Consider the following 57671-nt stretch of genomic DNA (forward strand, 5'->3'; position numbering starts at 1 on the left):
CTGAATGTAGTCACGCAGTGACCAAATACCGTAAAAGGGTATTTGATGAAGGCGCCGAAACCAGCGTGTTTCGGGTGGGCTGGCCTAAAGATAGTTGTCAAATCGAGAATTAAGTTTGAGTTATGATGCGCTGCGAATCAGCATCTAAAAATACAAATCTGAAAACAACTGAATGTAGTCACGCAGTGACCAAATACCGTAAAAGGGTATTTGATGAAGGCGCCGAAACCAGCGTGTTTCGGGTGTGAACGACCAAAATGCAAAGCATCGTAGACCGTTAATCGGTCTACGGGGAGTGAAGTCGCAGCCACTGTGCTGTGACGAGAGTACATTAATATCAATAGTTACCAACTTGATTTCACCCAGCAATAAAGTAGTTGTTTAGGAACCACGACCACTGCGTCGTTGGTGGGTTAGCCACTACGCCGCGACGAGATTCCATAAAGATGAGATGTGACAAATCCATATGCATCACCATTCATCTTATCATTCAATTCACATCAATCATTGAATTTGATAGAAAAATGATGTTTGCTGTAGATTTACGGGGCAGTCACGCCTCGGCGCAATGGCCTCGGTTCCTTCATCCAATTGATATTTAATCAATTGGGTTGCACTTCGTGCAACTGCATTCAGTCATCCCGCCAGCGGGGGACATAAGAGATACTGGGCAAAAAGTGTGACAAATCCATATGCATCACCATTCATCTTATCAATCAATTCACATCAATCTTCGATTTTGAAAGAAACATGATGTTTGCTGTGGATAGAAATGAATTCCCTCGTCCCTTCAGGACTTTTTTCTAGGGAGTCATCCTTTTCATAGGGTTTCACCCTATGCTATAAGACTACGTCCTTTCAGGACTTTTCTCTTGTTATATTAGATTGGTTTACCCAAAGCCAGGGGCTAAACCCTAACGAATTACGGGGCAATCACGCCGGAGTGAACGAATGAAGTACACGACTGAATAAAGTTGCTCAAGAGAGCAACGAAATTCGGTCCTGTCTAAAATATTGTAGATTGAGACTTATTAATATGTTTTTTATAGCTATAATTTAATTTACTATAATGATGCGTCGTCATGCCACAGGAGGTGAACGAGTATGACAGAATGCAGTACTTTTATGAAAAGTTGATTAATGGCTAAAAATTAGTGGATTATTCTTCCTTCTATAGATGGTCCATGATTACCATTTGGTTTTTATTTGTTAAATTTAACTGAACCCTCGCAAAGTACTCCTGGCAGAGCACTTTGTACCTATATAAAAAGAAACATTATGAAATTGAAATCTTGTATTTTAATCCTCGCTTTTTTTTGCCTAGTAAGTAATGCCTATTCACAATACGACGGGTATAAACGAAATCCTGATGGAAGCTATTCCGTTGGCGGATGCTATGACAGCTATAAGAAAAACGATGATGGAAGTTATGCCGTAGGAGGGGGGTACAAAAGTTATATTAGAAACGCAGACGGCAGTTATGTATGTGGCGGTGCCTACAATGGATACAAACGGAATCCTGACGGCACTTATGCATGTGGCGGTGCCTATAACGGGTATAAACGCAATCCAGATGGGACCTATGTATGCGGTGGCGCTTATAATGGTTATAAAATAAATCCAGACGGGAGTTTCGTCCTTGGGGGAAAATATAATGGTTTTAAACGCAATCCAGATGGGACCTATGTATGTGGGGGCGCTTATACAGGATACAAAAGAAATCCAGATGGCAGTTATGCTGTGGGTGGCCGATATAATGGCTATAAAAGCAATCCCGATGGCAGTTTTGCTGTGGGGGGAAGCTACAATAGTTATAAGCGTAATGCTGATGGAAGCTATTCCGTGGGCTGGGGTATTTGTAACGAGTAGTGGGTTCTGCCCTCAGATTTTATTTTTATATTTTCATGTGGAGTAAATCCTAAAGTATTTTTTATTCGATTATTAATTCTTAGCTTAGATGTTTCAGTATCTATCTAACCATTTGTGAAAGCTGAAGTAAAAACGGATAATAATGAAAAACACCACTATAGATATAAACGAATCGACTATTAAACAATACGTTAATTCGTTGCGACCCGAGGATCCTGAAATTCGCGCTAAGCTCGATTTTGGATATTCATATGAAAATAATGTTTTTATTCTTTATACCATAAGACCGATTTGGAACAAACCAAATGAATACCAGAATTTGGAGTATGCTAAAATTAGGTTTTATAAAACTAGACAAGAATGGAGTTTGTTTTGGAAGCGCGGTAACGGTAAATGGGAACTTTATGAAGCCCTTCCTAAATCCAATCATTTGGATAAAATAATTGAGGAAATAAGACAAGATAAATTCTCTTGCTTTTTGGGATAATGCCAATCGAATGATGGTTAAAGAAATTGGGGGTATATTGATGTAAGGGTATTACGGTGATTATGATTTATACGAAATGGAGGAGATGTAATTATGTAATCGTATGATGTTATTTAAATTTCCTTCTCTAGAGGTTTTCAAATAGGTTGATAATTTAATACCTGATTCTTTAAAGAGACGATCTAGTAGTAAGAAGGTAGGCATTAGAAAAAGAGAACCGAAGAGTGGTGAGATATTATCAGCAAATGGATTGAATCGAAAGAAATTGATTTTAATTGCCAATATATTTTTACAGAATAAGGATGTAGCTATTCTTGAGGTTTTTATATGAGTTTTAATGCATACCCATGAATTAAATATAGATTGGGATTTTCATCATTAAACCAATTTGTTTATTTTGTATCTATATAGCAGAACCCCCGTAAATATTGAAACATGAATAACCAAGTAGTTTTTTTTCTATTACTAAGTATGTTTTTGTCATGTTCTAATGACGATGTGGTCGAACCTGAAGAAATGCCAGAATTAGAAACCATCGACATCCCTGAATCGACGGTTAATTACAACTCAAATGATAATTGGGTATTTCATCCAAATAAAACAACGATTTTACCTAATTTTAAGCTCGATATTGCCGTCATAGATAAAGATTTAGAAGTAGAGCAGATCATTCCCATTACCAATAACTCTGTGACCAATACCGGTATCGATGTGTTTTTTGTACATCCCACGGTATTGACTCAAAATGCAAAACCGGAAAATATCGACATTGAAGATCAAATTGACTTTCAAATCGCCGGAACGGTTTTGGCCCAAGGCGGTCTACTCGCCAAATACGGTAGAATGTTTGCGCCGAAATATCGACAATCAACGGGTAAAACCTATCAATCCAATGTGGACAAAGAAGAGCAGGCCAATATTATCGCCACTTCCTATAGTGATGTCAAGGCTGCCTTTCTCCATTATTTGGACCATTACAACAATGGAAATAAGATCATTTTGGCTGGACATTCCCAAGGTTCTTATTTGCTTTCACTGTTGTTGAGAGATGTATTTGATAACGATGAAAATCTAAGAAGTCAATTGGTCACCGCTGCCCTTGGAGGAATGAGGTTTATTTTTGCCGATAATGGACAATACAAAGGCGGTTTTTATGAAAACATTCCTCTGTGTACCACGACAGATCAATGTGGATGTATCAATACTTGGGCCAGTTTTGATGAAGATCGATCCTTGGCCAGTGTGAATTATGCCATGCCTCAGTTTAATCCATATCTCATCAATAGCGGTCTGGTTTATCGGGCGTATAATGAAAACGAAGATTGGTTGGTTCAAGATTTTAGCTATTACGGAGAAAATCCCAGTGAGTTAATAAATTATATTACCCCTGATGCCAGTTACAACTTCAGTCCCGGGAATAATTTTATTGCATTCAATGGTCTATATACTGCAAGGTTTAAGAGGGAGGACAGGGAAAGAGTTGCATTGAGTATAGATCATAAACCGCAAATAGATGACGATAGGCCCAATGAATTATTGGATGAAAAAAACACTTTTAATTATCCGGTATGGGGTTATCATGTAAAAGATTACCACATCTATCTATGGGCTTTAATGGAGCAAATAGATGCAAAAATCCAAGGTTGCAGTAATTGAATAGATAATGAATGGAGGCCACTGTGTCGAGGTGAACGAATGAAGTTGCACAAAGGGCAACCCGATGGACTAAATCTAACTGAGTAGGGTCCGCAGGACCATTGGTAGTCAATCTACCAATGACGAAAGCTCCAAAGCCACTGGCTTTGGGCAAACCAATCTAATACGAATTACATTTATAATTTATAAGCTTACCCACCCACGACACGGGGGTCGTGGTGCCCTCGTTGAAGGTAGATTTACTACCTTCAGTACTTCGTACTTTACTCGGTTATCTTTCGATTTATTTGAAGTTTTACATCGTTTAAAATACTCGCCGTAGCTACGGCTATGCCTGTGTTTTTAGCCTCGTCTAACTCCAAATATTTTCGAAATCTTTTCCGTCATCATAAAATGTAAATCGTATAATATAACAAGAGAAAAGTCCTGAAAGCGGCGCACTGAGCTTGGTCGAAGTGGACGTAGTCTAATAGCATAGGGTGAAACCCTATGAAAAGGATGCCTTCCTAGAAAAAAGTCCTGAAGGGACGAGGGAATTCATTTCTATCGTCAGCAAACAACATTTTTCTATTAAAATCAATGATTGATGTGAATTGAATGATAACATGAATGTTGATCCTCATGGATTTGTCACACTTTTTGCCCAATCTATCCTATTATATCATTACAGGGAATGAAAAGATATGATCTCTTCTTGTCAGAAGATTGACAATGCAAAAAGTCCGCCAAATCATCATTGTTTGATGCCGATACATCTCACCCACTCGAGGGAATAATCCCTCGGTTCCCTCATCAAATGCCTTTAGTAGGCATTTGGCTCTTTGAGCTGCATTCGGTCATGTCTCTACGTTCAGTCGTGACTGCCCCATAAATCGACAGTGTTTTACCTTCGACTAAGGCTAGATTACAATAGCTCATAAGATGAATAACATCGATTATTCGAAATATAACCGACGATTATACACGGAGTATTAAATGGTGGCTTCCTCTGTGGTTAACTGCCTTCGTTCTCAAAGAGTTTATAGAGGATTTCGAGATTGGGTTCGAGGATGATTTCAGTCCGACGATTGAGGTTTTTATTCTCTTCCGTATCATTGGGCGCGACAGGACTGTAGAATGCTCTACCCGATGCGATGATTCGTTCTGGGTTCAGACCATTGGCCGTCAATATTTGAACGACGGCAGTTGCGCGTTCTACACTGAGCTGCCAATTTCTAAACGGTGTGCCATCGGAATCGGTATGACCCTCTACATTGATATTGATCTCGCGATTGTCTCGCAATACACTGGCCAACTGAATCAATGCTTTTCGACCTTGGTTGTCAATTACGTTTGAACCTTTGGCAAAAAGAAGTTCTTGACTCAAACTCACGTATATTTTGCCATCTTTTTCACGGATGGATAAGTCCGTCTTAGAAAAACTATTTAAAGCTTCGGTAATGGTAGATTTCAACATGTCCATTTGCTCCTTTTGCTGATTGGACTCGTCCCGCAATTGGGTTAACTTTCGCTCACGCATTTCGATATCCCTCATTAAGCTGTCCAGGCTAACTTTTTGATCGTTGAGATCTTTTTCCTTCGTGGCCAATTCTCTACTGAAAGCGGCCATATCTTCGGAATAGGTCGTGATAAGTTTATCTTTTTCCACCAATGCATTGTCATATGATTTTTGCAATTGTTGGTGACTGCCTTCCAGGGAAGCTAATTTTTGCTTGGTTTCGTTGAGTTCTTCGCGAAGGTTTTCCAAGAGTGCTGCTTTCTGTTCGAGATCGGCGATAACCTTCTCATTGTATTCATTCGATTTTTGCAATTGGGTTACTTTTCGATCTGCTGATCGGTAGCGTTTATCCAATTCTTCATATTTTTTTGTGGGTACACAAGAACTGAGTAACCACGCAAAAATGAAAATCACAAAAATTTTTTGATACATATTCCTTAAAATTACAAATGCAAATATAAAATTTAATAATATTGGCAGTAGATTAATAACTATATATTTAATGCTAAACGATTATAATTTTATTATTATACTGATACTAGGGCTATTAACATCTTGTAAACATTCTGTTAATCCCGTCGAATCCGGTGATAAGACCAGTAAATTGGATGAATTGCCGCCCACCATCTATTTGGAAGATAGTGTTTTTAGTGATTCTATGCAATTAATGTTTCTAGTCGAAAACCCAGCAGGAAGCTATCGATATCGCAAATATGACTTTCAAACTTCTGCTTGGTATGCCGTGGATAAACTGATGGAAAGAAAATTTTTGCCGGGACCACTTCACAGTGGAAAGGTCGTATATCGAAGAGAAGAAAAAAATATTGTCGGCAATTATTTTCTGATGAGCAAGGACAAAAGACCTGGCGATGTTGTTGCCGTCATGCCCTTGGCTCAATTGCAAATTAACAATAAAGAGAGTATCGTGATTTTTAAGCCTGTGGATGAGTCCGATCAATTGGATCACTGTATGGACTTTGACGAATGGTTTACCATCTGCGATGAATACCGCTATTTTATTCAATATTGGCTAGAACGTCAATACAATATCAGATCCATAGAACGAATTCAATGGTTGCCCATCAATACGAGTGATTTTATAACGAGTAATCTTTAGCAATAATTTAGTGATTAGATTTATTCTTATTGACCATCAATGGTTTGTCGGCTAATATTTGATAGTTGGGTAGCAATTTGCCTTTCTTGTTGTGATATTTTTCTTGAATTAAATCCAAGTTCGAAGAAGAATAGAGGTTTGATACCATTTCTTGATGCTTGGGAATGTCCAAACTTTTGATTTCATAGGGAATAGAGGAAGAGGTTTGGATGGTGAAGTAGGATACCAACAACAGGAGAACAGTGGCGGCCACGGCAAGTCCTTGTTTGAAACGCATATTTTTCTGCTGCAATTTTTTAATCTTTAATTCAGCATCTATTTTTTCCCACACCAAGGGGCTGGGGTTTATACTATGTCCGTGTAATTTATCTTGTAAATTTTTCATGTTCAATTATTTAGATGACTTACATCGTCTTTTTATTGTTAGCGCTTTGATTTTTTTTTAAAATACTCTGCAATTTTTTCTTAGCCATGATCAATTGCGATTTCGATGTATGAATACTAATGTTTAAAATCTCAGCTATTTCTCTGTGTTTATATCCTTCGATGGCGTACAAGTTAAATATCGTTCTATAGCCTTCCGGAAGTTCGGCTATGGTCTGTAATAACTCGTCGGCATTGAGTCGGGCGATCGCTTCGGGATCTATGGCTATTTCAAGATCATCTAAGGGTATATGTAGAAGATTTCGCTTATTCTTCCTAATTTTCATTAAGCATTCATTAATCATAATCCGCTTAATCCATCCTTCAAAACTGCCTTCGTTTTTGTAGGAGGTAATCTTGGTGAATATCTTAATAAATGCTTCTGCCAATGCATCTTCGGCTTCTTCAACGTTTTTTAAATACCGAATCCCGATAGACATAAATAACGGGGCATAGGTGTCGTAGAGCTTTTTTTGATCTACTCTATTGCCTTTTTTGAGCCCTGTAATTAATTTATCTACCTCCATACATTTATTATTAGATGAACAAAATAGGTAAAATGTTGTACGTAAGTCTTATTTTTTCTCTGGGAGTAGGGGAACTCTACAGGGGATATGATTAAAGCGCATTATGAGGAGAGGTCGAAAAATGGTTTAATGAGTACTGTATCAAGAGGTAAGCATTTTTTCTATAAAAAATAATACAAAGGAAGGTTAATATAAATGAATTTCAGGTTTGCCAAGCCAGGGGTTTGAGAAAATGGGGTAAGGATTATGGGGATTTATAAAATTTCATGCTAATCAAAAGAAATAATATATTTGCCTATAAATATAAAATGTGGTTATGGCAGAACTAGCTTCAAAATATGATGCTTCCAGTGTAGAAGATAAATGGTATAATGAGTGGATGGAAAAGGATTATTTTTCTTCGGTGCCCGATGAAAGAGAGCCTTATGCGATAGTAATTCCTCCGCCCAATGTGACAGGTATTTTACATATGGGTCATATGTTGAACAATTCGATTCAGGATATTTTGATTCGAAAAGCGCGACTGGATGGGAAAAATGCTTGTTGGGTGCCCGGTACCGATCACGCTTCTATAGCAACTGAGGCCAAGGTCGTTCAATGGTTGCGAGAAAAGGGGATGAAGAAGGGTGATCTTACACGAGAAGAGTTCTTAACCTATGCATGGGAATGGACGGATAAGTATGGAGGGATAATTCTCCATCAACTGAAAAAACTCGGTGCATCTTGCGATTGGTCTCGGACCGCATTTACCATGGATGAGTCTAGATCTGAGCAGGTGATTCAAGCCTTTATCGATATGTATAATTCGGGAAAATTGTACCGGGGGTTGAGAATGGTGAATTGGGATCCAGAAGCCAAGACTGTTTTGTCCAATGAGGAAGTTCTGTATTCAGAGGAAAATTCTAAATTGTATCACCTCAAATATCCAGTGGCCGACAGTGACGACTACGTAGTAATAGCCACTACCAGACCTGAGACTATTTTGGCCGATACCGGTGTGGCGGTTCATCCTGAGGACGATCGATATGCGGGATTAAAGGGGCAGTCGGTCGTGGTGCCGATAGTCAATCGAGCAGTCCCCGTTATTTTTGACGATTACGTAGATCGCGAGTTTGGAACCGGAGCATTGAAAGTCACTCCGGCACACGATGTCAATGACTATGAAATAGGTCAGCGTCACAATTTGGAAGTGATTAATATTTTTGAAGAAGATGCTACCCTAAATGCCGACGGTCTGCACTATGCTGGCCAGGATCGATTCGAGGTGAGAAAGGCCATCGTGAAAGAATTGGAAGAAAAGGGATTTTTGATAAAAGTAGAAGAATATGTCAACAATGTAGGACGTTCAGAACGGACAAAAGCCGTTGTTGAGCCTCGACTTTCTTTGCAATGGTATGTGAATACGGAAGCATTGGCCGAGCCGGCATTGAAGGCCGTAATGGATGATGTCATTCGGTTTTTTCCTGAAAACATGAAAAACACTTATCGACATTGGATGGAAAACATCCGCGATTGGTGTATTTCGAGACAGTTGTGGTGGGGGCATAGAATTCCGGCCTATTATTACCAAGACGAGATAGTAGCGGCTGCCAGTCCAGAAGAAGCTTTGGCTCAAATGCAGGAGAAATTTCCAGAGACACAACTGACCATCGATGATCTTCGACAGGATGAAGATGTGTTGGATACTTGGTTCTCCAGTTGGTTGTGGCCTTTCTCGGTTTTCAATGGTATGAGAAGCAATGCCGAGGTGGATTATTATTACCCTACGGCCACCTTGGTGACGGGATGGGATATTATATTTCTTTGGGTCGCTCGAATGGTGATGGCAGGTTATGAGTGGAAAGGAGAACGTCCGTTTAAAGAAGTGTATTTCACGGGAATGGTGAGGGATAAACAGCGCCGAAAAATGAGTAAATCATTGGGTAATTCACCAGATGCCCTTCAATTATTGGCGGATTATGGGGCTGATGGAGTACGATTTGGACTACTGTCATCTTCACCTGCAGGTGGAGATTTGTTGTTTGACGACAAGCTCTGTGAACAAGGTCGTAACTTCTGTAATAAAATGTGGAATGGTCTTCGATTGATCAAAGGTTGGACGGTAGATGATGCCGGAGTAGATGACCGCGATGTATTGATGCGGACAACGGCATTAGATTGGATCAGCAACCAATTTCAGGCTCTCTTGGCCGAATTGGATCAAGAGTTTGAACAATATCGTCTATCTGAGGTAGCTAAGAAATTGTACAATTTTATATGGAATGAATTTTTCTCATGGTTTTTGGAGATGGTAAAACCTCCCTATGGTCATCCCATTGATCGTGCGAGTTATGAAAGAATATTAAATATTTATGAGGAATTGATGATTGCTCTTCATCCATTTATGCCTTTTATTACGGAAGAAATTTATCAAAATTTAAGGGAGAGATCTAGTGACGATCACGTAATGGTGGCTCAGTGGCCGAAGCAAGGCAATATTGATTCTTCGCTATTTTCATCTTTTGAATTGGTCAAAGATTTGGTGTCCAATGTCAGGGATTTGAGAAATAAGAATCAGATCAAACAGCGTGACCCCTTGACCATGAAAATGTTGGCAGGTGTGGAAAGTAAGGAATTATTGTCCAATGCGGGATTGCGTGAATTGTTGCTTAAAATGGCCGTTGTAGAAGAACTGGAAATCGTAGATGCCGCTCCAGAAGTACCTCATGCCAATATTGTCGCACAGACGGTAAAAGCTTTTGTGATATTGCCAGCTATGGATGTAGAAGAAGAGCGGGCAAAATTAAAAGCAGAATTGGATTATGCCCTCGGTTTTGTAAAATCGATCTCGGGAAAACTGAGCAATGCCAAGTTTGTAAATAATGCACCAGCGGCGGTAGTGGACAAAGAGCGCAAAAAATTAAGTGATGGACAAGCGAGGGTGTCCATGTTGGAAGAGAGTTTGGCTCGGCTTAAGTAAAGATAATCAATATCAAGAGGCAAGGTTTATCCTTGCCTTCTGCTTTTTTAGGGATATTGTTTTAAGAGTTGAGACAGCAGGGATTTGGGAATCGTGAGGGCTGTTCCGTGACGCAGGCCTTTGGGGAAAGATATTTGATCAGAGATGTCTGTCCAAGTTTGCCAATCCGAGGTTTTCATTGCACCCATTCTATGTCTGGTATATTCATCGTAATAGACGATATATTCCTTTCCTATTTTTAATACTGTTGGTCCTTCTATCCATGAAGGGGAAAAACTGGGCAAGGCAGGGCCATACCCTTTATTCATTCTTTTGCTGGAAGTTATACGAAGATTTTTTTTGGCCTCGGGATATTTGGTTTCATCTTTCACGATCATTTTATAGCCCTTGTCGACGGGGACGATAACGCCGTCAATTACATTGAACCCATCATCGTATAGCAACTTCGTAGGGCTAAAAGTCTCGAAATCATCGGTTAGAGTATAATACATGCGATGATTGTAATTTTTGTCCCCACTGTTATCGGTTTTGGGGAATTTGCCGGGAATAGTCGTCGACCAATATATCATATATCGCTTCTTGTTGTCATCGTAAATGATTTCTGGCGCCCAGCAATTGAGGGCTGAATCTTCGTCATCCATCACCGGGATAAATTTTTGATCGGACCAATGAATGAGGTCTTTGGTGGAGGCATAGCCAATGCCTTTTTCACCCCAACTCACCGTCCACACCATGTGATAGCTGCCGTCCGGACCTTGAATCATACATGGATCGCGCATCAGTTTGTCTTCGCCTACCACGGGTTGCAATATTGATTGATCCTGATTGAGGCTTATCCATTCTATTCCATTGTCACTATAGGCTATATGTAATCCGTCTTCTCCATTGTTTTTAAAATAGGTGAAAAGATATGCCGAATCCGATTGACTGTATAGGGGGAGGATAAATCCGATTAAAAGGAGGGTGATTGTTTTTCTGGAATCGAAATTAATTTGTTTCCGTTTCATAGGATTAATGGAATTAAATGATTTTAATTATATCTTAGATAAAGATATAATTTTATGTTTTTATCGTTTAATTTCTGTTATTTTTAACCACATGAAGCAATCCACCGCGGCCAAATTAGTTTCTGTTACCATAATTATTGGTGCAATGTATTTATTGCAGGGCGTTTTGGTGCCATTGCTTTTTGCCAGTTTAATATCTGTTATTCTATGTCCACTTACGGTGTTTTTGGAAAAGAAAAAAGTGCCCAGTATACTGGCTGCTGCTCTTACGGTATTGATCGCTTTTATAGTGATTAGTGGAATAGTTTGGTTTATTGTAAATCAAGTTATTATTATTGGCAGTATTGATTATCAATTTCAAGAAAAGTATACAGAGATTATCTCGGCTTTGGAAAATTTCTTTATGACAAGGTTCAATCTTCAGCCCACCGACGTATGGGAGTGGATTAAGGAACAATCTCAAGATCTTATCAATTCTGTGACGGGATATGTATCGGTGTTATTTAGTTCTGCGGGCAATACAGTGGCCAACTTTGTATTAATGCCATTGTATATATTTTTTATGTTGTACTATCGCGATTTTTTTGTTGCCTTTTTTTACCGAGCTTTTCCCAATACTCCTGAGGATAAGGTGTCCAATACCTTGAATCGAATCTATTATGTGATCCAAAGTTATATTCTAGGGTTGGTCACGGTAATGGGTATAGTGGCCGTGCTGAATACCATCGGATTATGGGTTATGAATATTCAGTACGCATGGTTTTTCGGGGTGTTGGCTGCCCTGTTGTTATTGATTCCCTATATTGGGATAGCCATAGGGTCGATTTTACCGGCTGTGTTTGCCTTGGTGACTATGGACAGTGGATGGTACGCCGTCGGTGTTTTGGTTTGGTTTCAAGTGGTTCAATTTTTTGAAGGTAATTTTATTACCCCCAATATAGTAGGAGGAAAAGTCAGCGTCAATCCCATGTTTGCCATTATTTCTTTGTTGTTGGGCAGTATGCTTTTTGGTTTGCCAGGTCTAATTTTGGCCATGCCCATGATGGCAGTATTGAAGGTTGCCATGGATGCCAGTCCAGAATGGAGTGCTTTTGGTTTTGTGATAGGAGAGCCAGAAAAACAGTATCTTCATAAAAAGTCCAAGAACAGGAGAAAAAGAAAATGGCGGATCCCCAGTCAATATAGAAATCGAAAGTAATGTAAATCACAATAACTCTTGGTGAAACTGCATTCGGTCATGTCTCTACGTCGAGGCGTGATTGCCCCGTAATTCGTTAGGTATTTTGCCACTGTGCCGAGGTGAACGAATGAAGTTGCACAAAGGGCAACTCGATGGACTAAATCTAACTGAGTAGGGTCCACAGGACCATTGGTAGTCAATCTACCAATGACGAAGGCACCAAAGTCACTGGCTTTGGGTGGGTAAGCCAGATTAGAGAAGTCATGCCCACTGCGGCATGACTAGTATTTATGAAAACTGACTGTGTGGTTTTGATATTAAAAGATAAGAATATGTGTCAGGAATTCACCCGATTCTATTATGTCGTCCTTTCAGGACTTCTTTTCAAGATGACAATTAATTCATAGGGTTTCACCCTACGCTGACATATTTTGTCCTTTCAGGACTTATTTATCAAGCTGGCTCCGGCGTGACCGCAATATATGTTAATAGGTTTTATATCACCATTCCGAGGAATGACAGCAACATAATTCGATAGGTTTTTAGCCACTGGCTTTGGGCAAACCAATCTAATACGAATTACATTTATAATTGATAAGCTCACCCACCCACGACACGGGGGGCGTGGTGCCCTCGTTGAAGGTAGATTTACTACCTTCAGTACTTCGTACTTTACTCGGTTATCTTTCGATTTATTTGAAGTTTTACATCGTTTAAAATACTCGCCGTAGCTACGGCTATGCCTGTGTTTTTAGCCTCGTCTAACTCCAAATATTTTCGAAATCTTTTCCGTCATCATAAAATGTAAATCGTATAATATAACAAGAGAAAAGTCCTGAAGGGACGTAGTCTAATAGCATAGGGTGAAACCCTATGAAAAGGATGCCTTCCTAGAAAAAAGTCCTGAAGGGACGAGGGAATTCATTTCTATCGTCAGCAAACAACATTTTTCTATCAAATTCAATGATTGATGTGAATTGTATGATACCATGAATGGTGATGGTCATGGATTTGACACACTTTTTGCCCAGTATCTCTTATGTCCCCCGGCCGAGACATGAGTATGTTTTCTAGATAAAAATATTCTTCAGACATGCAAAATCTAGATTGTAAGACTTACAAATCGTCAGTATACATTTATCACAATATTTTCATTTCGTCCTAGGTCGTATTATTGGTAGCCCTTGGCTTGCAATCCGTAGAGTTCAGCGTACTTCCCATCTATATCAATGAGTTCATCATGAGATCCTTCTTCGATGAGTTGACCGTGCTCCAAAAACAGGATGCGATCAGCCATTCTCACCGTTGAAAATCTATGGGATATAATCACGCCTCGGCACAGTGGCCTCCTACCCACCCGAGCCCAGTGGTCTCGGTTCCTTCGCCAAATGTCCCTTAAGGACATTTGGTTGCTCTAAGGAGCAACTTTGCTCAGTCATCTTCGTCAAAGGTCGATTTACGACCTTTGGTTGCCATTCTGGCAACTTTACTCAATTACGCCGTAGCTACGGCTATGCTGGAACCCCTCCCGAAACGCGGAGGTTTCGGCTCCTTTATCAAATACCCATTAAGGGCATTTGGTAGTCTTTCAGACTACTTCATTCAATCGTGTATCTACGTCGAGGCGTGACCGCCCCGTAATTCGTTAGGGTTTAGCCACTGGCTTTGGGTAAACCAATCTAATATAACAAGAAAAAAGTCCTGAAGGGACGTAGTCTAATAGCATAGGGTGAAACCCTATGAAAAGGATGCCTTCCTAGAAAAAAGTCCTGAAGGGACGAGGGAATTCATTTCTATCGTCAGCAAACAACATTTTTCCATCAAATTCAATGATTGATGTGAATTGAATGATACCATGAATGGTGATGGTCATGGATTTGTCACACTTTTTGCTCAGTATCTCTTATGTTCTCCGGCCGAGACATGAGTATGTTTTCAAGATGAAAATATCCTTCAGACATACAAAATCTAGGTTGTAAGACTTACAAATCGTCAGTATACATTTATCACAATATTTTCATTTCGTCCTAGGTCGTATTATTGGTAGCCCTTGGCTTGCAATCCGTAGAGTTCAGCGTACTTCCCATCTATATCAATGAGTTCATCATGAGATCCTTCTTCGATGAGTTGACCGTGCTCCAAAAACAGGATGCGATCAGCCATTCTCACCGTTGAAAATCTATGGGATATAATCACGGCACTCTTGTTGACCATTAATTCAGTGAAGCGCTCGAAAACTTCGTGTTCTGCTCTGGCATCTAGGGCAGAGGTTGGTTCGTCGAGTATAAAGAGTTGGGCATCTCTTACATAAGCCCTTGCTAAGGCTATTTTTTGCCATTGTCCTCCTGATAATTCGACTCCATCGTTAAATCGTCGTCCCAGCATTTGATCAATCCCATTGGGCAATTCACTGACAACTTCTGAAGCCAAACTTTTTTCTGCTGCATAATCTATAATGTCATTTAGCTGATGACCATTTTTTTGATTTTTGCTAATGATATCAATATTGCCTATGGCTATATTTTCTTTTGCCGTAAAGTCCAGTCGAATATAATCTTGAAAAATGATACCAATATTTTTGCGCAAGTCATCCAATTGGATGCGGTCTAGTGGAATGTTGTCCACATATATTTTCCCTTCGCTGGGATCATATAATCGTGATAGCAGCTTGATTAAAGTGGTTTTTCCAGCGCCATTTTCTCCAACTAGCGCTATTTTTTCATTTGCTCCAATGGTGAAACTGATGTTTTTTATGGCGTAAATATTGCTTCCTGGATATTTAAATCCGACATTTTCAAATCGAAATCCCTCTTTGATGGGATTGGGAAAAGGCAGCATTTCAGCACTTTGTTTTATGGTGGGTTGAATTTCAAAAAAGTCAAATAAATCGGTTAAATATAGGGAGTGTGAAGATATCTGTGAGAATCTCAACATGATACCCTGTAGTCCAGATTGCATTCGCTTAAAAGTTCCAGATAAAAATGTCAGTGTTCCCAAGGTGATTAGACCTTGAATGGTTTGTAAAATGATGACTACATAGGCCCCATAATAGGCCAAACTACCCAATGCGGAAAGCAATCCGGCCCAAGTGGATTTTTTAATGATGAGTTTGCGATTGGCCAAATAGTATTCGTGAGCTAGGGTCTTAAATCTCTGAGCGAGAAAACGAGCTAGGTTAAAGATTTTCACTTCCTTGGCCGCCGTATTTGATGCCCCTAAAAAACGCAGATAATCGAGTTCTCTTCTTTCTTGTGTCCACGATCGAGTCAGTGAATAGGACTGCATATTGAAGTGCATTTCACCGATAAATGTGGGGATTACCGCAATGATGAGGAGAATAATAAGCCAGGGACTAAATACAATAAGTCCCAATGCCAGAGACAACAATGATATCAATTCCTGCAGCTGAGTGAGGACCAAAGACAATAGTACCGTCCTACTATTGGTTTGTTGCCGTGCGCGTTCCATTTTGTCATAAAAGTCAGCATTCTCGAATTGGTATAGATCGAGAGTGGCTGCGTGATGGATTATTTTTTCCGAGGTATGGTTGCTAAACAAATCTCCGAGCAATCCATCGATTAGTTGGATCAATTGTCTTAGGAAAATTTGGACGATGACCAGTCCGGCTTCTAAACCCAACATATACCATAGGTAGGTCTTGGACATTTGGTTGTCCTCCATTAAGGCAATAACCGTGTCTATTATTTCTTTGCCCACATATAGTATGGCCAGAGGTAGGAGGGCTGCCACCAATCTGAGACCAATATTCCAAAGCGTCATAGTCGGTTGGGTCTCCCATATCAAACGAAGAAATCGCGGCAGATTGCCCATGGCTTGCCATTGCTCCTTTAGCGATAATTTTGGTGGTTGTTTTTTTCGTGGAGGCATATTATATTAACTTGTTATTTTATACAATTAAAAGTAATAAATAGTTGTAAAGGGATTGGGGCTGGAAAAGTGATTGATGAGAATTTTAATAAAAAAATTCATCGTGTAAATTAAGTTCAAATTATTGAATATCTTCGAATTATTAGTCAAGCTATTCATGTGTGGGAGTGAAGTTCTTCCTTTATGACTGTTGAGACGGCGTATAATTTCAGTATATTTGTAATACTAAATACGAACCTATGTCAGATTTCCTACACCTTCATTGCCATACTCAGTTTTCCCTGTTAGATGGTGCCTCCAAGATCGATGTGATGATGAACAAGGCAGCCCAAGACGGACAAAAAGGCATTGCTTTAACCGATCACGGCAATATGTTTGGCGCCTTTAAATTTGTAGCGGAAGCCGACAAGCGAGGGATTAAGCCCATAGTGGGATGTGAGTTTTATTTAGTAGAGGACCGGTTTAAAAAATCGTTCTCTCGCAAAGCCGGAGAAAAAGACAAACGTTACCATCAGTTGTTACTGGCCAAGAATATTACCGGGTATCGCAACCTGTCGATGCTGTGTAGTTTGGGATTTATGGAAGGACTGTACAATGATTTTCCTCGTATCGATAAAGGATTATTGGAAAAATATCACGAGGGTATTATTGCCACGAGTTGCTGTATTGGAGCAGAATTACCACAAAATATATTGGCTGGAGATCTGGCCTTGGCTGAGGAAAATTTGAAATGGTGGTTGGAAATGTTTGGCGAAGATTACTATATTGAATTGCAGCGCCACCGCGGTTTGGATGATATCGATGGCAGGGGAGTGAGCCAAGAAGATATCAATCAAGAATTGTTGAAGTTGGCCAAGAAATACAATGTCAAAACCATAGCTACCAACGATTCTCACTATGTGGAGGAAAGCGATTGGAAAGCCCATGATATTCTACTCTGTATCAATACGGGGAATAAAGTCAATGAGGATAAAAGGTTTAAATTTCCGAGTTCAGACTTTTATTTTAAGACTCAAGCCCAGATGCAGCAGTTGTTTGCCGATGTTCCTCAGGCCATTGAGAATACCATGGATATATACGACAAGATAGATCATCTCAAGTTGTCACGGGACATATTGGTGCCTGCTTTTCCTGTTCCCCCTGAATTTCCAAGCCAGGAAGAATATCTCCGTCATATCACCTATGAAGGAGGTAAAAAGCGATATCAGGAAATCAACGAAGTGGTCAGAGAACGACTGGATTTTGAATTGAGTGTAATCAATGGAAGTGGATATGCTGGATATTTTTTGATCGTCCAGGATTTTACCACGATTGCACGGAAACTGGGCGTGTCCGTGGGACCGGGCAGGGGATCGGCAGCTGGATCTGCTGTGGCCTATTGTCTGGGGATTACCAATGTAGATCCCATAAAATACGATTTGCTGTTTGAGAGATTTCTAAATCCAGAAAGGGTGTCCATGCCCGATATCGATATCGATTTTGATGACGAGGGGCGAAGTAAAGTGATCGATTATGTAGTCGATAAGTACGGGCGCAATCAGGTGGCTCAAATAATAACCTATGGTTCGATGGCGGCTAAAATGTCAATTCGAGATGTGGGGCGGGTTTTGGATATTCCTTTATTTGAAGTCAATCAGATTTCTAAAAATTATCCCAGTCACCCCAAGGCCAGTTTGGAGAGGTTGTTGAAAAAGGGCAATATTGATGAGAAAATTCGAGGAGATTTATCTCCTGAGGACGAACAGAAAGCCCAGCTTATTCGCAAGATGTCTGAAGAGGACAGCCCTATAGGCGAGATGTTGCGAACGGCTAGAAACCTAGAGGGTTCGGTTCGAAACACTGGGATTCACGCTTGTGGAGTGATAATAACTCCCAAGGATATTCGAGAAATTATTCCTGTTTCGGTAGCTAAAGATTCAGATTTATTGGTCACTCAGTTTGACAATTCAGTGGTGGAAGATGCCGGATTGTTGAAAATGGACTTTTTGGGTTTGAAAACCTTGACCATTATTAAAGATGCCATTAAACTGATTAAAAAGCGCTATCCCGATGTAGATATTGATCCCGATAAAATTCCATTGGACGATGAATTGACTTATGAGAAAATATTTCAAAAAGGTCAGACCATCGGAGTATTCCAGTACGAGTCCCCCGGAATGCAAAAAAACCTTAAACTATTAGCACCCAATAAATTTGAGGATTTAATTGCCATGAATGCCTTGTATAGGCCGGGGCCGATGCAGTACATCCCCAACTTTGTCGAGCGTAAACACGGTCGTGAGGAAATTGTCTACGATTTGGCCGATATGGAAGAATACTTGGCCGAGACTTATGGGATTACCGTTTATCAAGAACAGGTAATGCTACTTTCGCAAAAATTGGCAGGATTTAGTAAAGGTCAAGCCGATATCCTGAGAAAGGGTATGGGTAAAAAGAAGAAAAAAATTATTGATGAACTATGGCCTTTGTTTTTAAAAGGTGGAGAGGAACGCAATCACCCCCGCAAGGTATTGGAGAAGGTGTGGAAGGACTGGGAGGCATTTGCTGCCTATGCCTTTAACAAGTCACACTCTACTTGTTATGCCATAGTGGCCTTTCAAACGGCCTATCTCAAGGCCCATTATCCCGCCGAATTTATGGCAGCGGTATTAATGCACAACTATTCGGATATCACCAAGTTGGAATTTTTCCTAAAAGAGTGCCGGGCTATGGGGATTAATGTATTGGGACCTGATGTCAATGAGAGTTCATTAAATTTTGATGTCAATCCTGATGGAAATATTAGAATCGGTCTATACGGACTGAAAGGAGTGGGGGAATCAGCGGCCAAATCTTTGGTGGAAGAGCGCGAACAGAATGGTAAATTCCAAAGCGTTGAAGATTTTATTAAGAGGATCAATTTGAGAACGGTCAACAAGAAGAGTATTGAAAATTTAGTCTATGGCGGAGGCTTTGATACTTTTCCCGATATTCATAGGGCGCAGTATTTTGAACCATCAGACAAATACGATACCTTTATTGAACACATCGTTCGATATGGGAATATGTATAAAGACGCCAAAAATTCAATGGAAAACTCATTGTTTGGCTTTGAATCTACGGTAACCCTTCAAATGCCCAGCCCCCCAGAAGTAGAGCCTTGGCAGTTGATGTATAAACTGGAGAAGGAAAAAGAAATCGTAGGCATATACGCCAGCGGACATCCCCTGGATCAAGTCAGTAGATTGTTGAAGGAAATGACGGACTGCGATTTGAGGACTATGGAAGATCACATTGTGGCCGGTAGAAGATTCAAAGTAGGTGGGCTAGTGACTTCTGCGAGAGCGGGAATTAGTAAGCGTGGTTTGGAATACTGCGTATTTACGATTCAGGATTACAGCGGAACCTATGAGTTTTTTATCAGTGGTAAGACCTACCTTAATAATAGGGGGTTGTTGGAAGTGGGAAATTTCCTTCTGTTGTCGGTAGCTTTTAATCAAACCAGAGGGGGCGATGTGAGACATTCTATTGAATCGGTCAATCTCTTAAGAGAAATAGCTGCCAAATCCATTGTCGGAGTTCAATTAATCGTTCCTATTACCGACATCAACGAAGTGTATATTCATGAGGTAGAAAGTTTTATCAGTCATTATCCAGGACAACAAAAATTGAAATTAATCGTTTTCGACAAGGAGAAGAACGATGTGCAAGTAGGATTTCAGACTACTACCGAAGGGGTGACAGTAGATAATGATTTATTGGATGAATTGGCTTTTAAAGGACATCAATACAAGGTTTTGTTGGGAAATGCTTCATAAAACACTCTATATATTATTAATTCTGGGACTTGGTCTATTTGATGGGAATAGTCAATCCCCTGATAATTTTAAGGGAGTGATACAGTTTGCAGATGTGGAAGACTTGATAGAATCATCATCGGATACCTTACTCATTAATTTTTGGGCGACATGGTGTGCCCCTTGTATCGAAGAATTGCCGCGAATAGATTCTTTTGCGATGAATCATCCAGATGTGAAGATCGTATTGATTAGTCTGGATTTTGAAAATCAACTCGCATCAAAATTAATTCCCTTTATGGAATCTACAGAACTCTCTCATGATGTATATTTGTTGTCGGATCCCGATGTGAATACATGGATTCCCAAGGTAGCGGAACAATGGTCGGGAGCTATACCAGCCAGTTTAGTTTTGACCAGAGGGGAACGATTTTTCTATGAAGGATTGTTTACAACTATAGAAGAAATTGAAAATTTTACGAAAACAGGAAAAATATGAAAGGTTTAATTTACGGAATTGGTGGTTTAATTGCCTTAATGGCGACTGGCGTAGGCACATTTTTAGGGATAAATAATGATATTGTCGCTTATAAAATAGGTGATGTAGTTGCCGATTTTTCATTAAAAGATTTCGATGGCAAAACGGTTTCCCTGTCAGATTATAATGGTTCCAATGGATATATCGTAGTCTTTACTTGTAATACTTGCCCCTATGCAAAGTTGTATGAAGATCGAATTATACAATTGAGTGAAAAATACAAGGCAAAAGGAATTCCTTTGATTGCCATCAATCCCAATGATCCAAGTCTTAAGCCCGGTGATAGTGCCGATGAAATGAGAAGTAGAGCAGAAGAAAAGAGCTATCCTTTCCCTTATTTAGTGGATACTAAAGGGATTTACGCCCTTTTTGGTGCCAAAAAAACACCTCAAATCTATGTGTTGGATTCGGCTAAAAAAATTCAGTATATAGGGGCCATCGACGACAATGCTCAGAGTGAGGAAGGAGTAAAAGTCAATTATGTTGACGCTGCTATTGAAGCTGTTCAATCGAATAAAGCCCCAACGGTAAAGGAAACTAGAGCCATTGGATGTACGATTAAACCGCGTTCGTAGTCGGGCAGGGGTTGATACTTCCTTCTACATATAGGATAAGAATTAAAAATGCTGACTAAACTATTATAGGATATTAAAGGGAAATTCTTTTAATCAGTCTTTCTATTTTTTCACCGTTTGTTTGTAAATAATTGTAATCGTGAATATCTTCCAAATTCACTAAGGTTAGTGATTTGTTTCTATATTCCATTGTGCTTTTAACGTCGATTTTCCCCGAGAGATGAAATTCCTTGGCTTGGGTATATTCGTAGACATCTAGAATATTGTTTTCATTGATTCCTCCCCCAGGCATTACGATGATATCATCACCGGCCAACTTAACTAGGGATTGAAGCTGTTTGACTCCTTCGGAGACTGAATTCTTACCGCCGGAAGTCAATACTCTGGGAATGCCGAGTTCAATTAAATCGGTTAGGGCTTTTTCTTGATCCAAGCACTGATCGAAGGCTCGGTGAAAGGTAATGTCCATGTTGCCTGCCAGTGTTATTATTTCCTTGGTTTTGTCGATGTCGATACAACCATCTTTGGTTACAAATCCTATAACAATTCCGTGAACACCAACTTCTTTACAAAATTGGATGGTGGAGGATATTTCTTTCATTTCCGAAGGGGAGTAAATAAAATCTCCACCTCTAGGCCTAATGAGTACGTTTATTGGTATCTTGACCTCGGCTTTGGTACATAGTATTTGACCGGGACTGGGCGTGGTGCCACCGATTTCTAAATTGGAACATAATTCGATCCTATGAGCACCCGCTTGATCTGCTATTAAAGCCGATTGTAATGAATTTGCCGCTATCTCTATTTTCATAAGTAGTATCAGAAAAATTTATAATCTTTGCCAAACTAAATAATAAATACGGTATGAAGAATATTATCTATGGTTTTGTTGCATTTATTTTTGTCACAATGTTTGCATGTGGTAACGATCAAACCAATCTAAAGTATAAAGATTTATTGGAATATGGGATCCCTATTGAGATTCTAGCCCCTGATAGTGTCACTGTTTTTTCTAGTGATATGGGGATTCAGAAAGATGTAAGCCTCAAGGGAGAAGACGGTTATGAGATTCAACTGTTTTATTCCGATGCCTTTCGCAATCAAAAAGATGCGGTTAGTGATTTAAAAGAGGTTATCCAAGCCAATCCCTATTTTAAGGAAATATTAGAGGAATCAGAGAATGGATTCATTTATTCCAATCAATTGGATTCTACCTTAGTCAATTATGGTTTTCGCTATTTAATTGTGAAGGCGGGCAAGGAATTTATTGTTCAACCAGGGATGTTGGGAATCTATACCTTGGACGAAGTGAAGAAGCTATACGATATTGCTGAAAAAATAAAATAGCATTGAGGTTTAAATCGATTTAGTCTAAAAGAATTATAGGTTATTTTGGCCCTAAAGGTCAAATAGAGATTGATTTCTTGTGTTGGATTGGAATTTTTTTGGCTTTGATCGATTATACCGTTTAGAAAAATATAAAATTAGTAGAAATCGAGGGCTTTCTATGGTAAAGCGAAAATTATTTAATTAATTTGAGTGCTTTATAAAAAGTCCTGGCTATTTAATTCTGATTTTAGTGGAAAAGGATAGTTTAGGGCTAATATTTTTTAATGTATAATCGATAAAAAAACTATGAAATTAATACGATTTGGAGAAGTTGGAGCCGAGAAACCAGGATTGTTAATCGACAATAAGAGGTATGATGTCAGTCATCTGGTTTCGGATTTTGATTTCGAATTCTTTGCGGCTAATAAATTAGCAGAATTAAGTGAAGCAGTTGCCGGCGCAGAATTAACAGAAGTGGGGGCAGATGTACGTTGGGCAGCTCCTGTACACCGTCCTGGAAAAATAATTTGCATCGGTTTGAATTACGCCGATCACGCATCAGAATCTGGAATGGAATTGCCCAAAGAACCAGTTGTATTTTTCAAAGCATCGAGCGCAGTTGTTGGACCTTATGACGATGTGGTAATCCCTAGAAACAGTGAGAAAACCGATTGGGAAGTTGAATTGGCTGTAGTGATCGGTAAGAAAGCATCTTATGTATCATTGGAAGATGCATTGGATCACGTTGCCGGTTATACCTTGCACAACGATGTGAGCGAGAGAGGATTCCAATTGGAGAGAGGAGGTCAATGGGTGAAAGGAAAGAGTTGTGATACTTTTGCGCCAATAGGTCCTTGGATATCTACTCCAGATGAAATGGGAGATATCAATCAACTAAATTTGTGGTTGACTGTGAACGATAAGAAATACCAAGATGGTAATACTAAAAACTTGGTTTTTGATATACCTTATATCATTCATTATTTAAGTCAGTTTATGACCCTTGAACCCGGAGATATTATCTCTACTGGTACACCTGCAGGAGTTGGTTTGGGTTTCAATCCACCGATATACTTGAAGGCAGGAGATGTCATGGAGTTGGGTATTGATGGTTTAGGGAGTAGCAAACAAAATGTAGTTCAACACCCATAATTAAATAATTGAGGTGAAAAAATATTGTTTGGCGCTGGATCTCGTACCGGACGAAAAGAAGATAGCCGAATATGAAGCATATCACAAGGCTGTGTGGCCCGAGATATTGAAGAGTATCCACGATAGTGGGGTGACGAAGATGGAAATCTATCGCTTCGGCTATCGCATGTTTATGATTATGACGGTCACGGATGATTTTTCATTTGAACAAAAAGCCAAGGCCGATGCAGACAATCCTAAAGTACAAGAATGGGAAACATTGATGTGGGAATATCAACGTCAGATCCCGGGGTGTAAGCAAGGTGAGAAATGGGTGCTGATGGATAAAATTTTTGAAACAGAAAGTACAGAATTTTATGAAAATTATTGATGCCCACCAACATTATTGGAATTATAACCCAGTTCGAGATGCTTGGATTAACGATGAAATGTCTGTGATCCAACGCGACTTTTTGCCGGAAGACTTGCAGGGGATATTGGCAGAAAATAAAGTGTCAGGGACGATAGCGGTGCAGGCCGATCAATCATTAGACGAAACCAGATTTTTACTGAACTTAGCAGAAAACAACGATTCAATTCTAGGTGTGGTCGGTTGGATCGATCTGCGCAGCCCCAATTTGGAAGAAGACTTGAAAGAGTTTGAAAGCCAAACCTATTTATCTGGCTTTAGACACGTAGTCCAGGGGGAGTCAGATCCCTTGTTTATGCTGCGTCCGGATTTTCTTCGCGGATTGGAGATAATCTTTGAGCGGGGATATACCTATGATATTTTAATCTATCCCCATCAATTGATCGCTGCATTGGAGTTGGCCAAACTTTTCCCCAATCAACCCATGGTTATTGATCATATGGCCAAACCCTACATCAAAGATGGTTATATAGACGGATGGGCTGCCATTATGAAAGAGTTGTCCAATTACGAGCAGATGTATTGTAAGGTGTCGGGTCTCATTACAGAGGCCAATTGGAGTCAATGGACGGATAAAGATATTTTTCCTTATTTGGATCATGTGACTAAGTATTTCAGCAGTGATAGATTGATGTTTGGTTCCGATTGGCCTGTGGCTTTGGTCGCTGGTCAATACAAGGAAGTACTGGATCTGGTCAAAACCTATATTCAAGTATGGGAAGAGGAAGATCAGCGAAATATCTTAAGTCGTTCGGCTGAAGAATTTTATTTAAAGCAAATAATAGATGAATCATGAATTTAGGATTAGAAAATAAAGTATACATTGTCACTGGAGGATCAAAAGGAATAGGAGGAAGTATCTCCGATGTGCTGGCCGAAGAAGGAGCCATAGTGATTATCGCCGGACGTAAATCGGTGGACGGAGAAAAGAAGGTCAGTGAGATAGTTAGTAAGGGCGGAAAAGCCGATCATTTTCAAATAGAGTTGACCGATACTGAACGTTGCAAAGCCTTAATAGATTACGTCGTTGAACAACATGGCGGGATCGATGGTTTGGTTAACAATGCTGGTGTCAATGATAGTATTTCATTGGAAAATGGTTCTCCAGAGGAGTTTATGGCTAGTTTTCAACGCAATGTTATCCATTTTTATGCCCTGGCTCATTATGCCTTACCGCATTTGAAGGCCAGCAAGGGAAGCATTGTCAACATTGGATCTAAAGTAGCAGAAACAGGTCAGGGGAATACTTCTGGTTATGCTGCGTCGAAAGGAGCTGTCAATGCATTGACCAGAGAATGGGCCGTAGAGTTATTGCCTTATAGTATCCGAGTAAATTGCGTCATCCCCGCAGAGGTATGGACGCCACTGTACGAAAGATGGATCAATAGTTTGCCCAATTCCGAGGAAAAATTGGCTTCTATTGTTAGCAAAATTCCATTGGAAAAAAGATTTACCACAGCTGAGGAAATTGCCAATGCTACCGTATTTTTATTGTCAAATGACAAATCAGGTCATACGACGGGACAAATACTGTATGTAGATGGTGGTTATACCCATCTCGATAGATCTTTGACCTAATATTGATTTTCAATATACATACACTAACTAAAAATTGAATTACAACAAAAAGTATGACTAGTCAAAGAGAAAAAAAAGTATTGCTTATTCATCCCAATGACAATGTCTTGGTGGCATTGGAAGACCTAAAGGCAGGGGATCGTGTGCGCAATAACGATGGCTATATTGAAATAAAAGAAGATATAGCAGCTAAGCATAAATTTCCCATTGTCGATTTAGATGCCCAGGATACTGTAACCATGTATGGAGTATTGGTAGGGGTAACACAGATGCCTGTTGGACAAGGATGTCTGTTGACTACTGAAAACCTTCACCACGCTTCCAATGAGGATTATAAAAAAGAGATTGACGACTATAGTTGGGATCCTCCTCAAATCGATCATTTAAAAGATTTGACTTTTAATGGATATCATCGCAGTTCTGGAGAAGTTGGGACGAGAAATTATTGGTTGTTTGTGCCTATGGTTTTTTGCGAAAACAGAAATCTCGACATCATTCGTGAAGCTTTATTGACGGAGTTGGGGTATGAACCGGAGAATAAATATCGGAGTTATGTAAGACAAGTATTGTCGCCCAATGGAGGTTCAGCCGCAGAAGCTGTAGTCAAAGAAAGAAAGTTTAAAAATATAGATGGGATTAAGTTTCTAAAGCATCAAGGTGGATGTGGAGGAACTCGAGAAGATTCCATTGTTTTGGGAAAACTTTTGGCTGGATATGCCGATCATCCCAATGTGGCTGGAGTTACCGTACTCAGTTTGGGATGTCAGCATTTGCAAGAAGATGGTTTTAAGAAACATATAACGGATCGAAATCCTGATTTTGATAAGCCATTATTGTTTTTTGAACAGCAGCGGTATACCAGTCAGGATGAGATGATATACGACGTCATAGATCAGACATTGGCAGGTATTTCGAAGGCCAACGAAGAGGAGAGAAAACCAGCCCCACTCTCAAAGCTCATCATGGGTATGGAGTGTGGCGGTAGTGACGGATTTTCAGGTATTTCGGCCAATCCTACCGTGGGTAAAATTTCAGATTTTGTCACTAGTTTTGGAGGTAAGGTTATGTTGGCTGAATTTCCAGAATTGTTTGGTGCCGAACAGGATTTGGTCAATCGAATGACGAAGCCAGAGATGGTAGAGAAATTTACCTATTTGATGAAAAATTACAATGCAGCAGCTTTAAAGGTAGGCAGTGGATTTGATATGAATCCATCGCCAGGAAATATCAGAGATGGATTGATTACCGATGCCATCAAGTCTTTGGGAGCAGCTCAGAAAGGAGGCCGTTCACCGATCAACGATGTGTTGGATTATACGGAGAAGGTTAAAGAAGATGGACTTAGCTTATTGTGTACTCCTGGAAATGATGTAGAATCAACTACGGGATTAGCAGGAAGTGGGGCGAATATGATATTGTTTACTACTGGATTGGGCACACCGACAGGGAATCCTATTACACCAACTGTAAAGATATCGTCTAATACCATCTTAGCAGAAAGGATGCATGATATTATAGATTTTGATACGGGTAGTATTATTGAGGGTAGTGAAGGAGTAACTGAGGTGGCCGAGAGGTTGTTGAAGACGATAGTTCAGATAGCCAGTGGAGAAGTCCATACCAAGGCAGAGTTGCTCGGGCAAGACGATTTTATTCCTTGGAAGAGAGGGGTTAGTTTATAATAAGACGTAAATATTAATATACACATGAAAAAGTTTGAAAATAAAATAGTAGTTATCACCGGTGGAGCGAGTGGTATTGGTTGGGCGATAACTGAGGCTTTTGCTGCTGAGAATGCCATAGTCTATATGTTGGAGATCAACCAAGAAGCTGGATTGTTTCAATTGGAATCCCATGGATATTCGACAGATGTGATCAAGTGTTTGGCTTGTGATGTATCAGATCAGGGACAGGTAGATACTTGTATTAAGAGTATATTGAGTGTTCACGACAAGATTCATGTATTGATCAACAATGCAGGGATAGCCCACATCGGCAATGCCGTGACTACTACTGAGAGCGATATGGATAGAGTATACCAAGTCAATATAAAGGGGGTATACAATTGTCTCCATGCCGTAATACCCAATATGGTGCAAACAGGAGGTGGAGTAATTCTCAATATGGCTTCCATTGCAGCTACTTTGGGGTTAAGCGATCGATTTGCATACAGTATGAGTAAGGGTGCGGCTTTGACTATGACCTATTCTGTGGCCAAAGATTTTATTGATAAGGGGATTCGATGTAATGCGATTTCACCGGCTCGCGTGCACACTCCGTTTGTGGACGGTTATTTGGCGAAAAATTATCCGGGGAAGGAGGAAGAGATGTTTGAAGCATTATCCAAGACCCAACCCATTGGTAGGATGGCTAAGCCTTCAGAGATAGCCGCATTGGCCGTGTTTTTGTGTAGTGACGAAGCTGGGTTTATTACAGGCTGTGATTACACTATAGATGGAGGGTTTACGAAATTGAACACTTAGACAGTTGTTTTATTAAATTATTATATTAAAAATTATCGAGATGGCTGAAGTAGAAAAAGTAGCAAAGGTAAAGGAATCTCATGCGAGGTCTTTCATCAAGGGAGTTACTTGGCGGATCGTGGGAACATTGGATACGATGTTGATATCATATTTTGTGACCGGTAATTGGACCTTTGCTTTTTCCATAGCCAGTATTGAAGTGATTACCAAATTGTTGTTGTATTATTTTCACGAGCGGGCTTGGCAGTTGTTGCCAAGGGGGTCTGTAAGGACTTGGTTTAAGAAGTAAATTATACGGTCTTAGAAAAATAATTCCCAAATAATAGGTGCCATGATTACCGTGAAAATGGCATTGAAAACCATGGCCAATCCGCTGTAAATTCCTGTTTCATCACTGATTTCTATAGCGCGAGCTGTGCCTATTCCGTGACTGGCTGTGCCTATCGCAGTGCCCATGGCTGGAAAGTGTTGGATGCCCATATACCGAAGTAGTATAGGGGCAAACATGTTTCCAAATAATCCCACTGCTATTACCAGAACAGAAGTGACCGTAGGGTCCCCATTTAGGTTTTGGGTCACTTCGATGGCTATAGGTGAAGTGATGCCCATAGGGAGTAGAGTAGCGATGATGGTTGTTGGGAAGTCCAACCATCGTCCAATCGCCACAATCAATAATAAACTAATACAGCAACTGCTAAATATAGAAAGTAAAAAGGGATAAATGTTTTTCACAATGGAATGAAGCTGCTTGTACAGCAGGGTGCCTAGAGCTACCACAGTGGGGCCTAGCAGAAAAGTGAGGAACCTACTTTCGTGAAAATAGGTAGTAAACGGAGTCTCCGTTGCTTTTAGGGTAATGATGGTTCCCATAATGGCAAAGAAAACGGGGATAAAGAGAATCAATGACCAGCGTTTGTAAAGTCGTCGTGCCATTAAGAATAATAAGATAGTAATAACAGTGATCATTGGAATCTATTAATGATGTTTTTAAATCGGGTAAATAAGTGTCCAACAATCAGTAAGCTTAAGATAGTGGTTCCGATGGCAATGGCGACGATGGGTAGGCTCCATTGTTCAATGGCTTGATATGAATCCATAATACCCACTCCATAAGGCACAAAGAACAATGCTAGGAAACTCAATAGTAGGGTAGAAGCATGGTCCACCCAGGACAAAGGGATTATATTCAATTTTAAAGCGGTGAATAATAAAATCATACCTATAATACTGCCTGGAATGGGGAATGGAATAAAGGGGGCTAAAAATTCTCCCAGAAAGAAAAGGAGAACGATAATTCCGAATCCACGAACTAAGATAAATCCTGTTTGAATTAGGGGAATCAATTTATTTTTCACAATGTATTTTTATTCATTCAATAGTAATGGCTGGGCAAAATACTAATTTCTAAAGAGATGGTTAATTTTTGACTTTGTATTTCGTATTAAGCTAGTGGTTTGGAAAGAAGTGTGGGAGCCGAAACGTTGAACTGAGCCGAGTTAAAGTGTGGAAGTAGAATAATATTATTTTTCAACAAAGATACCATTAAATAAACTATCCCAAGTCGATGTAAAGGAATCGGAGCCGGTGGCTCAGGCGTGATTATAACGTCGTCAGACTATTTCCGGCGTGACTGCCCCGTAATTCGACAGTAATTCACTTTTGATATAATGTCGTCCACTTCGACTCAGCTCAGTGCGCCGCTTTCAGGACTTCTGTAGAAAATATCATCCTCCCCATTAGTATAAACAATATTTTACCTCTCGGTTGCCATAGGTATTACATAAAGAAGCCACATAGTGGTGACCTATTAATAGATAAATATGATGAATCAGGTTAAGTTCTAGAGGAGGGACATGTATATTGTTCTTCCACAGCGCCTCCATGTTTTTCTGTCTGGAACAGGATTTATAAAATTACAAGATTAACAAGATTTACTGCCTCGAGTTGTCATTTTTTTTGCGTGATTATAACGTCGTCAGACTATTTCCGGCGTGACTGCCCCGTAATTCGACAGCAATTCACTTTTGATATTATGTCGTCCACTTCGACCAACACTTCGACAGAGCTCAGTGCGGCGGCTCAGTGCGCCGCTTTCAGGACTTCTGTCAGTTATCAACTTGATTTTATCCAAGATTCTTCAAAATAATTCAAGCTTGCTGCTAATCATAAACGAGTTTCATATTGAGCTATATCAATATCGCATTTGCCAGCTCTTGATTTTATCGCCTTCAACCGTAAACAAAAAGTTGGCCTTGTTGGTATATCCACGGCTATGGTATTGTCCTTTTACGACTACTTCATGGCCATTTATTTCAAATTGAGGGGCATCGACCTGCCCTTTTCTCTCGATAATATCACTTTCCAACCAACTGAAAAAGTCTTTTCCAGATTTCCATTCTCCATTTCCATAAGCCTGCTGAGCATTTTTGTGAAATAAGGAACGGATTTTTTCGCCATCATTTTCGGACATGGCAGCTATTAATGATTGAACCACCAGTTCTGGATTATTTTGTAAATTTTCAATATTTGAATTCATAGATATTGTATTTGTTTTGTTTGTGTTTTGTTGTTTGATCTCTTGATTAGAATGGTGTGCACTCGGATGTCCACAAGCATTTATTGTTATAAATAAGGTAGCTAGGATGCAATAAAATTTCATGAACTATAGATTTTGTAAAAGCTATAGTAAATATATGATTAATGTGGATTAAGAGCAAAAAAAAGGAAGACCATTGGCCTTCCTTTATTATCTTAATGAATCTATGTTCTACGTTTATTTATCGATGGAATTGAAGCAGTACTTCGACTTTAACTATCTGACAAATCGATCTGCAAATTCAATATACTGTACCCAGTCGTATCGGGTTACATCGTGCTTGCCCGATCTTTTGTGATAGGAAACTCCAGGGGTAAATCTGGCCTCGTTGACCTTGGGAGGAGTAACATCGTTCAGTGAAGGAATGCCGTATAAATCATAGGCCGGCTTGGCATAATAACCTGAGAGATATTCCCCTTTGGGATCGGCCCACTCATCCTGCTCTGCACTGGCAATGTATACTGGGCGGGGAGCCATCAGTGATATCAACATATGTTGATCAAAGGGCAATTCACTTTCTTTGTTGTTGTATTTTATGAAATTGTCGTTAAACCAATGGGGGAAATTTTGATTGATCACAGCGACTCGTTCGCCAAATTCTCTTTTGGACAAGGCTGCACCACCACATCCAGAATCATTGGAAATGGCTGCTGCAAATCGAGGATCGGTGACTCCAGCCCAAAGAGAGGTCTTACCCAATCGCGAATGACCAAAAACGATAACCTTGTTTTCGTCGATGTCATTATCCGTTCCCAAGTAATCCAATGCTTTGGAAAGTCCATATGACCATATTCCAATGCTTCCCCATTCTTCAGAAGTCGGTTTGGTCTGGCCATCTTTGTAGAATAATGGATGAAGTCCATTTTGGAATCCATCATCGAAATCGGGATCGATATCGCCGTAGTAGATTAATCCCAATCCATATCCCTGAGATACGATGTATTCCACCGGCCATCGTGAAGAACGTACGCCCCTGGACACTTCATCGGCTCGATTTCCGAAAATATGGAAATTTGCATTGTCTCTTACCCAACTCGAGTGGATAGAGATGTTTTCATTGGGATTGGCAGTGTGGTTGCCATAAAAATTTAGCCCTAAAAACATGGGAGCCGGTTTGCTTACCTTTCTCGGAATAAATAGAGTGAGTCGAACGGAATGTCTACCGTTGGCATTGGAAAATATCATGTCTACTTCCTTGATGTCGGCAAGATCTGGGATGGCATTTTCTATATCTTTTACCACTACATAATGCACTTTGACCTCGGTGTCTGGTTGTGTACCATACATTTGTTGTCTGAATATATCTAATATTTCTGGTCGTCTAATCTTTTCCCAGGCTTCAACAGTATTTACTTTTTGTCCATCGGTAGTGGACAATACATCTACAATATCGAATTTGGGCACTTTGGCCTCATCGTAATTGGCTTTTTGTGCATGAGTATATTGGACACTGAATAGAAATAGGCAGAAGGCCAAGGTTGTTTGGATAGATTTATTCATAGTTATTATATTATTCTCATAAAAATAAACAAGTCTATGGTGAATTGAAAGATTTATAGTGATGTTTATCCATTTTTTGTAAACTATAATATAAACAATAGACAATAATTGAATGGAATTCCTGGCAGTAGTTGGAGCGATATTGTGTTAGGATGCCAAATTATTATAAGAATTTCATAATTGTGATCTTTAATAAATGCTTCAAATTTTCCTACATTAGTTCTTTTAAAATTAAATTACCAATATGAACAAAATGATATTTCGAATGCTTGGCCTGGTTATGGGGCTAATCCCTTTTTTATTGTCAGCTCAAACCAAATTGCCTACTTTTTTTGGTGATCACATGGTGCTTCAACAAAAAGAATCAGTCGATATTTGGGGGTGGGACAAGCCCGGACAGACGGTGAAGATAAAATCTTCTTGGGGACAAGAAAGTAAGGCGAAGACCGATGACGATGGCCGATGGACGGCATCTATTAATACACCAGCTGCTGGCGGCCCTTATCAAGTGTCCATATCTGGTAGTGAAAATGTTCAGTTGCGCGATGTAATGATAGGTGAAGTTTGGATTTGTTCTGGTCAGTCCAATATGTCGATGGCGTTGAAGGGCTATGATAATCAACCCATCTTCGAAGCTGGAGAGACCATTCTAAAAGCCAATCAATCCAATATTCGGATGTATACAGCTGGGCGTAAGGCCAGTGTAGAAGCCTTGGACGATCTCGAAGGCGATTGGAAAGTATCGAGTACAGAAACGGCCAGTGACTTTAGTGCTGCGGCCTATCATTTTGGTTTATATCTAGAAGAAATGTTAGATGTTCCGGTTGGATTAATAGTGACAGCTTGGGGCGGATCTAGAGTGGAAGCTTGGATGAATGAGGCTGGACTCAAAGATGCGGGAGTAAATAATATTCCTACTGAAATACCTTCGAAAAGTCCTCACCATGCACCTACATTATTGTACAATGCTATGATAAGTCCCCTCGTCCCATATAAGGCAAAAGGATTTTTGTGGTATCAAGGTGAGTCTAATGTGGGCAATGCCCATGAGTACACGAAATTGTTTTCTAATATGATAGAGGGATGGCGGAAAGATTGGAATAATTCAGAGATGCCTTTTTATTTTGTTGAAATAGCTCCGTATAATTATGGAAGTCGAAATTCTGCTTATTTAAGAGAAGCTCAATTGAATACCCAAAAAAATCTGGCCAATACCGGAATGGCAGGGACCATGGATTTGGGTAATTGCAGCAATATTCATCCCGGAGACAAAAAGAATGTAGGACGAAGATTGGCTTTGTGGGCTTTGAGTCAGACTTATGGAATGAAAGGTATAGAATATTCTGGACCAATCTATAAATCCATGGAAATCAATGATGCCAGTATCGAATTGAGTTTTGATCATGCGGATCGTGGATTTTCAACCTACGGGGAACCGATACAAGGATTTGAAATTGCCGGGGAGGATGGCGATTTTGTTGAAGCCGATGTTTCGTTTAACCGAAGTAAGAAAACCATTGTAGTTAGTTCTAAATCCATTGCTGAACCCAAGGTAGTGAGATATGGTTTTGGCAATTGTCCAGAAGCTAATCTATTTAATACCTATCAATTACCAGCCCCTTCTTTTAGGACGGATCAGTAAAAAAGTATAATCTATTGTCAATAGAAAAATAAAAAAGACCATTGGAGAAATCCAACGGTCTTTTTTTATCTGTCACAATATATTCATTTCGCAATATGTATATAAAAAAACCGCTCAGTAATCGAGCGGTCTTTTTTTAACTTGCTTTCGTCTTTTGTAAGCAACGGAATTTTGTGCTTATACGCGAAAAAACGATTCGATAATTATAAACGTAGTTTGTATTATATCATATCTTCTGGTCGTACCCAGGCATCAAACTCTTCTGCGGTAAGATAACCCAGGGATAGTGCGGCTTGTTTAAGAGTGGTGTTCTCTTTGTAGGCTTTTTTGGCTATTTCCGCTGCCTTGTCATATCCAATCTTGGTATTGAGGGCAGTAACCAACATCAATGAATTTTCAAGCTGTTGTTGAATTCTCGGATTGTTGGGGACTAGACCTTGGATACAGTTGCTGTCGAAACTAATACAAGCATCGGCGATAAGGTCGGCTGACATCAAGAAATTGAATATCATAACTGGTTTAAAGACATTCAATTGAAACTGTCCATTCATACCCCCAACACTAATGGCCACATCATTTCCCATCACCTGTGCCATAGCCATAGTTAGGGCTTCGGCTTGAGTTGGATTGACTTTGCCTGGCATTATTGAACTACCCGGTTCGTTGGCAGGAATAATGTATTCTCCAATACCACTTCTCGGACCAGAGGCCAACATTCTAATATCATTGCCTATCTTCATCAGGGAAACAGCCACTGTTTTTAATGCACCGTGACTTTCAACTATGGCGTCATGAGCCGACAAAGCTTCAAATTTATTGGCTGCAGATACAAAAGGTTTACCCGTCAATTCGGCGATTTTTTCCGCTACTAAAGTTGCATAACCTTCTGGAGTATTGAGTCCAGTTCCCACCGCTGTACCACCTAGGGCCAGTTCAGATAAATGGGGAAGGCTGTTCTCTATGGTTTGAATTCCGTGATCCAACTGGCTTACATAACCAGATAATTCTTGACCTACGGTTACAGGGGTAGCATCCATAAAGTGAGTTCTACCAATTTTTACGACGTCTTTGTATGCTTCTGATTTTTCAGCCAAGGCGTTGCGCAATTGTTTAATGGCTGGAATCACTTTGTCTACCAATTTTTGATAGGCTGCTATATGCATGGCCGTAGGGAAGGTGTCATTGGAAGACTGAGATTTATTGACATCGTCATTGGGATGTAATATTTTGGAATCATCAGTTAAACTTCCTCCTCGCAATACATGTCCTCTATTGGCGATTACTTCATTGACATTCATATTGGATTGAGTACCAGATCCTGTCTGCCACACTACAAGGGGGAACTCCTCGTTTAATTTTCCAGCGAGGATTTCGTCGGCCACTTCGCCGATCAGTTGGCTTTTGTCAGCGGGTAAGACACCCAATTCCATATTGGCCATGGCTGCTGCCTTTTTTAAGATTGCGAAACCGTGAATTACTTCGGTAGGCATTTTTTGACCACCAATCTTGAAATTTTCCATTGATCTTTGGGTCTGAGCAGCCCAATATCTCTGAACGGGTACATCGATATAGCCGATACTGTCTTTTTCTTTTCTACTATCCATTGAATTTGTCATTTAAAAGATCATTGTTTTTTAGTACTTCTAATATTGTGTAGTATTGAGGTGGTAACCCTAGTGGTCGTCTCGATAACTACTTGAATTAATAATCAAATTTATAATATTACCTATATTTATCCCTAATTTGCGCCATTAAATGCAAAAAATATGAAAGTAATTGCTGCAATTCCAGCTCGTTATCAGTCCACTAGATTGCCGGGAAAGTTGATGGCCGATCTGGGGGGAATGACTGTGATAGAAAGGACGGTAGAAAATATTCAAGCGATGAATCTCTTTGACGACGTCATCGTAGTCACCGATTCACAGGAAATAGAATCGCAATTACAAGGTCAGTGTAAGATTTATCGCAGTGCACAAAATCATATCTGTGGAACGGATAGAATTGCCGAATTTGCCCACGATTTTGACGCTGACCTTATTGTCAATGTGCAAGGTGACGAACCTTTTCTTCAAAAAACAGACATAGAAGCCATTATAGAACTTATGTCCAAACCGGAAAATCAATCCATCGATGTAGTATCGCTAAAACATCCCATCGAACATTCTATGGAACGCTCCAATCCCAATTATGTAAAGGTGGTGACTGACCTCAAAGGTCAAGCCCTTTATTTTAGCCGATCCGACATCCCGTTTCGGCGACACAATGGATCGGTAAATACTTACCGACATATTGGTATTTATGCTTTTAGAAAGTCCGCCCTTATTGCTTTTGCCCAACAATCACCTACTCCATTGGAGGAAGTAGAGGTGATTGAAGCCCTCCGAGTCCTCGAAATGGGGATGACATTTCAATTGTTGCTCGCCCAACATGTGACCATTGGTATCGATACCAAAGAAGATTTGATATGGGCCAACAACTTTTTGTCCGAATAGGGTAGAGGGATACTTTACTTGGAAAGATTGATTTAGGGTAAAATGTATGGACGCCTGAGTTTTATCATTTATTGATCTAGATTAGAAGCAGAGCATTTAGTATCGATCAGTATATCGAAAGTTTACCCTTCATTATAGCTGAATTTCGTATTAGATATCATTTCTATCATGGAATTGCTTTAGTATAATTATTGAAAATAGATTTTTACTTGAGTATGTTATTATCGGACGTTTTTATTTTTCTGCCTATACATTTATTTAAATATTCTGCGTTTATTTAACAGTTTTAAATTATGTTAAAATGGAATATTTGCACAATAATACAAATGAAAGTATATTGTTAAATAAATTCTGTTTTTATTACGTCGTATATTGAAGGATTGTAGTTTTTTTTGATTTTATTTCTTATTTTTTAAATAAAAATTAATTTGCTGCGTTTTGTATTTGTGAATAGTCGAAAATTATTAGCTGTTCTGGCTATAATATTTCTGTTCTAAGGATTTAATTTATTTTACTAATACTCTATTATTTAATTAAAAAACGACGCATGAAAAGATCAATTTTATTTCTAGCAATGTCCTTTGTATCCGTATTTACCATAATGAGTTGTGACGACGATGATGATAATAATACAACCACGGAGGAAAGTATTACCATAGCTATTTCAGGATTGGAAGATTTGGGGGAAGATTTTGTGTATGAGGGCTGGTTACTCGTAGGGGGAACTCCGGTTAGTGCAGGTACATTTACGGTAGACAGTACTGGTGCACTGTCAAAAACCACTTTCGAAAACACCATAGAGAATATCAATGACGCTACCGCTTATATAGTGACGATTGAGCCTGCACAGGATACCGATACCTTGCCGACCAGTACTCATATTTTAGCTGGTGATTTTTCCAATGATGTTGCCACACTTACTGTAGGTCATAGCGCAGCCTTGGGCAATGACTTTACATCTGCTACTGGCGGCTATATATTAGCTACGCCGACTGATGGGAATACGGACACTAATGAAGAGAGTGGGATATGGTGGTTAGATCCCAATGCTGGACCAGCAGCCACACTTACTTTGCCTACTTTGCCCGAGGGTTGGAATTATGAAGGATGGGTAGTGATCGATGGTATTCCTGTAACTACAGGGACATTTAAAACCAATGCAGGTGCCGATGATTCAGCACCATATAGTAGTATGACGGCCGACGGACCTCCGTTTCCAGGTGAGGATTTTTTAGAGAATGCACCTGATGGGATTACATTTCCTGTAGATTTAAAAGGTAAAACTGCGGTGATTTCTGTTGAACCTTCACCGGATAATAGTGCTGCTCCATTTACATTGAAACCATTATTGGGTCCTATTGCAGCCGACGCTGCAGTAAGAACGGTTTACGATATGAATAATAATGCAGCAGGCAGTAATCCGACAGGAACGGTAATGCGATAGATTGAGGCCTTGATGGGCAACTAATCAATTATAGAGAGAAATGTAAACGGAAGCGAAAACGGTGATGGTTTATCGGTTGGTAATTTTGATAATGACTTATGGTTTCAACAATAGGAAATTAATCAAAACTTGATATGAAAAATAAAAAAAATACCTACTTTCGAGGTAAACATTTCATATACTGAAACATTGTACATTGAAATCATTCATTAAATACAAAAACGAAAATTAATTATGGCTTTCAAACTTCCAGAATTACCTTATGCTTTTGATGCTTTAGAACCAAATATTGACGCAAAAACCATGGAAATTCACCACGGTAAACATCATGCTGGTTATACCAATAATTTAAATGCAGCTATTGAGGGAACGGATTTAGCTGATGCTTCCATCGAAGACATCCTTGCTAAAGTCGATCAATTGCCTGCTGCTGTGAGAAATAATGGTGGTGGTTTTTACAATCACTCTTTGTTTTGGGAAATATTGTCACCAAACGGTGGTGGACAGCCAAGCGGTGAATTAGCAGATGCCATCAACGAAGCTTTTGGTTCGTTTGAGGATTTTAAATCGGCTTTTAGCAAAGCTGCCGGTACTAGATTTGGATCTGGTTGGGCATGGTTATGTGTAAATAAAGGCGGAAAAGTATCTGTGTGTTCTACACCGAATCAAGACAATCCATTGATGCCTGTTACTGAATGTGACGGAACACCAATTTTGGGATTGGATGTATGGGAACACGCTTACTATTTGAATTATCAAAACAGAAGACCTGATTACATTGCAGCATTTTTCAATGTGATTAATTGGGAAGTAGTTGCCGCAAAATATGCAGCAGCGAAGTAATTCTTTCTAAAATGATACAAAAGGGATGATTTTTTATAAAGTCATCCCTTTTTTTATGTGATAGATGGAGGATACAGTTTTGGGTTTCGTGTTGTCGTCATTGTGTTTGGCCCGTATATCCTATGGAGTCACCACTGAGTCAGGCTAGGTATAAGAATTGTGAAGATCTCCACTGTGTTGTGACGAGACTGCATTAAAATTGACAGCATAGTGATTAAAGTTTTACCGTCCTCTTTGCATTATTATTTAAATAAGGGTTTGCCCTTTTTCCATTTCTCAATATAGTTTTCAATCACATCCATGGCTTCATCATCTTGAAGGGCTAAATTGTCCCGCTTTTTTATTTTGCTTTCCTCGGTTCTATTGTATCGTATTATGGGTTGATCATCGGAGACGGCCAATACATTTTGCGATACTAAATTTTCCTCGGCCTTGTGAAATCGCAATGGAGATTTGGCAATATTGTATATTATATTTCCCGAAACCAATACATCCTTGGTCCCCTCGTCCAAAAACATTCCATTGCTCTCTGCTCTACCGGCGTTAAGGGTCACATCGTGAATGAGATTATTGGTCAATTGACTTCCGGGCTGCAATCCCAAAGAATAGATCCCCCCGCCATCACTCAGGGTTTTCATAATATGATGAATGTGATTGCGGTCGATGATATTGTCTCTACAAGGCGTAGGTACTGGAGACCACATCCAACCAATGGAAATTCCAGTATAGGGGAGATCCCATAATGTATTGTTGACGATCTTGGTCTCAGCGCTTAGACCAACCCATATACCTACAGCGCCATAAAACTGAACCCCGCAATTACTGATTTCGCACTGGTCTATTGTATTTTTATTGGCTACCTCATCGGGTTGGACTTTCCACCAACTCTCTTGATCTATGAGTCGATCCTGTCCTTCTCCGACCATGATGCCATTGCCTGAAATATCGCTAAATGTAGAGGTTGTTACCGAACAATTTTCACTGCCCGTACCCAGCCATAGACCGGATCCCCCTAATTTGTCAAACTTACATTTGTCAAAACTGCAATATTTGCCCCACTCTACAAAAACCGCAGGACTAACCACATTCCAGCCCTGGGCATTGGCCGATCGTTTGTCGTAATGACAAGCTTGGATACCTGCATACCCCAAATCTGGACTGTCCCATCTGCAATGCTCAAAATGAATGCCCTCCACACTAATATTTCGGATGGGTTGGTCTTTCTGGCCTTTTAAAATGAGGAGTTGTTTGAGATGAGGAATAATTATGTCGGTATTGTTGGGATCTTGATTTTCGGGCATTTGAATATATATTTCTCCTTTGTCCTCATTGATATACCATTCATAATCGATGTCGATTAAGTCGTATGCATTTTCGAGATAATACCGAGGTTGTTTTTCCCAGTGATCGATTTTGAAAAAATCTAAATTTTTGGCCCCCATATGATCCACGGTAGATAAATTGTGGCTTGTGTAATTGATTTCCTCAACCGGAATTCGGGAAATAGACCAATCGTGTAACAACACTACTTCCAAGCCAGGAATGGAATCTAATTGGGGGAAGTCATTGGGTTTGAAATAAAAATTGCTGCGCTGGTCCGAACCTGCGGAATCGATGCGCAAATATTCTGCATTGGGGTAGCGACTTCTAGTAGCTCGCAGATCATTTACGAATAATTCTCGAATTTTACCCCCTGCAACCACTTGTTTTGGCAGTGCGGCCTTCCATATATTTTGATCGTATTGCTGCCAATCGATTACTTTTATCCCACCGGAAATTCTAGCATGGGCTTTTCGATAGGCTTTAATATTGACCTTGGTGTTGCCGATGTCAGAAGAAGTCAACTCTAGAGGTTCAGAAAGATAATGTCTACCTTCTAATAAATACATCGTCACCTCAGCAGGTGATTCTGTTTGAATTATTTTAATAATTTTTTCTGTGGCTTGATTTATCGAAGAGAAGGGCTGGGACTTACTTCCCGTTTCCAATTGAGATCCAGTTGGGGAAACATAAATTTTCTGGGATTGAAGATTGGGGGAATAAATCATTAGCATTATTCCCATCCATAAAAAGGAAAGTTTCAGGCGAGTATTTTTCATTTGACAGTTGGCGACTGTGGTATGCATAACTTAAGGTTTTCGAAGTAAGATAATTATTTTGCATCATTCATTAAAGCCCTATGTCATTGTTCTCGATATAAAATATAATTGTATTTTTGGTGTTTTTACTCTATTCATTGTTTAAATATCGATCGAAATGTCATCTAGACGAAATTTTATTAGAAATCTTAGTGTGGGACTACCCGCTTCCATTATAGCAGGTGAAGTTGCAGCAAATAATTATAATCCTCAGGTACTAAAAAGTCAAGACAAAGATGAGGCTTATTGGTCGGCAGTAAGATCGGCGTTTCCTTTGACTAAGAATAGAGTGTATCTCAATAATGGCACATTTGGCCCCTCGCCCTATCCAGTGATGGAGACCATCCAAAAAATGCTGTGGGATTATAATGAACGTGGAGAATATGGTCATACCTCGGAATATCGTGAAAAAATAGCCCAGTATGTCAAGGTAAAGTCGGAGGAAATATCCCTTACTCACAATACCACAGAAGGCATCAATGTCGTGGTGTGGGGACTGCCTTTGAAACGAGGAGATGAAGTCATTATTACCAAACAAGAACACGTAGGCAATGCCTTGCCATGGTTAAATAGAGCCAAACTCGACGGTATTGTGCTAAAGACCATTGACTTGGGTCAGACAGCTGCTGAAAATTTACAAATTATCGAAGATGCGATTACGTCCAAGACCAGGGTTATCGCTATTCCACATATTTCTTGTACCTATGGATTGGTACTGCCGATTAAAGAGATATCGGCTATGGCAAGGTCTAAAGGTATATTTACTGCTGTAGATGGCGCCCATGGTTCGGGAACATTTGATCTCGATCTTCGAGATTTGGGATGCGATACTTATTCGACTAGTTGTCATAAATGGATGTTGGGTCCCAATGGAACTGGGTTTTTATATGTTAGAGAAGAATTATTGGATACCATTCAGGCCTACTGGGTAGGGAGTTATTCCGATACGGGATGGGATTTGCAGAACAATCCGCCTTCTATGAAAGGTTATGTGGCTACAGCTCACAGATATGATTTTGGTTCCCAGAGTGCACCTTTGTATGCTGGCGTGGATGCGGCCATCGATTTTATGATGACCATTGGACAAAAGGATGTAGAGGCTCGGGTGAGGGAATTGTCTTCACATCTTCAACGTGGGTTATTGGCATTGGACAATAAGGTAGAGATGATTACTCCAGTGGAGGATGAGTCTAAGATTTGTATGATTGGTTTCCGTCCCCGCAATATGGATTATTTGGCCTTTAATAAGTTGGCTCAGAAAAACCATTTCAGGATCCGGGTTGTGCCAGAAGGAGGATTGAACAGTATTCGAATCTCTACACATATATATAATAGCAAGGCGCAGATCGATGATTTCTTAGCCATGGTCGAGCAGGAGGCATAGGGGATTTTTGGTAGTTATATCAAATGAATTTACAATGGTCGGATATAATTCGATTAATATATGTAGAGACGCAATGCCTTGCGTCTCCTAACACCACCTATTTGAGACGCAAACCCACCCGGAGCACAGTGGCTCCGGTTCCTTCTGGCTTACCCACCCGAAACACGGAGGTTTTCGGCTAAATATCCTCGGCACAGTGGCTAAATACCTATCGAATTACATTGCAGTCACGCCTCGGCACAGTGGCCTCGGTTCCTTCATCCAATTGATATTTAATCAATTGGGTTGCACTTCGTGCAACTGCATTCAGTCATGTTCGGTCATCATTCTGGCAACTTTACTCAGTTATTCAAAGTTAATCTTTGAACCTGAACACTAAAAAAAATATAATGATAATAGTAATACCTGGATAGGGTTGATTAATCTGTCTATTTTACTTGAGAACTTCTGCTGTGGATGAATAAAAATTTACCGTGTCGCCTTTGTTGCTTTCGTATATAAAGTCACGTAAACTTTTACTTTCGTACAAGGAAAAATCACCTACAATAACTAGTTGTAAACCATAATTCGAAAATTTTTGTAGAATCTCTCCTGCAAGACCAGTTCTTAGTTCAAAAAAATCGGGATGGAAATTTTTCTGATGAAGAACAACCTTATCAAAACCATTATAATAAATATTGCCCAATAAGTCTAATCCATCTGTTGCGTTGTTGATGATGGTTTCTTCTGAGCTTACTTCGGCAATTTTAGTTTTTCCTATTTCATGGGTTTTGATAATCATCGGATTGGTTTTGGTCGGTGTTTGTGTTTAGTACAACAATTATATGGACTCTATTGAAGATAACTATTTACTTGAACTATTTTATTTATATAGGGCTTAAAAAAAATTACGCCATTGCGCAACTCATTTTATTTGAGGATGGCAATGGCGTAAAAGATTTATAAATTAACTTACTCCCTGTATTTTAACTAGCTTTAACGGGGCAGCCAATGGCTTTGGTGAAGTTGGGGTTGGGCTTTGCACCGTTTTCTAATGCTTCAATAGCGTTTTTAACATAATTCATTTTTACATTGTCGGCTGATTTGGCATTGTCGTCTATAGTGCCTATGTATTGAACTTTGCGTTCACTGTCCAACAAAAACACATGAGGAGTTCTTACTGCTCCGTATTTCGGGAAAATTTCATGATTGGTGTCTGCTAAATAAGGATAGGGGAAGTTTTTTTCTTCCGCTCTTTTACGCATCGCTTCAAAACTTTCTTTATCGTTGTCTTCGCTTACATTAGGGTTGATCGTAATCACGGGATAACCTTTTGCTGCATAAGTATTGTGCAATTCAATCAATCGATCTTCGTACATTTTAGCAAAGGGACATTCATTGCATGTAAATACAACTATATAACCTTTCGCTTCTTTAAATGTGGATAAAGACACCATACTGCCGTCTACATTTTTTAATTCAAAATCTGCAGCGGTTTCTCCCAATTTATAACCTCCAATCTCTTCAAGGGTTTTTGTTTGTTCTGGATTGTGACCTCCTCTTGGCGGTCCTTTTCGCTCTCCGTCCTGTCTCGGTCCATGTTCTGGTCTGTCATTTTCCTGTTGATTATTTTGAGCGTTGCCGTTGTTACTACAAGAAGTCATTACGCCGGTAATTAAAATGGCGAATACTAGAAATTTAGTGATTATCTGCATAATTAATTGTTTTATAAATTTGATTTTCTAAATCTAGAAGGCTTTTAAAATTGCCTTCATAATACGAACGAGTTTTATTATTGTGAATAATGGTAAAAGGCAGTGCCCCAGACCAATTGGGATCGATCTTGTCTATCCAACCATTGGCATCTGCGTCGTCTAAAAGCACAACTTTGGAAGTAATTCCTTTTTCTTTTAGAAAGGGTTTTAGTTCAGTTTCAATGTCTTGGGGAAAATCAAGGCTGACGAGTAGGATGTCGACATTGGGATTGTTTTTTTGATATTCTTGAATGATGGGTAATTCTTCAACACAAGGTGCACACCACATAGCCCAAAAATTGACGATGTGGGTTTTATCTGAATCGGTATATAAATATGGTTCTAATTCTTCAAAATTAAAAACGGGAATACTATCTGTTGTGGTCTTGGTTATAGGTGTATTTACTTTATTTTCATTGTCTACACAACTCATGTTAAATATGGAGCAAGTAAAAAGGATAATTAAAACGCTTATCTGTTTTATCATATTTTAAAAATACTTTTGATATAGGGATTAGAGATACTTTTACCCCAAAGGTTTAAATGGTTTTTAAAAATCAATTCATTTTTTTATTAATGATTTAGCTATAACCTAATTCCAGCCTAAATAGTATGTTGCGATTAAAATTTTTGTGTTTATTGAAATAATTTGTCTAAATCTCATTTTTTTGATATAAAACTGGATGTTTTAGTCAATTTTATGTCTTTTAGATGGTTTTTTGGTATTTTTTCTCTTGGGAATAGGGATTGTATTATTTATGTAGATAGAGTAGTCGATCACTTTCAGTGGTTTATGGATTTTTTTATATTGAATTATTACCTATAGAATACTAAGTCAATATATTTGTTTTAAATTATAAATATTTCATTGTGTTATTTTAGATGCCCTTAATTCATTGAATGGTTTTATTACCGTGGAGGTAATGATAAAAACCGTTTTAAAATAATTTTCCAATCTTATAGGATTTGATATTTGATGGAATTTATTGGTTGGAAAACTTTAGCAGAGGATTGTCATGGATTTTATTAATGTCAAGATGGAGCCAATGACTGAGAACCTGACGATTTACGGTGCAGTCACGCCTCGGCATGGTAGATGACACTATCGAATTATGTTGCAGTCACGCCTCGACGTAGAGACGCAATGCCTTGCGTCTCCTATCACCACCTATTTGAGACACGAGGCTCACCCACCCGGAGCACAGTGGCTAAAAACCTATCGAATTACGTTGCAGTCACGCCTCGACGTAGAGACGCAATGCCTTGCGTCTTCCAACATAGATTTTAATTAATGCCAAGCCAGAGCACAGTGGCTCCGGCTCCCTCGACTTGGCTCACCCACCCGGAGCACAGTGGCTCCGGCTCCCTCGACTTGGCCAACCCACCCGGAGCACAGTGGCTCCGGTTCCCTCGACTTGGCTCACCCACCCGGAGCACAGTGGCTCCGGCTCCCTCATCCGATGGACATTAAGTCCATCGGGTTGCTCTATTGAGCAACTTCATTCGGTCGTTATTCAAAGTCGGGATAGAGAAGGTATTTTTTTCTCATTTTTTTGTATTCCGATAATTCCTCAGTCCAACTATTTTCAATCTCCTCTGCCGTCCAGCCTTTTTTGATTTTTTCTTGCAAACTCGCATTTCCTGCCAACTTATTGAAAAACTCTGATCGAACGATAAATTTATCTTTGAAATCGGATTTTTGATAAAAATCCACAAAATACTTCATGGTAAAAGTAAAGGTCTTGGGATCAATGGACCTTAAATCAATTCCATAACAGGTCTTTCCTTTTTGTTCCACATGGGCGGCCATCCCTTCTCTTACTCCTGGGGTGAAAGTGAATTCGCCAAATCGAGGATCAGCATAACCAATGACCTGAAAGGGAAAATCAGTGCCTCTACCTACGCTGATATCAGTACCCTCAAACAAACACAGCGAAGGGTAAAGTCGAATGGATAGATAGTTGGGTAAGCTGGGTGAAGGAATTACTGGCGGTTCGTATAGGGTGGAATGGTCGTAATTCTCAACTGGGATAATGGTGATGTCACAAGTCTTGCCATTGTTTAACCAACCTTCACCATTGATCATGGTGGCAAGCTCTCCTACAGTGAGTCCATGAACCATCGCTATTTTGTGATAACTGACCGTAGATTTGTATTTGTCATCTTTTCGAACAGGTCCAGCCACTTGGTCTCCATTGGGATTGGGTCTGTCTAATATCAAGAGCGGTGTTCCCTGATTTACACATAGTTGCATCAATCGATGCATAGAAGTGATATAGGTGTAGAATCGAGCCCCTACATCCTGTAAGTCATAGATCATTATATCCACTGACCCCACTATCGAGTCCGCTTTGACATTTTTGCCGTAAAGGGTATGAAGGGCGATTCCTGTTTTGGAGTCAATATCGTTATCTACTTTTTCTCCTCGTTCTATTTTTCCTCTGAATCCGTGCTCTGGAGCAAAGGCAAATCGCACATCAATACCGTTCGCTATTAATACATCTACCAGATGTTCTTGACCCACAACTGAGGTTTGATTACCCAAAATACCTACTTTCTTGCCCTTGAGTAAGGGCAGATATTTGGATAATTGATCCGCACCTGGAATGACTTCCTTTACCGCGGAAATCGTCGTGGAATCTGTATCGTTCTTGCTATCTTGTGGGGCTGTGGAAGCCTGGCATCCAATCACAAATAGCATAAAAATCAATGACAAACAACGGGTATATATATTTATTAGCATAGGGATTGTTTTCTTAATATAGTCAATGAAAATGTAAAATCAAGATACAAATTTAATGCATTTGTCTATATTAATCGAGGATTGTCTTTACTTGTCATTAATATTACTAAATTATGTCAATATCAATGAATGTAACTGGGGGATTGAGGACAAGCATCAAATTTTTTTCTTTATCATAGCCAATTTCGAGGAATCCACCTACAATTGTATATTTTTGCATTTTTAAAAATCTCTTGACATCGAATATTAAAAGTATAAAATGGACGATCAATTTAAAAAGATAATCTCTCACGCTAAAGAATATGGATTTGTTTACCCTTCAAGTGAAATTTATGAAGGACTAAGTGCGGTGTATGATTATGGCCCCATGGGTGTTGAACTAAAGAATAATATTAAGTCTTATTGGTGGAAATCTATGGTGCAAATGCACGACAATATTGTGGGATTGGATGCCGCCATATTTATGCATCCTAAAACATGGAAAGCCTCTGGTCACGTAGATGCTTTTAATGATCCGATGATCGATAATAAGGATTCCAATAAGCGATACAGAGCCGATGTATTGGTAGAGGACCATATTGCCAAAATAGAAGCCAAAGTCAATAAAGAAGTAGCTAAAGCTGCCAAAAGATTTGGTGATAGCTTTGATGAAGCACAATATAAGTCGACCAATCCTCGGGTAATGGGGTATTTGGATAAAATGCAGGGAATTCAAGATCGACTCAATGAGGCTATGAAGGCAGGTGATATGACTGCTATGAAAACATTGATTGAAGATGAAGGAATCGTTTGTCCTATTTCAGGAACTAAAAATTGGACTGAAGTCAGACAATTCAATCTAATGTTTTCCACTCAATTGGGGAATATTGCCGGTGAAGAAACCGCTTTATACCTTCGTCCTGAGACCGCCCAGGGAATATTTGTCAATTTCCTTAATGTCCAAAAGACTACGAGACAGAAAATTCCATTTGGAATTGCCCAAATAGGTAAGGCTTTTAGAAATGAAATTGTAGCTAGACAATTTATTTTTAGAATGCGTGAATTTGAACAGATGGAAATGCAGTTTTTTATTCAGCCTGGAACAGAGATGAAATGGTATGAATACTGGAAAGAAACCCGAATGAAATGGCATCGATCTTTGGGAACTCCTGAGTCACATCTCCGTTTTCACAAGCACGAAAATTTGGCTCACTATGCCAATGCTGCCGCCGATATAGAATTTCAGTTTCCATTTGGATTTAAAGAATTAGAAGGTATTCATTCAAGAACTGATTTTGACTTGGGCAGTCATCAAGAATTGTCAGGAAAGAAATTGCAGTATTTTGATCCCGAACTCAATGAAAATTATGTGCCATATGTATTAGAGACTTCCATAGGTTGTGATCGAATGTTTTTGGCAATGTTGTCGGAATCATTACAAGAAGAAGTAGTTCCGGATTCAAAAGGGAATGAAACTACTCGTACTGTTATGAAATTACATCCCGTATTGGCACCAGTTAAAGCTGCTATTTTGCCTTTGGTTAAAAACAAACCGGCTTTGACCGAGCATGCCAAAAAGATTTTTGACGAACTCAAGCTATATACCAACTGTCAGTACGATGAGAAAGATGCCATCGGAAGAAGATATCGAAGACAGGATGCCATCGGTACCCCGTATTGTATAACAGTAGATTTTGAGACCATTGAAGACGATGGCAAGGTAACCTTAAGGGACAGAGATTCATTGGAACAAAAGAGAGTGACTGTCGCCGAAGCCAAAGCCATTATTCTTGAAAATTGCAGTGAGGCGAGTTTGTTGGGATAATCATAGAGTTATTAATATAGGTTGTATTACATTAAATAATATGGAATGAATATGAAACGAATTGCAATTTCTGTCTTGATGGTTATTCAATTTATGATGACTCCTTTATGGGGACAAAATGAAACCATTACACTTTGGGAGAAAGATCAATTGGTCATTTCAAAAGATTATGAGGGTGAAATACACGATACAACCGATTTGATTAGAATCCGAAAGGTGACCAATCCCATTATGGATGTTTATTTGCCATCGATCAAAAATCGGAAAAAATTGGCCGTTGTTATTTGTCCTGGTGGGGGATATCGGCATTTGGCTTGGAATTCGGAAGGTGGTGATTTCGCAAAGTTGTTGAATGCTCAAGGAATCACCGCCATCGTGCTTAAATATCGCCTACCCTACGAAGTAGACGGAGTGATCGATGACACCATGCCATTGCGCGATGCACTTAGGGCTATTCAAATAACTCGCTCTAATGCCGATAAATGGAATATTTCTGGCACTAAAGTCGGAATAATGGGGTTTTCTGCAGGAGGTCATTTGGCTGTGTCTGCAGGTGTACATTATGTGGATCAGGACAAACTTCAAGGCTTGGACGAAATCAATCAACCTTCTAGACCGGATTTTCTGGGATTAATCTATCCGGTAGTATCCTTTAGCAAGTCTTATGCACATAGCGGGTCTAGAAACAATCTTTTGGGTAAGAATGCTAGTCAGGAAAAAATGGATTATCATTCTGCCGAAAAACACGTAACAGAGGATACGCCTCCTACTTTTTTCTTACACGCCAGTGATGATAAAAGTGTACCAGTTAGCCACAGTATAGATTTTTACCAAGAGTTGATTGCAAATAATGTTTCTGCTGAAATGCATATTTACCCAAAAGGGGGCCATGGTTTCGGTCTGGGATTTAAGGACGAGCATTTACAGAAATGGCCCAATTTATTGGTTGAATGGATGTTGTTACAAGAATAGTATTTTCAATATCAATTCATTTTCGTATTAAACACTCATTAGAAACCCCGTTCATGGAAGGTGATCTAATACCTAATGCGTTTTTAATATATACAGGTGTTACATATTGAATCCGTAGTTAACCTAGACTATATCTGTACAATGATGAATACTTTTTTAGTTATAAGCCTTGATCATAGATAAATAGTTTTGAAAAAAATGGATTGAGTTGGTTTCTCGCTACGATTTTTAATAAATTACGTGAAAATTGAAATAACTAAATAGATTAAAACACTTCCTATGAAATTGAAACAAATAATATTTTTGACTCTTGTATGTTTTCAATGGAATAATTATCAACTTATGGCTCAAAATGAAACCATAGAAATATGGGAGAAAGATCAACTCATCGTACCTCCAGGGTATGAAGATGAGGTGCACGAAATCAATGATATACTCAGAGTAAGCAAAGTGACCAATCCTATTATGGATGTTTATTTGCCCTCTAAGAAAAATAGAAAAGACCTAGCCATGATTATCTGTCCAGGGGGTGGATATAGAATTTTGGCCTATGAATGGGAAGGTGGTGATTTTGCGAAATTGCTGAACGCCCAAGGCATTACTGCGATTGTGTTAAAATATCGACTGCCGTTTGAACACAATGGAAAGATAGATGACACCATGCCTATGCGCGATGCTTTAAAAGCCATTCAAATCACCAGAAAAGAAGCAGAAAGATGGGGGATGAATAACCCTAAAGTCGGAATAATGGGCTTTTCGGCAGGTGGACATGTTGCTTCTTCGGCAGGGGTGCATTATGTAGATCAAGACAAATTGGAAGGACTAGATGAAATCGACCAACCTTCTAGACCGGATTTTTTGGGATTGATTTATCCTGTTGTTTCTTTTAGTAAGGAATATTCTCACATTGGTTCGAGAAATAATTTATTGGGCGAGAATGCAAGTGATGAAAAAATAGATTACTATTCAGGAGAAGAACACGTAACAGCGGATACCCCGCCGACCTTTCTTATGCATGCCAGTGATGATAAAGGAGTTCCCGTTTCGAATAGTATAAAATTTTATGAGGCTTTGATTGCTAATAATGTGCCGGCAGAAATGCATATTTATCCTCGAGGAGGCCATGGTTTTGGATTGGGTTTTAATGACAAACATCTTCAACAATGGCCCAATTTGTTAGTTAATTGGGTATTAGATCAACAATAATTTTTAGATTTTAAAAACATAAGAAATGACGGATTCATCGAAGCTCCCGGGCAATCCAGCCTTGGTTACATCGGATTCTATTCTTCACGAAATTGCAAGCCAAGAACAGGGTGATTACACTTATTCTGTAGAAGATTTTTTTAAGACGCCTTTACAGTCTGGTTATACCATTTCACCTGATGGGCAGTATTTGGCTTATTTGAGTCCTTACCAACAGCGTAAAAATATTTTTATAAAGAATATTTCAGACAACAGTATTGTTCAGATTACTTTTGAGGAGGATAGGGATATTAGTGGTTATTTTTGGGCGAACAATCAGCGGATTATCTACCTTAAGGATACTGGAGGAGATGAAAATTTTAAGTTGTTCGGCGTCAATAAAGATGGGAAAGAACCAATTGATCTAACTCCTTATGATAAAGTTACGGTACAGATCATTGATGATTTAGAAGATCACGAAGATTTTATCATTATTGGAATGAATAAAAACAATCCTCAGTTGTTTGATCCTTATCGATTGAATATCCACACGGGGGAATTGGTTCAATTGGCGGAGAATGATCCAACGGCGCCTATTGGAAGTTGGATGACGGATCACGAAGGATTGTTGAGATTGGCGATTCGTACGGAGAATGGGACAGAGACGGTTATCATGTATCGCAAGACGGAGTCAGATGATTTTCAAGATGTGATAAAAACCGATTTTACCGAGGAATTGGAGCCTGCCTTTTTTGATTTCAATGAACCACATATCGTTTATGCTTTATCCAATTTGGGCCGCGATAAGAAGGTGATGGTAAAGTATGATCTAGAAGCTGGATGCGAAATGGGCCAGCCTATATTCCAACACGAAGATGTCGATTTGGGAGGCATTCATTATTCCAGAAAGAGAAAGGTATTAACGGCAGTGTCTTATGTGTCAGATAAACGATATAGACATTTTTTTGATGCTGAAATGGAGGCCTTGTTTCAGATGTTAGAAGAGCAATTACCTGGACGAGAGATCAGTATCGTAGATTCGGATAAGGAGGAAGAAACATTCTTAATCAGAACCTATACCGATCGGAGTTTGGGTAGTTATTATATGTATAGCAAGGTCGATCAACGACTACAGAAAATGGCCGATGTCAGTCCTTGGTTGTCCGAGGAGGAAATGTCGAATATGGAAGCGATAACTTACACTTCTAGAGATGGCCTTGAAATCAATGGTTATTTAACCTTGCCTCAAAACCATGTTGCCGGGAAGACGCCTTTTATCGTATTGCCTCATGGTGGACCCTGGGTGAGAGATGTTTGGGGGTATCATCCTGAGGTACAATTGTTTGCATCGAGGGGCTATGGTGTATTGCAGATGAATTACAGAGGTTCTACTGGATATGGTAAGGATTTTTGGCGAGCTTCATTTAAGGAATGGGGGAGAAAGATGCAAGATGATATTACCGATGGAGTAGCTTGGTTGATTGATGAAAATTTAGCTGACCCCAAAAAGGTTGCGATATATGGTGGTAGTTACGGAGGATATGCTACACTGGCTGGTGTGACTTTTACACCTGATTTGTATGCCTGTGCTATTGATTATGTAGGAGTGTCGAACCTATTTACTTTTATGACAACCATCCCCCCGTATTGGGAGCCTTTTTTGGCCATGATGTACGAGATGGTCGGTCATCCAGAAAAAGATGAGGAAAGAATGCGTGGTGCTTCTCCGATTTTCCATGTGGACAAAATAAAAGCGCCCTTGTTGGTTATTCAGGGAGCTAATGATCCGAGGGTGAATATTGATGAATCTGATCAGATTGTATCTGAATTAAGAGGTATTGGTGTAGATGTACCTTATATGGTGAAGTACAACGAAGGGCATGGATTTCGCAATGAGGAAAACCGATTTGAGGTGTATAAAGTGATGTTGGGATTTTTGGCCAAGTATTTAAAGTAGAAGGTCGGTCGTTGACTCCCCATCAATAGAAACATGGACAATACTGATAAATTAGAGCCAGGAGGTAGCAATCTTGGCTTTTTTGTAAAGTTTAGTTGTCTATTGAAATAGATTACATTGGTATCAAAGTTGTAAAATTTTCCATTTATAAATAATACGATTTCCGTTAATGATAAACATAATTCGCATAAGATTTGAATATTTACCTATTCCCTTATGGCAATAACTCTTTGGGATTGACCGATAAATCCAAAAATACCAAAACCGGACTCAAAATTTGAGTACACTTGATGGGGATCGGCCACTCCATCGTCAAAGGTAGAGTGAAATTCACTAACGGACTCAAGAAAAGTAATGACATCACTTGAAGGTTTGTTTAATATAAAATAAGTGGTATCTCGGTGGAGATCTAAAACATGGGTTAAGGTCGAAGGGATTTTGGTATCCGTATTGGATATGATGTCAGAAAAAGAAATCTTATTATTATAGTCACCATCTTTATTAACTTCTGTAATTAAGTATTCTCCTTTTACGTCCCTGTTGGTCCAATTAAAAGCAACAATATCTCTGTTGACTAAGATGGAGTCGATCCGTATGGATCCTTCATAGAGCTGAGGCTTGGATCGAAATTCGTCGGAGCCTTTTATTTTTACACCAAGGGAATATATTTTACCTTCAATGGGTTGATAGAGGATGTCTGTTTTGTCAGTCTGGGACTGCGAATTTGTATACACGGCTTGTTCTCCTTCATATAGGGTAATATATTCGATGTCAAATGAAATACTCTGTCCATTGTCGGCCCGCTTAGTAGGAGTGATTAAGATTTCCCAACCATGTTTGGAATAATGGATGACCTCAATGTAAGGGAAGGACAATCCAGGGGGGTGCGCTAGTTCGAGGGTAATGGTTTCTAGGCAGGATGTAAGGGTGGTCAGACCCAGCAATGATATAATATATATAACTTTCATAGTAAGCGGTGGATTTTAAAATTAATGTAGGGTAGGGCTTGAAATAAAACTTCTCCTTTTATTGCGAAATATTCTCCGCCTTCTAAGAAAACATCGGGATACACAACAATGGGATTCTTCTTGCTGTAGGCGTTGTACACTCCAAATTTGATGGCAAAATTGTAGACTTTATTGATCTGTTTATTCCAAACGGCACCTAAGTCCAATCGATGGTAGGGGGGAAGTTCAATGTTGTTTCTCTGGTTAAACAGGAAAAAGTTTCGAACTAGATTGGAATTTTCGACATAGGCAACCGGAAAGGAAAACCTTTGACCAGAGTTGAAGACAAAATTACTGGATAAGGACCAGCGCTCCGACAATCGATATATCGCATTGAGACCAATATTGTGTTCGCGTTGAAATTTAAAAGGAAATTCTTTGCCGTCAAAGACATCATCGAATTGACGAAATGATTTCGTCCAAGTATAGGTTGTATGTAGCTGTATTTTATCCCCAAGTATTGTTTCGGCTGTGGTTTCTATTCCATAGGCTCGGCCACGTCCATTGTAATTCAGGTATTTTTCAGGTTCAAAAAAAAGCTCAAAGCCGGTGGCAGAATTTTGTGCACTGATCAAATGATTGTAAAATTTATAAAACCCATCAATACTCCAATTGATTTTATTATTGAATATCGGTTTGATTAATCCCAGGGACAATAATTTGGAACTTTGAGGTTTTGTATTTTTATTGGTTGACTGCCAAATAGCCATGGGTTGTCTTTCGTTGTTGCCCAGCACCAAAGGGTGTAAATATTGATGGTGTAGATTGGCGCTTGCTTTGAAAGTGATGTCTTTCCAGCTGTAAAATATTGCAAGACGCGGTTCGAGGCGCAGGTAAGTGGAGTTAGAGATTGCTGTAGTTATCCGCAGTCCTAGGTTACTTCGGATATTTTTGCTAAGCTTACCGTCAATGTTGCTAAATAATGATATCTGAGTTAGGTGTTGATTAGATTGAGTTAGTCGATTGGAAGATTGAGTTTTTTCATTACCAAATTGGGATAGGTATGAGGTCGACAGTTGACCTGGGGCTAGAGTATGTAATATAGTTTCAACCCCATTGATCCATCGAAAATTGTTGTTTAAAAGTCTATCCAGATTGATGCGGGCGTAAATATCTTGAATTTGGGCCGAGAAATTATTTTCTGTTAAATTAGAGAGTTGGTCAAAGGCAAATCCAAAGCCATTATAGATATCACTTTTATTGGAGGTATAGCCAAGGTGGGCCGTTAGGAAAGATTTTTTGTCAATGGCATTGGAATACCGAAGGGATAGTACAGCATTGGAAATGTTTTGTTTTTCAAGATCAGACTTTGTTTCCATTACCGTGGATGGAGGGCGGTATTTTCCTGTCCTAAGGTGGTCTCGGCCATAGAAATAGGAGAGTTCTATTTTGCTTTTATCATCAATTTCCATATTGGCTTTTACATTGAGATCGTAAAAATAATAGTTGACAGCTCCCTCTTCTTTTCTCAGCTCATTGATCAAGGGAATGATATAGAAGGCACGAGACGATATAATAATGGAAGATTTTTTCTTTTTAAACAGGGGGCCTTCGATGGAGGCATCGCTATCGATAAGTCCAAAGTCGCCATTAAATTCCCATCTATTGCTGTTGCCATTTTTGGTTTCGATGGCGGTAAAAGAAGAAAGTCGACCACCGTATTGACTGGGTACATGGCCTTTGTAAAAATTGGCTTTTTTGATGATGTTGCCGTTGAAAATAGAGCTCAATCCCAATAAATGTCCCGTATTGTACATGGGGATGCCGTCCAAGTAATATTGATTTTCGTATAATCCTCCACCTCGCACCGATATCTGAGCGAAACCTTCAACCCCTGTGGTGACCCCGGATTGCAGGGCTAGGTATTTGATGATATCTGCTTCGCCCAACATCAGCGAAGCATTGGCTAGGTCACTTGATTCAATGGTTTGAGCACCGGGCAATTGATCTTTATGAGTTTTAAATTTTTGGTCGTAAATCACTTTTAGCGTTTCCAATTCATGAACCTTCATCAGAAAATTGATCACAGAGTCATTGTCAGGGTTGAGTTTTATGGATTGTGGTTCAAACCCCACATGCGATACGGTAAGTGTTATTGGTTGGTCGGCTTTTAAACTTAAACTAAAATACCCATGGGCGTTGGTGGTGGTATATTGGTTTTGTGTTTGGATGACAGCATCTATAATTACTTCATTGTTGGTGAAGTCTTTCACATAGCCGCTGATGGTGAGGGATTGGCCGCAGAGGCTTGACGCAGTAAAAAGTAAAAGGAGCCACACTGTAGTTATCTGTTTTAAAGCCATGGTCTGTTATTTCTTTGATGGTTAAAAAGCTGCTGTATGACTCATTATTGAAGGCATACACTAGCTTATGAAAAACCTGTGTCAATCCTTAAACAAATTCCGTCTGAGGACAAGGGAGTAAAACATATTCTTGGAGGATACCAGTTTTTTATCCATCATTTTCTTGAATTCATCGTCGAAGGTGTAGTAATCTTTATCAAAAAGAAGCAAGTTCTTTTTATCGGCATTATTATTATAAAAGGTAGAAAAACTGTGGTTTGCGAAAAATCCAATGTACCAATTATCAAAGAGTTGAAGTTGAACTCCTAATCGACTTCCCAATTCTAGCTTTCTGAATTCCGCTTCTTCAGTATATCCTGGAATACTTACTACCGTACCTGGAGTGATAAACCATTCATTGATTCCGTACTCTAAGACTGATGTTTTATTCATTCCAATATAAAGCCCTCCATAGATGCTGAGTCGCTTAGTTAAATTATAGGATGCCAATACCGGCAGGGTAATCTGATGGTAACGGTACTTAAAGGTCACATCGTAATTGGGAATGGGTACTCCATTTTCGCCCCCCTTATTGTGGTATTCGAGGCCAGTACTTAGGCCCCATTTACTTCGGCGGATGAGGTCGGTGTACAGTCCCACTTCGTAGCCAAGGATGCGACTTTTTTCGTATTCGGTAAGGTAACTGTACAGACCGCCAGCACTTAGGCTGACTCTGCGATCTAGCTTTTGTGCGGATATAGATGTAGTCATAGACAACACTAAAATGATCGGAAAAATTTTATTCAACTTCATGATTTTTATTTTTTTGTGTTGTAATGGTTGTTTTCGATTAATGGCAGTCGAAACCAATTCAGTTTTTAATACTGTCGATATAAAGTGGAAGGTTGATAAAGTTAAGTCTAGTAAGATGTTGAGTAAGAGGTCTTATGTTTATATCGTTTTTCAAAAGTCATTTATTTAAATTTTGAGTTTTATAAAAAGCTATAGCATGGATAATTATTGAAAGCAAACAATAGTTATTGAAAAGTCGTATTAATACTTAAACAAATTCCGTCTGAGGACAAGGGAGTAAAACATATTTTTAGCCGACTTTAATTTGTCGTCCATCATCTGCTTAAATTCTTGATCAAAATATAAGTTATCATCATTTTGAAGAAAAAGAAAGTTGACTCTGGATTTCTTACGGTAGATAGAATTAAAAGCATGGTTGGCATAGAAGCCCAGAAACCAGTTATTAAACAATTGAAATTGTAATCCCAAACGGCTACCAACCTCTAATTTTTTAAGTTCTTCTGATCGCAAATCGAGAAAGTCTTTATAGTCTGGAGGGTTTGCACCAAATGACCATTCATTTACATGATATTCAAAATAAGAAGGGCTGTTATAGCCCATATAAAGGCCTCCATGAATGCTGAGTCGCTTAGTTAATTTATAGGATGCCAATACCGGTAGGGTGATTTGATGGTATCGGTACTTA

The 57671-nt window shown here is 39.4% G+C and carries 46 protein-coding genes and 1 pseudogene (1 of these 47 only partly in view); 26 read left to right on the top strand and 21 right to left on the bottom strand.

The window, feature by feature from the left end; all coding sequences use genetic code 11:
• Window positions 1-1278 precede the first annotated feature (1278 nt).
• The 3 genes from LVD51_RS15875 to LVD51_RS15885 all read left to right on the top strand — a co-directional run bounded on the left by LVD51_RS15875 (window position 1279) and on the right by LVD51_RS15885 (window position 4012).
• Window positions 1279-1869 carry a hypothetical protein gene (locus tag LVD51_RS15875; RefSeq protein ID WP_236972343.1) on the top strand — a complete coding sequence of 197 codons (591 nt, stop codon included), beginning with the start codon at window positions 1279-1281 and terminating at the stop codon, window positions 1867-1869.
• Window positions 1870-2011: 142 nt separating this feature from the next.
• A complete protein-coding gene (locus LVD51_RS15880) occupies window positions 2012-2356 on the top strand; it encodes a DUF3024 domain-containing protein (protein WP_236972344.1) in 345 nt (114 codons plus the stop codon).
• A gap of 435 nt (window positions 2357-2791) precedes the next feature.
• Window positions 2792-4012 (top strand): DUF3089 domain-containing protein, encoded by a 1221-nt coding sequence (locus LVD51_RS15885; protein ID WP_236972345.1) that lies wholly within the window; start codon window positions 2792-2794, stop codon window positions 4010-4012.
• Between the two features lie 994 nt (window positions 4013-5006).
• Here the strand turns inward: LVD51_RS15885 and LVD51_RS20150 are convergent.
• On the bottom strand, window positions 5007-5924 hold the full coding sequence (locus LVD51_RS20150) for an OmpA/MotB family protein (RefSeq protein WP_236972346.1): 918 nt from the start codon (window positions 5922-5924) through the stop codon (window positions 5007-5009).
• A gap of 88 nt (window positions 5925-6012) precedes the next feature.
• Between LVD51_RS20150 and LVD51_RS15895 the strand changes: the two genes are divergently transcribed.
• Window positions 6013-6627 carry a hypothetical protein gene (locus tag LVD51_RS15895; RefSeq protein ID WP_236972347.1) on the top strand — a complete coding sequence of 205 codons (615 nt, stop codon included), beginning with the start codon at window positions 6013-6015 and terminating at the stop codon, window positions 6625-6627.
• A 7-nt stretch (window positions 6628-6634) separates the two neighbouring features.
• Here the strand turns inward: LVD51_RS15895 and LVD51_RS15900 are convergent, their stop codons facing one another.
• Window positions 6635-7012 (bottom strand): hypothetical protein, encoded by a 378-nt coding sequence (locus LVD51_RS15900; protein ID WP_236972348.1) that lies wholly within the window; start codon window positions 7010-7012, stop codon window positions 6635-6637.
• A gap of 19 nt (window positions 7013-7031) precedes the next feature.
• A complete protein-coding gene (locus LVD51_RS15905; RefSeq protein ID WP_236972349.1) occupies window positions 7032-7577 on the bottom strand; it encodes an RNA polymerase sigma factor in 546 nt (181 codons plus the stop codon).
• 316 nt (window positions 7578-7893) lie between these two features.
• Between LVD51_RS15905 and LVD51_RS15910 the strand changes: the two genes are divergently transcribed.
• The gene (locus LVD51_RS15910) at window positions 7894-10536 is read left to right on the top strand and encodes a valine--tRNA ligase (RefSeq protein WP_236972350.1); all 2643 of its coding nucleotides are present in this window, start codon (window positions 7894-7896) and stop codon (window positions 10534-10536) included.
• A 47-nt stretch (window positions 10537-10583) separates the two neighbouring features.
• On the opposite strand, the gene LVD51_RS15915 is transcribed toward LVD51_RS15910, so the two are convergent.
• Window positions 10584-11543 (bottom strand): glycoside hydrolase family 43 protein, encoded by a 960-nt coding sequence (locus LVD51_RS15915; RefSeq protein ID WP_236972351.1) that lies wholly within the window; start codon window positions 11541-11543, stop codon window positions 10584-10586.
• A 91-nt stretch (window positions 11544-11634) separates the two neighbouring features.
• Here LVD51_RS15915 and LVD51_RS15920 point away from each other — a divergent pair, with 91 nt between their 5' ends.
• On the top strand, window positions 11635-12741 hold the full coding sequence (locus tag LVD51_RS15920; RefSeq protein ID WP_236972352.1) for an AI-2E family transporter: 1107 nt from the start codon (window positions 11635-11637) through the stop codon (window positions 12739-12741).
• 1153 nt (window positions 12742-13894) lie between these two features.
• Here LVD51_RS15920 and LVD51_RS20040 read toward each other — a convergent pair.
• Both LVD51_RS20040 and LVD51_RS15925 read right to left on the bottom strand, forming a co-directional pair.
• Window positions 13895-14053 (bottom strand): annotated as a pseudogene (locus tag LVD51_RS20040) (ABC transporter ATP-binding protein); the annotation flags it as partial.
• A gap of 707 nt (window positions 14054-14760) precedes the next feature.
• Entirely contained in the window at window positions 14761-16611 is a 1851-nt protein-coding gene (locus tag LVD51_RS15925) for an ABC transporter ATP-binding protein (protein WP_236972353.1), read from the bottom strand.
• Window positions 16612-16850: 239 nt separating this feature from the next.
• Between LVD51_RS15925 and dnaE the strand changes: the two genes are divergently transcribed.
• From dnaE to LVD51_RS15940, 3 genes are read left to right on the top strand one after another with little or no spacing between them, the layout of a single operon-like run.
• On the top strand, window positions 16851-20408 hold the full coding sequence (gene dnaE, locus LVD51_RS15930; RefSeq protein WP_236972354.1) for a DNA polymerase III subunit alpha: 3558 nt from the start codon (window positions 16851-16853) through the stop codon (window positions 20406-20408).
• A complete protein-coding gene (locus LVD51_RS15935) occupies window positions 20353-20886 on the top strand; it encodes a TlpA family protein disulfide reductase (protein ID WP_236972355.1) in 534 nt (177 codons plus the stop codon). Before dnaE ends, LVD51_RS15935 begins: the two co-directional genes overlap by 56 nt.
• Complete coding sequence (locus tag LVD51_RS15940; RefSeq protein WP_236972356.1) at window positions 20883-21500, top strand: thioredoxin family protein; 618 nt, start codon at window positions 20883-20885, stop codon at window positions 21498-21500. Before LVD51_RS15935 ends, LVD51_RS15940 begins: the two co-directional genes overlap by 4 nt.
• Before the next feature lie 73 nt (window positions 21501-21573).
• Here the strand turns inward: LVD51_RS15940 and LVD51_RS15945 are convergent, their stop codons facing one another.
• On the bottom strand, window positions 21574-22311 hold the full coding sequence (locus LVD51_RS15945) for a copper homeostasis protein CutC (RefSeq protein WP_236972357.1): 738 nt from the start codon (window positions 22309-22311) through the stop codon (window positions 21574-21576).
• 53 nt (window positions 22312-22364) lie between these two features.
• On the opposite strand from LVD51_RS15945, the gene LVD51_RS15950 reads away from it, so the two are divergent.
• From LVD51_RS15950 to LVD51_RS15985, 8 genes are all read left to right on the top strand, one after another.
• The gene (locus tag LVD51_RS15950) at window positions 22365-22847 is read left to right on the top strand and encodes a hypothetical protein (protein ID WP_236972358.1); all 483 of its coding nucleotides are present in this window, start codon (window positions 22365-22367) and stop codon (window positions 22845-22847) included.
• Window positions 22848-23135: 288 nt separating this feature from the next.
• Entirely contained in the window at window positions 23136-23981 is an 846-nt protein-coding gene (locus LVD51_RS15955; RefSeq protein ID WP_236972359.1) for a fumarylacetoacetate hydrolase family protein, read from the top strand.
• 13 nt (window positions 23982-23994) lie between these two features.
• Window positions 23995-24351 carry an L-rhamnose mutarotase gene (locus LVD51_RS15960; RefSeq protein ID WP_394803185.1) on the top strand — a complete coding sequence of 119 codons (357 nt, stop codon included), beginning with the start codon at window positions 23995-23997 and terminating at the stop codon, window positions 24349-24351.
• Window positions 24338-25186: an amidohydrolase family protein gene (locus tag LVD51_RS15965; RefSeq protein WP_236972361.1), complete on the top strand. Its 849-nt coding sequence runs from the start codon at window positions 24338-24340 to the stop codon at window positions 25184-25186. The genes LVD51_RS15960 and LVD51_RS15965 overlap by 14 nt, the downstream gene beginning before the upstream one ends.
• Window positions 25183-25968, top strand: a complete 786-nt coding sequence (locus tag LVD51_RS15970; RefSeq protein WP_236972362.1) for an SDR family oxidoreductase — start codon at window positions 25183-25185, stop codon at window positions 25966-25968. The genes LVD51_RS15965 and LVD51_RS15970 overlap by 4 nt, the downstream gene beginning before the upstream one ends.
• A 53-nt stretch (window positions 25969-26021) precedes the next feature.
• Complete coding sequence (locus LVD51_RS15975) at window positions 26022-27650, top strand: UxaA family hydrolase (RefSeq protein ID WP_236972363.1); 1629 nt, start codon at window positions 26022-26024, stop codon at window positions 27648-27650.
• Between the two features lie 24 nt (window positions 27651-27674).
• Window positions 27675-28451, top strand: coding sequence for an SDR family NAD(P)-dependent oxidoreductase (locus LVD51_RS15980; RefSeq protein ID WP_236972364.1), 777 nt, complete (start codon window positions 27675-27677; stop codon window positions 28449-28451).
• A 40-nt stretch (window positions 28452-28491) separates the two neighbouring features.
• A complete protein-coding gene (locus LVD51_RS15985) occupies window positions 28492-28740 on the top strand; it encodes a DUF2061 domain-containing protein (RefSeq protein ID WP_236972365.1) in 249 nt (82 codons plus the stop codon).
• 11 nt (window positions 28741-28751) lie between these two features.
• Here the strand turns inward: LVD51_RS15985 and LVD51_RS15990 are convergent, their stop codons facing one another.
• From LVD51_RS15990 to LVD51_RS16005, 4 genes are all read right to left on the bottom strand, one after another.
• Complete coding sequence (locus tag LVD51_RS15990) at window positions 28752-29417, bottom strand: LrgB family protein (protein ID WP_262912795.1); 666 nt, start codon at window positions 29415-29417, stop codon at window positions 28752-28754.
• Window positions 29414-29806, bottom strand: coding sequence for a CidA/LrgA family protein (locus LVD51_RS15995; RefSeq protein ID WP_236972367.1), 393 nt, complete (start codon window positions 29804-29806; stop codon window positions 29414-29416). The genes LVD51_RS15990 and LVD51_RS15995 overlap by 4 nt, the downstream gene beginning before the upstream one ends.
• 836 nt (window positions 29807-30642) lie before the next feature.
• Window positions 30643-30987, bottom strand: coding sequence for a nuclear transport factor 2 family protein (locus LVD51_RS16000; RefSeq protein ID WP_236972368.1), 345 nt, complete (start codon window positions 30985-30987; stop codon window positions 30643-30645).
• Window positions 30988-31263: 276 nt separating this feature from the next.
• Complete coding sequence (locus LVD51_RS16005; protein ID WP_236972369.1) at window positions 31264-32547, bottom strand: glucuronyl esterase domain-containing protein; 1284 nt, start codon at window positions 32545-32547, stop codon at window positions 31264-31266.
• 244 nt (window positions 32548-32791) lie between these two features.
• Here LVD51_RS16005 and LVD51_RS16010 point away from each other — a divergent pair, with 244 nt between their 5' ends.
• Complete coding sequence (locus LVD51_RS16010) at window positions 32792-34189, top strand: sialate O-acetylesterase (protein ID WP_236972370.1); 1398 nt, start codon at window positions 32792-32794, stop codon at window positions 34187-34189.
• A gap of 221 nt (window positions 34190-34410) precedes the next feature.
• Here LVD51_RS16010 and fumC read toward each other — a convergent pair whose 3' ends face one another.
• Window positions 34411-35793, bottom strand: coding sequence for a class II fumarate hydratase (gene fumC / locus LVD51_RS16015; protein ID WP_236972371.1), 1383 nt, complete (start codon window positions 35791-35793; stop codon window positions 34411-34413).
• Window positions 35794-35955: 162 nt separating this feature from the next.
• Here fumC and kdsB point away from each other — a divergent pair, with 162 nt between their 5' ends.
• The 3 genes from kdsB (at window position 35956) to LVD51_RS16030 (ending at window position 38968) form a co-directional block, all read left to right on the top strand.
• Window positions 35956-36681 carry a 3-deoxy-manno-octulosonate cytidylyltransferase gene (gene kdsB / locus LVD51_RS16020; RefSeq protein ID WP_236972372.1) on the top strand — a complete coding sequence of 242 codons (726 nt, stop codon included), beginning with the start codon at window positions 35956-35958 and terminating at the stop codon, window positions 36679-36681.
• A 547-nt stretch (window positions 36682-37228) separates the two neighbouring features.
• On the top strand, window positions 37229-38125 hold the full coding sequence (locus LVD51_RS16025; RefSeq protein WP_236972373.1) for an anti-sigma factor: 897 nt from the start codon (window positions 37229-37231) through the stop codon (window positions 38123-38125).
• Between the two features lie 234 nt (window positions 38126-38359).
• The gene (locus LVD51_RS16030; protein WP_236972374.1) at window positions 38360-38968 is read left to right on the top strand and encodes a superoxide dismutase; all 609 of its coding nucleotides are present in this window, start codon (window positions 38360-38362) and stop codon (window positions 38966-38968) included.
• 242 nt (window positions 38969-39210) lie between these two features.
• Here the strand turns inward: LVD51_RS16030 and LVD51_RS16035 are convergent, their stop codons facing one another.
• The gene (locus LVD51_RS16035) at window positions 39211-41094 is read right to left on the bottom strand and encodes a right-handed parallel beta-helix repeat-containing protein (protein WP_236972375.1); all 1884 of its coding nucleotides are present in this window, start codon (window positions 41092-41094) and stop codon (window positions 39211-39213) included.
• Window positions 41095-41224: 130 nt separating this feature from the next.
• Here LVD51_RS16035 and LVD51_RS16040 point away from each other — a divergent pair, with 130 nt between their 5' ends.
• Window positions 41225-42490 carry an aminotransferase class V-fold PLP-dependent enzyme gene (locus LVD51_RS16040; RefSeq protein WP_236972376.1) on the top strand — a complete coding sequence of 422 codons (1266 nt, stop codon included), beginning with the start codon at window positions 41225-41227 and terminating at the stop codon, window positions 42488-42490.
• A gap of 433 nt (window positions 42491-42923) precedes the next feature.
• Here the strand turns inward: LVD51_RS16040 and LVD51_RS16045 are convergent, their stop codons facing one another.
• The 4 genes from LVD51_RS16045 to LVD51_RS16060 all read right to left on the bottom strand — a co-directional run bounded on the left by LVD51_RS16045 (window position 42924) and on the right by LVD51_RS16060 (window position 46966).
• A complete protein-coding gene (locus tag LVD51_RS16045) occupies window positions 42924-43271 on the bottom strand; it encodes a DUF4180 domain-containing protein (protein WP_236972377.1) in 348 nt (115 codons plus the stop codon).
• A gap of 184 nt (window positions 43272-43455) precedes the next feature.
• Entirely contained in the window at window positions 43456-44184 is a 729-nt protein-coding gene (locus LVD51_RS16050; RefSeq protein ID WP_236972378.1) for a thioredoxin family protein, read from the bottom strand.
• Window positions 44168-44710: a TlpA family protein disulfide reductase gene (locus LVD51_RS16055; protein WP_236972379.1), complete on the bottom strand. Its 543-nt coding sequence runs from the start codon at window positions 44708-44710 to the stop codon at window positions 44168-44170. The genes LVD51_RS16050 and LVD51_RS16055 overlap by 17 nt, the downstream gene beginning before the upstream one ends.
• A gap of 1023 nt (window positions 44711-45733) precedes the next feature.
• A complete protein-coding gene (locus LVD51_RS16060; protein ID WP_236972380.1) occupies window positions 45734-46966 on the bottom strand; it encodes an exo-beta-N-acetylmuramidase NamZ family protein in 1233 nt (410 codons plus the stop codon).
• Window positions 46967-47225: 259 nt separating this feature from the next.
• On the opposite strand from LVD51_RS16060, the gene LVD51_RS16065 reads away from it, so the two are divergent.
• The 4 genes from LVD51_RS16065 (at window position 47226) to LVD51_RS16080 (ending at window position 52884) form a co-directional block, all read left to right on the top strand.
• On the top strand, window positions 47226-48770 hold the full coding sequence (locus LVD51_RS16065; protein ID WP_236972381.1) for a glycine--tRNA ligase: 1545 nt from the start codon (window positions 47226-47228) through the stop codon (window positions 48768-48770).
• A gap of 51 nt (window positions 48771-48821) precedes the next feature.
• Window positions 48822-49742 carry an alpha/beta hydrolase gene (locus LVD51_RS16070; RefSeq protein ID WP_236972382.1) on the top strand — a complete coding sequence of 307 codons (921 nt, stop codon included), beginning with the start codon at window positions 48822-48824 and terminating at the stop codon, window positions 49740-49742.
• Between the two features lie 279 nt (window positions 49743-50021).
• A complete protein-coding gene (locus LVD51_RS16075; RefSeq protein ID WP_236972383.1) occupies window positions 50022-50948 on the top strand; it encodes an alpha/beta hydrolase in 927 nt (308 codons plus the stop codon).
• 25 nt (window positions 50949-50973) lie between these two features.
• Complete coding sequence (locus LVD51_RS16080) at window positions 50974-52884, top strand: S9 family peptidase (RefSeq protein WP_236972384.1); 1911 nt, start codon at window positions 50974-50976, stop codon at window positions 52882-52884.
• A 206-nt stretch (window positions 52885-53090) separates the two neighbouring features.
• Here LVD51_RS16080 and LVD51_RS16085 read toward each other — a convergent pair whose 3' ends face one another.
• The 4 genes from LVD51_RS16085 to LVD51_RS16100 form a co-directional block, all read right to left on the bottom strand.
• Complete coding sequence (locus LVD51_RS16085; protein ID WP_236972385.1) at window positions 53091-53852, bottom strand: hypothetical protein; 762 nt, start codon at window positions 53850-53852, stop codon at window positions 53091-53093.
• Complete coding sequence (locus LVD51_RS16090; RefSeq protein ID WP_236972386.1) at window positions 53849-56194, bottom strand: TonB-dependent receptor; 2346 nt, start codon at window positions 56192-56194, stop codon at window positions 53849-53851. The genes LVD51_RS16085 and LVD51_RS16090 overlap by 4 nt, the downstream gene beginning before the upstream one ends.
• Before the next feature lie 81 nt (window positions 56195-56275).
• A complete protein-coding gene (locus LVD51_RS16095) occupies window positions 56276-56986 on the bottom strand; it encodes an outer membrane beta-barrel protein (RefSeq protein ID WP_236972387.1) in 711 nt (236 codons plus the stop codon).
• Window positions 56987-57226: 240 nt separating this feature from the next.
• Window positions 57227-57671: the 3' portion of an outer membrane beta-barrel protein gene (locus LVD51_RS16100; RefSeq protein ID WP_236972388.1), read on the bottom strand. Its footprint extends 263 nt past the window's final position; only the last 445 of its 708 coding nucleotides appear in the window; its start codon lies beyond the right edge, outside the window; the stop codon is at window positions 57227-57229.

Source organism: Membranihabitans marinus, from assembly GCF_021729155.1.
Taxonomy (GTDB): Bacteria; Bacteroidota; Bacteroidia; order Chitinophagales; family Saprospiraceae; genus Membranihabitans; species Membranihabitans marinus.

What these genes read in the sequence shown, in the direction of transcription:
- LVD51_RS15875 (WP_236972343.1), top strand. Translation starts at nt 1,279, where the DNA reads ATGAAATTGAAATCTTGTATTTTAATCCTCGCTTTTTTTTGCCTAGTA.
- LVD51_RS15880 (WP_236972344.1), top strand. Translation starts at nt 2,012, where the DNA reads ATGAAAAACACCACTATAGATATAAACGAATCGACTATTAAACAATAC.
- LVD51_RS15885 (WP_236972345.1), top strand. Translation starts at nt 2,792, where the DNA reads ATGAATAACCAAGTAGTTTTTTTTCTATTACTAAGTATGTTTTTGTCA.
- LVD51_RS15895 (WP_236972347.1), top strand. Translation starts at nt 6,013, where the DNA reads ATGCTAAACGATTATAATTTTATTATTATACTGATACTAGGGCTATTA.
- LVD51_RS15900 (WP_236972348.1), bottom strand. Translation starts at nt 7,012, where the DNA reads ATGAAAAATTTACAAGATAAATTACACGGACATAGTATAAACCCCAGC.
- LVD51_RS15905 (WP_236972349.1), bottom strand. Translation starts at nt 7,577, where the DNA reads ATGGAGGTAGATAAATTAATTACAGGGCTCAAAAAAGGCAATAGAGTA.
- LVD51_RS15910 (WP_236972350.1), top strand. Translation starts at nt 7,894, where the DNA reads ATGGCAGAACTAGCTTCAAAATATGATGCTTCCAGTGTAGAAGATAAA.
- LVD51_RS15915 (WP_236972351.1), bottom strand. Translation starts at nt 11,543, where the DNA reads ATGAAACGGAAACAAATTAATTTCGATTCCAGAAAAACAATCACCCTC.
- LVD51_RS15920 (WP_236972352.1), top strand. Translation starts at nt 11,635, where the DNA reads ATGAAGCAATCCACCGCGGCCAAATTAGTTTCTGTTACCATAATTATT.
- LVD51_RS15925 (WP_236972353.1), bottom strand. Translation starts at nt 16,611, where the DNA reads ATGCCTCCACGAAAAAAACAACCACCAAAATTATCGCTAAAGGAGCAA.
- dnaE (WP_236972354.1), top strand. Translation starts at nt 16,851, where the DNA reads ATGTCAGATTTCCTACACCTTCATTGCCATACTCAGTTTTCCCTGTTA.
- LVD51_RS15935 (WP_236972355.1), top strand. Translation starts at nt 20,353, where the DNA reads ATGAATTGGCTTTTAAAGGACATCAATACAAGGTTTTGTTGGGAAATG.
- LVD51_RS15940 (WP_236972356.1), top strand. Translation starts at nt 20,883, where the DNA reads ATGAAAGGTTTAATTTACGGAATTGGTGGTTTAATTGCCTTAATGGCG.
- LVD51_RS15945 (WP_236972357.1), bottom strand. Translation starts at nt 22,311, where the DNA reads ATGAAAATAGAGATAGCGGCAAATTCATTACAATCGGCTTTAATAGCA.
- LVD51_RS15950 (WP_236972358.1), top strand. Translation starts at nt 22,365, where the DNA reads ATGAAGAATATTATCTATGGTTTTGTTGCATTTATTTTTGTCACAATG.
- LVD51_RS15955 (WP_236972359.1), top strand. Translation starts at nt 23,136, where the DNA reads ATGAAATTAATACGATTTGGAGAAGTTGGAGCCGAGAAACCAGGATTG.
- LVD51_RS15965 (WP_236972361.1), top strand. Translation starts at nt 24,338, where the DNA reads ATGAAAATTATTGATGCCCACCAACATTATTGGAATTATAACCCAGTT.
- LVD51_RS15970 (WP_236972362.1), top strand. Translation starts at nt 25,183, where the DNA reads ATGAATTTAGGATTAGAAAATAAAGTATACATTGTCACTGGAGGATCA.
- LVD51_RS15975 (WP_236972363.1), top strand. Translation starts at nt 26,022, where the DNA reads ATGACTAGTCAAAGAGAAAAAAAAGTATTGCTTATTCATCCCAATGAC.
- LVD51_RS15980 (WP_236972364.1), top strand. Translation starts at nt 27,675, where the DNA reads ATGAAAAAGTTTGAAAATAAAATAGTAGTTATCACCGGTGGAGCGAGT.
- LVD51_RS15985 (WP_236972365.1), top strand. Translation starts at nt 28,492, where the DNA reads ATGGCTGAAGTAGAAAAAGTAGCAAAGGTAAAGGAATCTCATGCGAGG.
- LVD51_RS15990 (WP_262912795.1), bottom strand. Translation starts at nt 29,417, where the DNA reads ATGATCACTGTTATTACTATCTTATTATTCTTAATGGCACGACGACTT.
- LVD51_RS16000 (WP_236972368.1), bottom strand. Translation starts at nt 30,987, where the DNA reads ATGAATTCAAATATTGAAAATTTACAAAATAATCCAGAACTGGTGGTT.
- LVD51_RS16005 (WP_236972369.1), bottom strand. Translation starts at nt 32,547, where the DNA reads ATGAATAAATCTATCCAAACAACCTTGGCCTTCTGCCTATTTCTATTC.
- LVD51_RS16010 (WP_236972370.1), top strand. Translation starts at nt 32,792, where the DNA reads ATGAACAAAATGATATTTCGAATGCTTGGCCTGGTTATGGGGCTAATC.
- fumC (WP_236972371.1), bottom strand. Translation starts at nt 35,793, where the DNA reads ATGGATAGTAGAAAAGAAAAAGACAGTATCGGCTATATCGATGTACCC.
- kdsB (WP_236972372.1), top strand. Translation starts at nt 35,956, where the DNA reads ATGAAAGTAATTGCTGCAATTCCAGCTCGTTATCAGTCCACTAGATTG.
- LVD51_RS16025 (WP_236972373.1), top strand. Translation starts at nt 37,229, where the DNA reads ATGAAAAGATCAATTTTATTTCTAGCAATGTCCTTTGTATCCGTATTT.
- LVD51_RS16030 (WP_236972374.1), top strand. Translation starts at nt 38,360, where the DNA reads ATGGCTTTCAAACTTCCAGAATTACCTTATGCTTTTGATGCTTTAGAA.
- LVD51_RS16035 (WP_236972375.1), bottom strand. Translation starts at nt 41,094, where the DNA reads ATGCATACCACAGTCGCCAACTGTCAAATGAAAAATACTCGCCTGAAA.
- LVD51_RS16040 (WP_236972376.1), top strand. Translation starts at nt 41,225, where the DNA reads ATGTCATCTAGACGAAATTTTATTAGAAATCTTAGTGTGGGACTACCC.
- LVD51_RS16045 (WP_236972377.1), bottom strand. Translation starts at nt 43,271, where the DNA reads ATGATTATCAAAACCCATGAAATAGGAAAAACTAAAATTGCCGAAGTA.
- LVD51_RS16050 (WP_236972378.1), bottom strand. Translation starts at nt 44,184, where the DNA reads ATGCAGATAATCACTAAATTTCTAGTATTCGCCATTTTAATTACCGGC.
- LVD51_RS16055 (WP_236972379.1), bottom strand. Translation starts at nt 44,710, where the DNA reads ATGATAAAACAGATAAGCGTTTTAATTATCCTTTTTACTTGCTCCATA.
- LVD51_RS16060 (WP_236972380.1), bottom strand. Translation starts at nt 46,966, where the DNA reads ATGCTAATAAATATATATACCCGTTGTTTGTCATTGATTTTTATGCTA.
- LVD51_RS16065 (WP_236972381.1), top strand. Translation starts at nt 47,226, where the DNA reads ATGGACGATCAATTTAAAAAGATAATCTCTCACGCTAAAGAATATGGA.
- LVD51_RS16070 (WP_236972382.1), top strand. Translation starts at nt 48,822, where the DNA reads ATGAAACGAATTGCAATTTCTGTCTTGATGGTTATTCAATTTATGATG.
- LVD51_RS16075 (WP_236972383.1), top strand. Translation starts at nt 50,022, where the DNA reads ATGAAATTGAAACAAATAATATTTTTGACTCTTGTATGTTTTCAATGG.
- LVD51_RS16080 (WP_236972384.1), top strand. Translation starts at nt 50,974, where the DNA reads ATGACGGATTCATCGAAGCTCCCGGGCAATCCAGCCTTGGTTACATCG.
- LVD51_RS16085 (WP_236972385.1), bottom strand. Translation starts at nt 53,852, where the DNA reads ATGAAAGTTATATATATTATATCATTGCTGGGTCTGACCACCCTTACA.
- LVD51_RS16090 (WP_236972386.1), bottom strand. Translation starts at nt 56,194, where the DNA reads ATGGCTTTAAAACAGATAACTACAGTGTGGCTCCTTTTACTTTTTACT.
- LVD51_RS16095 (WP_236972387.1), bottom strand. Translation starts at nt 56,986, where the DNA reads ATGAAGTTGAATAAAATTTTTCCGATCATTTTAGTGTTGTCTATGACT.